At 66.3% G+C, this 55590-nt stretch carries 57 protein-coding genes (2 of these 57 only partly in view); 43 read left to right on the top strand and 14 right to left on the bottom strand.

Going from position 1 to position 55590, the window contains the following annotated elements; genetic code table 11:
• The 6 genes from EEB18_RS22425 to EEB18_RS22400 form a co-directional block, all read left to right on the top strand.
• On the top strand, positions 1-225 hold the final stretch of the coding sequence (locus EEB18_RS22425; protein WP_187138877.1) for a YgfZ/GcvT domain-containing protein. 501 nt of this gene lie to the left of the window's left edge; 225 of the gene's 726 nt are visible here — the last part of the coding sequence; the start codon falls outside the window, past its left edge; its stop codon occupies positions 223-225.
• 32 nt (positions 226-257) lie between these two features.
• Positions 258-1301 (top strand): hypothetical protein, encoded by a 1044-nt coding sequence (locus tag EEB18_RS22420; RefSeq protein ID WP_187138876.1) that lies wholly within the window; start codon positions 258-260, stop codon positions 1299-1301.
• Between the two features lie 37 nt (positions 1302-1338).
• A complete protein-coding gene (locus EEB18_RS22415; protein WP_262408044.1) occupies positions 1339-1905 on the top strand; it encodes a TIGR02281 family clan AA aspartic protease in 567 nt (188 codons plus the stop codon).
• Positions 1906-2023: 118 nt separating this feature from the next.
• The gene (locus EEB18_RS22410; RefSeq protein WP_187138874.1) at positions 2024-2344 is read left to right on the top strand and encodes a DMT family transporter; all 321 of its coding nucleotides are present in this window, start codon (positions 2024-2026) and stop codon (positions 2342-2344) included.
• A 109-nt stretch (positions 2345-2453) separates the two neighbouring features.
• Positions 2454-2867 carry an NADH-quinone oxidoreductase subunit A gene (gene ndhC, locus EEB18_RS22405; RefSeq protein ID WP_187138873.1) on the top strand — a complete coding sequence of 138 codons (414 nt, stop codon included), beginning with the start codon at positions 2454-2456 and terminating at the stop codon, positions 2865-2867.
• A gap of 47 nt (positions 2868-2914) precedes the next feature.
• The gene (locus EEB18_RS22400; RefSeq protein WP_316248980.1) at positions 2915-3583 is read left to right on the top strand and encodes an MBL fold metallo-hydrolase; all 669 of its coding nucleotides are present in this window, start codon (positions 2915-2917) and stop codon (positions 3581-3583) included.
• 31 nt (positions 3584-3614) lie between these two features.
• On the opposite strand, the gene EEB18_RS22395 is transcribed toward EEB18_RS22400, so the two are convergent.
• Positions 3615-4055 (bottom strand): MAPEG family protein, encoded by a 441-nt coding sequence (locus EEB18_RS22395; protein ID WP_056348230.1) that lies wholly within the window; start codon positions 4053-4055, stop codon positions 3615-3617.
• Between the two features lie 312 nt (positions 4056-4367).
• Here EEB18_RS22395 and rpmF point away from each other — a divergent pair, with 312 nt between their 5' ends.
• From rpmF to EEB18_RS22370, 5 genes are all read left to right on the top strand, one after another.
• Positions 4368-4547 (top strand): 50S ribosomal protein L32, encoded by a 180-nt coding sequence (gene rpmF, locus EEB18_RS22390; RefSeq protein WP_056348227.1) that lies wholly within the window; start codon positions 4368-4370, stop codon positions 4545-4547.
• Positions 4548-4569: 22 nt separating this feature from the next.
• A complete protein-coding gene (plsX, locus tag EEB18_RS22385; protein WP_187138872.1) occupies positions 4570-5604 on the top strand; it encodes a phosphate acyltransferase PlsX in 1035 nt (344 codons plus the stop codon).
• Positions 5601-6566 (top strand): beta-ketoacyl-ACP synthase III, encoded by a 966-nt coding sequence (locus EEB18_RS22380; protein ID WP_056348221.1) that lies wholly within the window; start codon positions 5601-5603, stop codon positions 6564-6566. Before plsX ends, EEB18_RS22380 begins: the two co-directional genes overlap by 4 nt.
• A 146-nt stretch (positions 6567-6712) precedes the next feature.
• On the top strand, positions 6713-7006 hold the full coding sequence (locus EEB18_RS22375) for an integration host factor subunit alpha (protein ID WP_187138871.1): 294 nt from the start codon (positions 6713-6715) through the stop codon (positions 7004-7006).
• Positions 7007-7008: 2 nt separating this feature from the next.
• Complete coding sequence (locus EEB18_RS22370) at positions 7009-7380, top strand: MerR family transcriptional regulator (protein WP_187138870.1); 372 nt, start codon at positions 7009-7011, stop codon at positions 7378-7380.
• Here the strand turns inward: EEB18_RS22370 and EEB18_RS22365 are convergent.
• From EEB18_RS22365 to EEB18_RS22355, 3 genes are all read right to left on the bottom strand, one after another.
• Complete coding sequence (locus EEB18_RS22365; protein ID WP_187138869.1) at positions 7377-7922, bottom strand: SixA phosphatase family protein; 546 nt, start codon at positions 7920-7922, stop codon at positions 7377-7379. The two genes, EEB18_RS22370 and EEB18_RS22365, sit on opposite strands and share 4 nt — an antisense overlap.
• Before the next feature lie 59 nt (positions 7923-7981).
• Positions 7982-10696, bottom strand: coding sequence for an ATP-dependent DNA helicase (locus EEB18_RS22360; protein ID WP_187138868.1), 2715 nt, complete (start codon positions 10694-10696; stop codon positions 7982-7984).
• Between the two features lie 205 nt (positions 10697-10901).
• Entirely contained in the window at positions 10902-11273 is a 372-nt protein-coding gene (locus tag EEB18_RS22355; protein WP_187138867.1) for a PilZ domain-containing protein, read from the bottom strand.
• 108 nt (positions 11274-11381) lie between these two features.
• Between EEB18_RS22355 and EEB18_RS22350 the strand changes: the two genes are divergently transcribed.
• The 8 genes from EEB18_RS22350 to EEB18_RS22315 all read left to right on the top strand — a co-directional run bounded on the left by EEB18_RS22350 (position 11382) and on the right by EEB18_RS22315 (position 17245).
• Complete coding sequence (locus EEB18_RS22350) at positions 11382-11792, top strand: response regulator transcription factor (RefSeq protein ID WP_187138866.1); 411 nt, start codon at positions 11382-11384, stop codon at positions 11790-11792.
• A 97-nt stretch (positions 11793-11889) separates the two neighbouring features.
• Positions 11890-12426 carry a DUF4199 domain-containing protein gene (locus tag EEB18_RS22345; protein WP_187138865.1) on the top strand — a complete coding sequence of 179 codons (537 nt, stop codon included), beginning with the start codon at positions 11890-11892 and terminating at the stop codon, positions 12424-12426.
• 86 nt (positions 12427-12512) lie between these two features.
• The gene (locus EEB18_RS22340) at positions 12513-14117 is read left to right on the top strand and encodes a lysine--tRNA ligase (protein ID WP_187138864.1); all 1605 of its coding nucleotides are present in this window, start codon (positions 12513-12515) and stop codon (positions 14115-14117) included.
• A gap of 106 nt (positions 14118-14223) precedes the next feature.
• Positions 14224-14709 carry an asparaginase domain-containing protein gene (locus EEB18_RS22335; protein ID WP_187138863.1) on the top strand — a complete coding sequence of 162 codons (486 nt, stop codon included), beginning with the start codon at positions 14224-14226 and terminating at the stop codon, positions 14707-14709.
• A 114-nt stretch (positions 14710-14823) separates the two neighbouring features.
• Positions 14824-15108: a hypothetical protein gene (locus EEB18_RS22330; protein ID WP_187138862.1), complete on the top strand. Its 285-nt coding sequence runs from the start codon at positions 14824-14826 to the stop codon at positions 15106-15108.
• 160 nt (positions 15109-15268) lie between these two features.
• Positions 15269-15577: a hypothetical protein gene (locus EEB18_RS22325; RefSeq protein WP_056348204.1), complete on the top strand. Its 309-nt coding sequence runs from the start codon at positions 15269-15271 to the stop codon at positions 15575-15577.
• 59 nt (positions 15578-15636) lie between these two features.
• Positions 15637-16482, top strand: coding sequence for a DUF692 domain-containing protein (locus EEB18_RS22320; RefSeq protein ID WP_187138861.1), 846 nt, complete (start codon positions 15637-15639; stop codon positions 16480-16482).
• Positions 16475-17245 (top strand): putative DNA-binding domain-containing protein, encoded by a 771-nt coding sequence (locus EEB18_RS22315; RefSeq protein ID WP_187138860.1) that lies wholly within the window; start codon positions 16475-16477, stop codon positions 17243-17245. Before EEB18_RS22320 ends, EEB18_RS22315 begins: the two co-directional genes overlap by 8 nt.
• On the opposite strand, the gene EEB18_RS22310 is transcribed toward EEB18_RS22315, so the two are convergent.
• Entirely contained in the window at positions 17242-18276 is a 1035-nt protein-coding gene (locus EEB18_RS22310) for a fatty acid desaturase family protein (RefSeq protein ID WP_187138859.1), read from the bottom strand. The genes EEB18_RS22315 and EEB18_RS22310 overlap by 4 nt on opposite strands.
• Positions 18277-18505: 229 nt before the next feature.
• Between EEB18_RS22310 and EEB18_RS22305 the strand changes: the two genes are divergently transcribed.
• Positions 18506-21067, top strand: a complete 2562-nt coding sequence (locus tag EEB18_RS22305) for an EAL domain-containing protein (RefSeq protein WP_262408043.1) — start codon at positions 18506-18508, stop codon at positions 21065-21067.
• A 107-nt stretch (positions 21068-21174) separates the two neighbouring features.
• Here EEB18_RS22305 and EEB18_RS22300 read toward each other — a convergent pair whose 3' ends face one another.
• From EEB18_RS22300 to EEB18_RS22285, 4 genes are all read right to left on the bottom strand, one after another.
• Positions 21175-22446, bottom strand: coding sequence for a metal-dependent hydrolase family protein (locus EEB18_RS22300; RefSeq protein WP_187138857.1), 1272 nt, complete (start codon positions 22444-22446; stop codon positions 21175-21177).
• Positions 22447-22565: 119 nt separating this feature from the next.
• A complete protein-coding gene (locus tag EEB18_RS22295; protein WP_187138856.1) occupies positions 22566-23513 on the bottom strand; it encodes an RcnB family protein in 948 nt (315 codons plus the stop codon).
• Between the two features lie 137 nt (positions 23514-23650).
• Complete coding sequence (locus tag EEB18_RS22290) at positions 23651-24196, bottom strand: (2Fe-2S)-binding protein (protein ID WP_187138855.1); 546 nt, start codon at positions 24194-24196, stop codon at positions 23651-23653.
• Positions 24197-24223: 27 nt separating this feature from the next.
• Entirely contained in the window at positions 24224-24988 is a 765-nt protein-coding gene (locus EEB18_RS22285) for a class II aldolase/adducin family protein (RefSeq protein WP_056348188.1), read from the bottom strand.
• A gap of 304 nt (positions 24989-25292) precedes the next feature.
• Here EEB18_RS22285 and EEB18_RS22280 point away from each other — a divergent pair, with 304 nt between their 5' ends.
• From EEB18_RS22280 to EEB18_RS22265, 4 genes are all read left to right on the top strand, one after another.
• Entirely contained in the window at positions 25293-27215 is a 1923-nt protein-coding gene (locus EEB18_RS22280) for a YadA-like family protein (protein ID WP_187669051.1), read from the top strand.
• Between the two features lie 63 nt (positions 27216-27278).
• The gene (locus EEB18_RS22275) at positions 27279-27842 is read left to right on the top strand and encodes a hypothetical protein (protein ID WP_187138853.1); all 564 of its coding nucleotides are present in this window, start codon (positions 27279-27281) and stop codon (positions 27840-27842) included.
• Between the two features lie 184 nt (positions 27843-28026).
• Entirely contained in the window at positions 28027-28233 is a 207-nt protein-coding gene (gene rpsU / locus EEB18_RS22270) for a 30S ribosomal protein S21 (RefSeq protein WP_037510267.1), read from the top strand.
• Between the two features lie 182 nt (positions 28234-28415).
• Positions 28416-28937 carry an FKBP-type peptidyl-prolyl cis-trans isomerase gene (locus tag EEB18_RS22265; RefSeq protein ID WP_187138852.1) on the top strand — a complete coding sequence of 174 codons (522 nt, stop codon included), beginning with the start codon at positions 28416-28418 and terminating at the stop codon, positions 28935-28937.
• Between the two features lie 177 nt (positions 28938-29114).
• Here EEB18_RS22265 and EEB18_RS22260 read toward each other — a convergent pair whose 3' ends face one another.
• Genes EEB18_RS22260 through pyrE form a run of 5 tightly spaced genes read right to left on the bottom strand, consistent with a single transcriptional unit; the run spans position 29115 to position 32813 of the window.
• The gene (locus EEB18_RS22260) at positions 29115-30206 is read right to left on the bottom strand and encodes an AI-2E family transporter (RefSeq protein ID WP_187138851.1); all 1092 of its coding nucleotides are present in this window, start codon (positions 30204-30206) and stop codon (positions 29115-29117) included.
• A gap of 29 nt (positions 30207-30235) precedes the next feature.
• The gene (gene lepB / locus EEB18_RS22255; protein WP_187138850.1) at positions 30236-31078 is read right to left on the bottom strand and encodes a signal peptidase I; all 843 of its coding nucleotides are present in this window, start codon (positions 31076-31078) and stop codon (positions 30236-30238) included.
• Between the two features lie 12 nt (positions 31079-31090).
• Positions 31091-31492 (bottom strand): holo-ACP synthase, encoded by a 402-nt coding sequence (gene acpS, locus EEB18_RS22250; RefSeq protein WP_056348177.1) that lies wholly within the window; start codon positions 31490-31492, stop codon positions 31091-31093.
• Entirely contained in the window at positions 31489-32235 is a 747-nt protein-coding gene (locus EEB18_RS22245; RefSeq protein ID WP_187138849.1) for a pyridoxine 5'-phosphate synthase, read from the bottom strand. The genes acpS and EEB18_RS22245 overlap by 4 nt, the downstream gene beginning before the upstream one ends.
• Positions 32232-32813 (bottom strand): orotate phosphoribosyltransferase, encoded by a 582-nt coding sequence (pyrE, locus tag EEB18_RS22240; protein WP_187138848.1) that lies wholly within the window; start codon positions 32811-32813, stop codon positions 32232-32234. Before pyrE ends, EEB18_RS22245 begins: the two co-directional genes overlap by 4 nt.
• A 232-nt stretch (positions 32814-33045) precedes the next feature.
• Between pyrE and coxB the strand changes: the two genes are divergently transcribed.
• The 19 genes from coxB to EEB18_RS22145 form a co-directional block, all read left to right on the top strand.
• The gene (gene coxB, locus EEB18_RS22235; protein ID WP_187138847.1) at positions 33046-34152 is read left to right on the top strand and encodes a cytochrome c oxidase subunit II; all 1107 of its coding nucleotides are present in this window, start codon (positions 33046-33048) and stop codon (positions 34150-34152) included.
• Positions 34153-34167: 15 nt separating this feature from the next.
• Entirely contained in the window at positions 34168-35841 is a 1674-nt protein-coding gene (ctaD, locus tag EEB18_RS22230; RefSeq protein WP_056348166.1) for a cytochrome c oxidase subunit I, read from the top strand.
• A gap of 63 nt (positions 35842-35904) precedes the next feature.
• Complete coding sequence (locus EEB18_RS22225; protein WP_056348164.1) at positions 35905-36816, top strand: heme o synthase; 912 nt, start codon at positions 35905-35907, stop codon at positions 36814-36816.
• Positions 36813-36968: a hypothetical protein gene (locus EEB18_RS22220; RefSeq protein ID WP_187138846.1), complete on the top strand. Its 156-nt coding sequence runs from the start codon at positions 36813-36815 to the stop codon at positions 36966-36968. The genes EEB18_RS22225 and EEB18_RS22220 overlap by 4 nt, the downstream gene beginning before the upstream one ends.
• Positions 36965-37534: a cytochrome c oxidase assembly protein gene (locus EEB18_RS22215; protein ID WP_056348162.1), complete on the top strand. Its 570-nt coding sequence runs from the start codon at positions 36965-36967 to the stop codon at positions 37532-37534. Before EEB18_RS22220 ends, EEB18_RS22215 begins: the two co-directional genes overlap by 4 nt.
• Before the next feature lie 82 nt (positions 37535-37616).
• On the top strand, positions 37617-38492 hold the full coding sequence (locus EEB18_RS22210) for a cytochrome c oxidase subunit 3 (RefSeq protein WP_187138845.1): 876 nt from the start codon (positions 37617-37619) through the stop codon (positions 38490-38492).
• 1 nt (position 38493) lies between these two features.
• Positions 38494-38886 carry a DUF983 domain-containing protein gene (locus EEB18_RS22205; protein ID WP_262408042.1) on the top strand — a complete coding sequence of 131 codons (393 nt, stop codon included), beginning with the start codon at positions 38494-38496 and terminating at the stop codon, positions 38884-38886.
• Entirely contained in the window at positions 38879-39547 is a 669-nt protein-coding gene (locus EEB18_RS22200) for an SURF1 family protein (RefSeq protein ID WP_262408041.1), read from the top strand. Before EEB18_RS22205 ends, EEB18_RS22200 begins: the two co-directional genes overlap by 8 nt.
• Positions 39548-39573: 26 nt before the next feature.
• Positions 39574-40971 carry a threonine synthase gene (gene thrC / locus EEB18_RS22195; RefSeq protein WP_056348154.1) on the top strand — a complete coding sequence of 466 codons (1398 nt, stop codon included), beginning with the start codon at positions 39574-39576 and terminating at the stop codon, positions 40969-40971.
• 4 nt (positions 40972-40975) lie between these two features.
• Positions 40976-41854, top strand: a complete 879-nt coding sequence (locus EEB18_RS22190; RefSeq protein WP_187138962.1) for a class I SAM-dependent methyltransferase — start codon at positions 40976-40978, stop codon at positions 41852-41854.
• 233 nt (positions 41855-42087) lie between these two features.
• A complete protein-coding gene (locus tag EEB18_RS22185) occupies positions 42088-45102 on the top strand; it encodes a TonB-dependent receptor (RefSeq protein WP_262408040.1) in 3015 nt (1004 codons plus the stop codon).
• Between the two features lie 104 nt (positions 45103-45206).
• Positions 45207-46724, top strand: coding sequence for a tryptophan halogenase family protein (locus tag EEB18_RS22180; RefSeq protein WP_187138843.1), 1518 nt, complete (start codon positions 45207-45209; stop codon positions 46722-46724).
• 10 nt (positions 46725-46734) lie between these two features.
• The gene (locus EEB18_RS22175; RefSeq protein ID WP_187138842.1) at positions 46735-47454 is read left to right on the top strand and encodes a SapC family protein; all 720 of its coding nucleotides are present in this window, start codon (positions 46735-46737) and stop codon (positions 47452-47454) included.
• A complete protein-coding gene (locus EEB18_RS22170; RefSeq protein ID WP_187138841.1) occupies positions 47447-48478 on the top strand; it encodes a cupin-like domain-containing protein in 1032 nt (343 codons plus the stop codon). Before EEB18_RS22175 ends, EEB18_RS22170 begins: the two co-directional genes overlap by 8 nt.
• Complete coding sequence (locus EEB18_RS22165) at positions 48475-49971, top strand: tryptophan halogenase family protein (protein WP_187138840.1); 1497 nt, start codon at positions 48475-48477, stop codon at positions 49969-49971. The genes EEB18_RS22170 and EEB18_RS22165 overlap by 4 nt, the downstream gene beginning before the upstream one ends.
• A 73-nt stretch (positions 49972-50044) precedes the next feature.
• Positions 50045-51103, top strand: coding sequence for a LacI family DNA-binding transcriptional regulator (locus EEB18_RS22160; protein ID WP_187138839.1), 1059 nt, complete (start codon positions 50045-50047; stop codon positions 51101-51103).
• Complete coding sequence (locus EEB18_RS22155; RefSeq protein ID WP_187138838.1) at positions 51096-52289, top strand: MFS transporter; 1194 nt, start codon at positions 51096-51098, stop codon at positions 52287-52289. Before EEB18_RS22160 ends, EEB18_RS22155 begins: the two co-directional genes overlap by 8 nt.
• An 88-nt stretch (positions 52290-52377) precedes the next feature.
• Positions 52378-54864 (top strand): glycoside hydrolase family 3 protein, encoded by a 2487-nt coding sequence (locus EEB18_RS22150; RefSeq protein ID WP_187138837.1) that lies wholly within the window; start codon positions 52378-52380, stop codon positions 54862-54864.
• 51 nt (positions 54865-54915) lie between these two features.
• Positions 54916-55590: the 5' portion of a sugar MFS transporter gene (locus EEB18_RS22145; RefSeq protein WP_187138836.1), read on the top strand. 624 nt of this gene lie beyond the right edge of the window; the window shows 675 of its 1299 coding nt (coding positions 1-675); its start codon is at positions 54916-54918; the stop codon falls past the right edge of the window.

Below are 55590 nucleotides of genomic sequence, written 5' to 3'. Positions count from 1 at the left end.
TTCACCAAGGGCTGTTATGTCGGGCAGGAAAATACCGCGCGGATGAACTGGCGGCAAAAGGTCAACCGACGGCTCGTCGTGGTCCCGATCGCCGCAGCCGACGAAAAGCGGCAGGTCATCGCCTATCCCGACCTGGGCCTGTCGGTCGAGCATCGGCGGGTCGAGAGCATCGATCCCGCCGGTGCGCCGGGGTGGATGCGCGAGGGCCTGACCGCCGGTTCATGACCGGTGCAGCCAGAGGGGCGCAGGAGAGGGTAATGCGAAATCTTTTGTCGGCAGCGATGATCATGGGCGCCGCGGCGCTCGCGTCCCCCGCAACCGCGGCGGAGCCCGAATGCACCCCCGAGATCGCGCGCGCCGTGACGCCCGACGATATCATCGCCCAACGCGTCGACGGCCAGTGCGTGACGGTCGGCGGCATCGCATGGCGGCGTAGCCTCTATCCCGACGTCGCGGCCATCTATGCCGAGCGGCGGGGGGTGCCGGTGAAGCGCATCGCGCTCAGCACTCGCCGGCCCGACCCGAAAGCGCCGATCGAAGTCTCGCCCGACACGACGGTTGGCGAATTCACGCTCCAGTCCGAACAATGGACGGGATTCGAGGCGGTGCCGCGCCGCGTCACCGTCACCGGCAAGGCGGGGCGTTGCCGCGGCGGCGCAATGCGCGGCGGCGAGTCCGACCAGCTCATCGGCTATCGTTCGTTTTCGGGCTGCAGTTCGTCGGGCGGCGGGATGTCGCTGGTCGGGGTGGCGACCGAAGTCGCGGCCTTTCCCGTCACCCGCCTGACCCCCGCCGACGCGAGACCCGATCTGATCGGCCTGTCGCCGCTCGCACCCGAATCGGTGTGGACCCCGCGCTTCGCGGCGGCCGCCGACGCGGTGTTCGCCGCGCTCGCCTCGGGCAGACCCGAGCGCTGGAAACCGCTGTTCGGCGGGCCATGGCTGGCCAGCGCCGACCATCAGCGCATCGCAGCGCTACTGAACGACAAAAGGGCGCCGTTCCGCGCCGTCCTGCGATCAGAACGGCCGAGCCGCGCGATTTTCGGCTGGCATTTCTATGGCCCGCCCTCGGCGGCCGACCGCCTTGCCAGCGAGGCGCAGGAAAATGCCGAGGCGCTGGTCTGCTGGTCGGATCGCGCCGACGCGGCGCGGTTGTGGCCGATCGCGGCCTTCGATGCCGACAATGCACCGGGGCGGCCTTATGCCTGCGTGCGGATCACCTATTCGATGGGCAATGGGAAACCGAGCTGGCGCGCCTATGTCGAGGAACCGGGGTCGGGGCTTCCCGAGCCGAAGCGCTGATCGCCGCTTAACCTTTCGCCAACCATCATCTGCGACCATGCGCGCCATGTTGGGGCGTTTTCTTGGATTGGCCGCGGTGATCGCGGCGGTTTCGGTCGGGGTGGCTGGCGTCGCAGGCCGGTCGGCGACCTCCGCCGATACCGTGGCTTCCGCCGATCGCGGCGGCGACGACAATCCGAACTGGACGACCCAAAAGGGCAAGGGCGGCTGGTCGTCGGCACCTTCGGCTTCGGCGCCGGGGGGCGAGGTCAGACTCGGCCGTGCCGAGGATTCGCATTTCTACGCCGATGCCAATATCGATGGCACCAACATCCGCATGATGGTCGACAGCGGTGCCTCGGTCGTCGCGCTTACGCGCCGCGATGCCGAAGCGATCGGGATCAACGTCGACGACTTGCCGATCGCGGGGACGGCGCACACCGCCGGCGGCGAGGTGCCGATGCGCCGCCTGATCCTCGACAGCGTCGACGTCGATGGCATCGAGGTGCGCCGCGTCGAGGCCGCGGTGATCGACGCCGACATGGGCATCTCGCTGCTCGGCCAAAGCTATCTGTCGAAGCTCGACGCGGTCAATGTCGAAGGCGACACGATGACCCTGCGCTGATCGGGCGCCGGTTGATTCCTTCGAATGCAGTGACTAAAGGGCAGCGCGAGGCCACGTCCTCGACCGCCACTGGCGGGTATAGTCCGGGACGGCCCGGCAGTTCCTTTGGGAGACTGTCATGGCCTGGATTTACCTCATCATCGCTGGCGCGCTCGAAATCGTCTGGGCGTTTTCAATGAAGCAGTCGGCGGGCTTTACGAAGCTCGTCCCGTCGATCGTCACGATCGTGACGATGATCGCGAGCTTCGCGCTGCTTTCGCTGTCGATGAAATCGCTCCCGCTCGGCACAGCCTATACGATCTGGACCGGCATCGGCGCGGTCGGGGCCTTTGCGGTCGGCATACTCGTCCTCGGCGAGCAGGCGAGTGCGATGCGCATGGTCGCCGCGGTGCTGATCGTCAGCGGCCTTGTCCTGATGAAGATTTCGTCGCCGGCCTGATGGCGCGCGCGCCGGGCGCGATCCCGGCCCCGTCGAGCGAGGCCACGTCCTCCGCTGCCTTCCGCAGTGTCAGGTCCGGGACGGCCCGGCGCGAACATGCAGGAACATCATGCCCTCACGTCCCGCCCCTGGCGCGCCGCTTTCGGTCGGCCTCGATCTTGCCGAATATCTGCCCATCCTGATCTTTCTGGGTGTGGCGCTCACCCTCTCGCTGCTCTTCGTCTTCCTGCCGATGGCGGTGTCGCGCCTGACCGGAACGCATGAACCCGATGCCGCGAAGCTCAGCGAATATGAGTGCGGTTTTCCCGCGTTCGAGTCGCCTCGGAAACCGTTCGACGTGCGCTTCTATCTCGTCGCCATCCTCTTCATCATTTTCGATCTCGAAGCGGCCTTTCTGTGGCCGTGGGCGGCCGTCGTGCTCGATCTCGGCTGGGAGGCGTGGATCGCGATGATGGTCTTCCTGTCGATCCTGACGATCGGCTTCGTCTATGAATGGAAAAAGGGCGCTCTCGACTGGGATTGAGGGCCGCGGACTTGCCAAATCGGCGCACTTTGCCCACATCGCACAGCATGAACGCTCCCAATCCGCCGCTGCGCGCCGCCATCGTCCCCGTCACCGCCTTTCAGCAGAATTGCACCCTGCTGTGGTGTACCGAGACCAACAAGGGCGCCTTTGTCGATCCCGGCGGCGATCTCGACAAGTTGCGCGAGGCGGTGCGCCAGACCGGGGTCGAGGTCGAGAAGATCCTCGTCACCCACGGCCATATGGACCATTGCGGGCAGGCGGGCGTGCTGGCGAAAGAACTCGGCGTGCCGATCGAGGGGCCGCATGAGGACGACCGTTTCTGGATCGAGGGACTCGCCACCGCCGGCGAGCGTTTCGGTATGGAGGGCGAAGTGTTCGAACCCGACCGCTGGCTGGTCGATGGCGACACCGTTAGCGTCGGCAATCTGACGATCGACGTCATCCATTGCCCGGGGCACACGCCCGGGCATGTCGTTTTTTACCACGGCCCCTCGAAGCTCGCGATCGTCGGCGACGTGTTGTTCCAGGGTTCGATCGGTCGCACCGATTTCCCGCGCGGCAATCACCAGCAGCTGCTCGATTCGATCACGCAGAAACTGTGGCCGCTCGGCGGCGACACGACCTTCCTGCCCGGGCACGGCGCGCACAGCAGTTTCGCCGCCGAGCGGCGGACGAATCCCTATGTCAGCGACATGGCGATGGGCACCGCCTGACCGCTCCCGCCCGCGGGCGGGAGGGCAGGGGTCATTCCGCCGGTACGGTGGTCGTGTCGCCCAGCACCACCGCCTTGGTTTCGACCGGAGTCGCATAGACGGTGAAGACGGCGAAACCCGCGAGCCCGACCTGGGTCAGCATCGTGATGATCGTGCCCGCCATGCGGCCCCACATCATGCCGTCCATGCCGATCGCGTGCAGGATGCGCCCGATCAGATAGAGCGAGCCGACGGCCCACAGCCAGGTCGAGGGGCCGGTGGCCAACTCGATCAGCGCGAGCAGGACCAGCACAAAGGCGGTGTTTTCGACAAAATTGCTGTGCGCGCGCATCCGACGGATGACGCGTTCGTTGCCGCCGTCACCGATCGACACCTTTTCCTGCCCGCGCACGCGCCCGACGCGCATCATGAGCCAGATATTAAGAATCGCCGCCCCCGCGGCGATCGTCAGGCTGATCGGCAAGATTATCATATCGCTTCCCCCTATATCGTTGGCCGGGTGCTTGCCCGGCGGTGCGCGAGATGTGGCATTCCCGCCGCCTTGGGGCAAGCGCCGTCGACGTGGGCGCTCGGGGCTTGCCTTTGCGGGCAAAAACGCTATAGCCCCGCCCGATCCGGCACCCGACACCTTCTGGCGTTGAGGCACCCTTCGGCGGAAGATTTTCTTGTCATTTCAGGCAGGATAGCGCTTCGGCACGGCGGGCGGGCCAGTCATTCCCGGCGACGGGGGCGACAAATCCGGGTACGCCGATTCGTATAAACGTTTAAATATGCAGGATATATCATGGCCGTTCCCAAGCGAAAAACCTCGCCCTCGAAGCGCGGTATGCGTCGCAGCCACGACAGCCTGAAGGTCGAAGCCTATCAGGAATGCCCGAATTGCGGTGAGCTCAAGCGCCCGCACAACCTCTGCAATGCCTGTGGCCATTATAATGGCCGCGAAGTGGTGTCGGTCGGCGCCTAAGCATTAGCCGGAGAGCGCTATCATGGGTCTGACACCGCGAATCGCGATCGATGCGATGGGCGGTGACGTCGGCGTGCGCGTCATGTGCGCCGGCGCCGCGATGGCGCGCCACCAGCACGACGGCCTGCGCTTCCTGCTCGTCGGCGACGAGGTGCGGATCAAGGCCGCGCTCGACAATCACCCGAACCTGCGCGCGGCGTCGGATATCATCCACACCGATGGCGTGGTGTCGGGCGAGGACAAGCCGAGCCAGGCGCTGCGCAAGGCCAAGACGACCTCGATGGGGTTGGCGATCGACGCGGTGAAACGCGGCGATGCCGGCGGCGCGCTGTCGGCGGGCAATACCGGCGCGCTGATGGCGATGGCGAAGCTCGCGCTTCGCACGATGCCCGGGATCGACCGGCCGGCGCTCGCGGCGCTGTTGCCGACGCTGGGCGCCAATGACGTCGTCATGCTCGACCTCGGCGCCAACACCGAATGCGACGCCACCAACCTCACCCAGTTCGCGGTGATGGGGGCGGCCTATGCGCGTACCGCGATGGGGCTCGAACGCCCGCGCGTCGCGTTGCTCAACATCGGTACCGAGGAACTCAAGGGCACCGACCAGATTCGCGACGCGGCGGCGCTGCTGCGCGCGGCGAAGGGGCTGCCGATGGAATTCGTCGGTTTCATCGAAGGCGACAAATTGTCGCGCGGCGACGTCGATGTCATCGTTCATGACGGTTTTTCGGGCAATATCGCGCTCAAGACGATCGAGGGGACGGCGCGTTTCGTCACCGACCTGTTGCGCCGCGCCTTCACCTCGTCGACGCGCTCGAAGATCGGTTTTCTGATCTCGCGCCCGGCGACCGAATTGCTCAAGCATCATCTCGACCCGAACAACCATAATGGCGCCGTGTTCCTCGGCCTCAACGGCGTCGTGCTCAAGAGCCACGGCAGCGCCGATGCCAAGGGCGTCGCCAACGCCGTGCATCTGTGCGCCGAACTCGTCGAAAAGGACATTACGCGTCAGGTGACCGAAGATCTCGCCAATTTCAGCGGCCGCGCACCGGCATGACTCTTCGCGCGATTCTGGCCGGGACCGGCTCGGCGCTGCCGCGCACCCGCGTATCGAACGCCGAACTGGCGGAGCGGGTCGATACCAGCGACGAATGGATCGTCGAGCGCACCGGCATCCGCTTTCGTCATATTGCCGAACCCGACGAGACGACCGCGACGCTGGGGGCGCTGGCGGCGCAGGAAGCGTTGAAGGCCGCCGGCCTCGAGCCCGCCGACATCGGCCTGATCATCGTCGCGACCGCGACCCCCGACAACACCTTTCCGGCCAGCGCGACCAAGGTCCAGGCGATCCTCGGTGCGCCCGACTGCATTGCCTTCGACGTCGCGGCGGTCTGTTCGGGCTTCCTTTATGCCGTGTCGGTCGCCGACTCGATGCTGCGCACCGGCGCCGCCAAGCATGCGCTGGTGATCGGCAGCGAAACCTTCAGCCGTATCCTCGACTGGGAAGATCGCACCACCTGCGTCCTCTTCGGCGACGGGGCGGGCGCGGTAGTGCTGTCGGCGAAGGATGTCGACGACGACCGCGGCATCCTCGCGACGCGGCTCCATGCCGAGGGCAAATATTGCGACATGCTCTATGTCGATGGCGGCCCCTCGACCACCGGCACCGTCGGCCATGTGCGTATGCAGGGCCGCGAAGTGTTCCGCCACGCGGTGACCAACCTCGCGTCGGTGCTCGGCGAAGTGATGGCCGATGTCGGCCTGTCGGCGGACCAGATCGACTGGGTCGTGCCGCACCAGGCGAACAAGCGGATCATCGACGCCACCGCCAAAAAGCTGGGCCTGCCGCCCGAACGCGTCGTCCTGACCGTCGACCAGCACGCCAATACATCGGCGGCGTCGGTGCCGCTGGCGCTCGACCTCGCGGTCCGCGACGGACGCATCAAGCGCGGCGATCTGGTGGTGCTCGAGGCGATGGGCGGCGGCTTTACCTGGGGCGCCGCGGTCCTGCGCGTCTGATCCTGCGTCCGACGCATTAACTTCTCGCTCCATCCGTTTCAGTTTGGCGGATTAATTCGCTTTTGTTACATAGGCGTCCGGGACTCGTGACGGTGGGGGACCGGCGGGACCCGTTTAGGCATTGCTTCGTCACGGGAGGGACAATCATGGCGGCAGGGACTCTTACTCGCGCAGACATTGCGGCACGGATCAATCATCTGGTCGGACTGTCGCGCAACGAGGCGGCGACGATCGTCGAATCGATCCTCGACCACATGTCCGACGCGCTGGCCGAGGGCCAGAATGTGAAGATTTCGGGCTTCGGCACCTTCGTCCTGCGCGACAAGGCGCAGCGCATCGGCCGCAATCCCAAGACCGGCGTCGAAGTGCCGATTCTCCCGCGCCGGGTCATGACCTTTCGCGCCAGCCAGTCGATGCGTGGCCGCGTCGCGGGCGGGTAATCATGGCGCAGGATGACGGCAAGGCCGCCGGCGCCATGCTCGCGATCGGCGAGCTGGCGGACCGGATCGGCGTGCCCACGCATGTGCTGCGTTATTGGGAAACGCGTTTCCCCGAATTGAGGCCGCTGCAGCGTTCCGGCCGCCGCCGTTATTACCGCGCCGAGGATGTCGCGCTCGCGGGCAAGATCCACGATTTGCTGCATGTGAAGGGCTATACGGTCGAAGGCGCGCGCAAGGCGTTGTCCGACAGCGGCGACGTCGCACCTGCCAAGCCATCGCCGACGCCCGCCGCGGCCGGGAAGGCCGGCGTTCCGGTGGCCGACCTGATCGCGCTGCGCCAGCGGTTGGCGACCGCGATCGAGGTCTTGATCTAATCGATTGCCGGACCCAGCGTGGGGTCGAGGTCGCGCGGGCGGATGAACTGGACGAAGCGCGCCTGCCGGACGTCGAGGTCGCGCCAGTCGGCGATATCGATTTCCAGCCGCGCCATCGCCGAGGTCGGCAATTTTTCTTCGACCTTGGCGCGCAGCGCGTCGTCGTCGCTTTCGGGCACCAGTTCGAGGATCAGGTCTTCCAGCCCCGGATTATGCCCCGCGATCAGCAGATGGTCGGCATCGCGCCCGGTGTCGCGGATGGTGTCGATCAGCGTCGCCGCCGAGGCGAGATAGATGCGGCGGTCCCAATGCGGCTCGATCGCGTCAAGACCCGCGGCGGGCTGGAACAGGTCGAGCGTTTCGGTGACCCGCACGGCGGGCGAGGCGATGATGCGGTCGATCGGCAGGCTCTGGCGCTTCAGCCACTGACCGATCAGTTCGGCGCCGCGCCGGCCGCGGGCGTTGATCGGGCGGTCGAAATCGCGCTCGACCTGTACGTCCCAACCCGATTTGGCATGGCGCAGGATCGTCAACGTCTTCAAAATTTCTCCCCGCGCGCCCCGCGCTTCTTCCCCGTGTTCGCTGGCCTTGTGCCGCAATCTTATGACGGTGAAAAGGCGGGATATGCGCTTTTTCTGCGCTCGACATTCGCCGCCGCGACATGGTTGACCGCTTCGTCGAGCGGCAGGCGGCGGATCGGGGTGCCCGGCGGGAAGGCCGAAAGCAGGCGCGAGGGGAAGCTGGGCGACAGCATGACGAACTGGCCGAAATCGTCGCTGCGCCGGATCAGCCGCCCGAACGCCTGCGCGATGCGGCCGCGGATCACCATGTCGTCGTAGCGCGCGCCGCCCTGCGCGGCGCGGCGTGCCGCGTGCAATATCGTCGGGCGCGGCCAGGGCACCCCCTCCATCACCACCAGCCGCAGCGAATCGCCGGGCACGTCGACGCCATCCCTCAAGGCGTCGGTGCCGAGCAGCGACGCATGCGGGTCGGCGCGGAAGATATCGACGAGCGTACCGGTGTCGAGCGGATCGACATGCTGCGCGTAGAGCGGCAGCCCCGCTCGCGCGAGCCGGTCGGCGATGCGCGCATGGACGATGCGCAGCCGCCTGATCGCGCTGAACAGCCCGAGCGCGCCGCCGCCCGATGCCTCGATCAACCGGCTGTACGCGCCGGCGAGCGCGGGCAGGTCGCCGCGCGCGATGTCGGTGACGATCAGCACCTCCGACTGGCGCGCATAATCGAACGGGCTCGGCACCGCGAAATGCTGCACCCCGCCGTCCATGTGCCGCGCGCCGGTGCGGATGTCGGCGTCGTGCCAGTCGTTCGCGCCGCGCAGCGTCGCCGAAGTGACGAGGACGCCCTGCGCGGGGCGATAGACGATGTCGGCGATCGGCTTGGCGGGGTCGAGCCAGTGACGGTGCAAGCCGGCATCGACCTCGCGTCCGTCGATGCGGTTCACCGCGAGCCAGTCGACGAAATCGGGATCGGCGGGACCGCCGACGCGCCCGAGCAAGGACAGCCAGGCCCCCAGCGTATCGATCCGGTTACCGAGGCTGTGCCGCGCGCCATCGACGCGCGCGCGCGCCTGGCCGTCGAGCCAGTCGGGCGGATCGTCGACCAGCGCGTCGAGCCTTTTGCCGAGCGCCATCAGCGGGCGAAGCAAGGCCTCGATCGCGTCGCCCGCGCTCGCGGCGGCGGCGACCAGTTCGGCGTCGGGGTCGGCGAGTTCGGTTTCGAGGCCGTAGCCGCTGTCGCCCTTGGCATCGACGCCGCGTGCATAGACCTGCCCGCGCACCGCCGCGAGCAGCCGCTCTATCGCCCCCCAGGGGGCGTTTTCGGCGAGGCGGGCGAGCCAGCCGTCGCCGGGTAGCTCGCCCGCGGCGTGGATCGCCGCCTGGATCGCCTTGTCGCCCGCCTCGTCATAGCTCGCGACATCGGCGAGCCGCGCCGCCAGCCCGCGCCGCCGCCCGCGCGATTTGCCTTCGGGGCCGAGGATCCAGCGATGGATCTCGATCGCTTCCTGCCCGGTCAGCGCAGCGGCGAACATGCTGTCGGCGGCGTCCCACAGATGATGGCCCTCGTCGAAGATCAGCCGCGTTGCCGGCGCCCCGCCGTCGCGCGGGCGCGCCGCCTGCACCATCGTCAGCGCATGGTTGGCGATGATGATATCGGCCTGGCCCGCTGCGCGCGCCGAGCGTTCGATGAAGCATTTGCGGAAATGCGGGCAGCCCGCATAGATGCATTCGCCGCGCCGGTCGGTCAGCGCCGTGGTGCCGTTGCGGCGGAACAGCGCGGGCAGCCAGCCGGGCAGGTCGCCGCCGACCATGTCGCCGTCGCGGCTGTACGCCGCCCAGCGCGCGACGAGCTGCGCAAGGATCGCGGCCCGGCCCGAAAAGCCGCCTTGCAACGCATCTTCGAGGTTGAGCAGGCAGAGGTAATTTTCGCGACCCTTGCGCACCACAACCTTTTCGCGGTGGGTCGCGGGGTCGGGGTAGAGCCGCTCGGTCTCGCGCGCCAGCTGGCGTTGCAGCGCCTTGGTGAAGGTCGAGATGCACACCGCACCCGCCGACTGGTCGATCCATTGTTTCGCGGGCGCGAGATAGCCCAAAGTCTTGCCGATCCCGGTGCCCGCCTCGGCGACAAGCATCTGCGGCGCATCCTTGCGTTCGCGCGGGGCGAAAATGCTCGCGACGGAGCGGGCATAATCCTGCTGGCCGGTGCGGCGTTCGGCGCCGTCGCCGGTCAGCCGGTCGAGCCGCGTGGTCACGTCGTCGGCGTTGATCGTCACCTGCCGCGGTTGCCCGCGCGGCGGCTGTTCCTCCCATTCGGGCAGCCGCGCGAACAGCCAGCGTTCGTCGCGTTCGGGCGCGGCCTGGCGTTGGATCAACGACGCCCAGGGCCAGCGCTGGCGCGCCAGCGCCTGCAGCCCGTGCCAGGCGCCTTCGCGCTCGGGCCAGTCGGGGTCGTCGAGGCTCGCGAGCATCGCGGCGGCGGCGTGCGGCAGGAACGCCGCGACATCGGCCTCGACCTTGGGCGCGTCGAGGTCCAGCGCAGCGGCGATCCCCGCAGGCGTCGGCACCGCGAAGCGCGCCGGATAAAGGAAAGCGAAGAGTTCGAGCAGGTCGAGCCCCGATAGGTCGGGATAGCCGAGCCGGTCGCCGGTCAGCGGCGCGCCGAGCAGGATATGCGGCGTGCCTGCAACCGCCGCGATCGCCTCGCCCCGATCGACGCGGCGCGCATGGCCTTGCGCATCGGCCAGCCAGATGCCGACATGGCTCGCATAAATCGCGGGCAGGGGAAGGGGAGCGGTCATCGCCCCAAGCTAAGGACAAAAGAGGAACGCGGCAAGGCGCGGTGGTGGTGATTTTGGGGTGGGGAGGGAAGGTCTCATAATTGTCATCCCCGCGAAAGCGGGGACCCAGTAGCAACGCCGGCTCGCTGGGTCCCCGCTTTCGCGGGGATGACGAAGTGAGAGGTTCGAACGACAGCTAACGCCAGATACCGGCCCTTCGGTCCGTTCAGTTCAATCCGCGCCGCCCAAAGGTCGTCGGGCGCATGCTGCGAAACACCTGCGCCGGCTCGCTCGGCCAGGTGCCCCGCGCGCGGTCGAGGGCGTTGTAGAGCGGGCCGTCGACGAGTTCGTAGGGAAAGCGCAGCCCCATGCGGTCGACTTCGGTCCACATCACGATCGCATAGACCGTCTGGCCGCCATAATGGATTTCGCAGCGCGAGCGCACCGGCAGGATCACGCCGCCCTCGATCCGCGCGCCGCCCTCGGACAGGTCGGTGATCCGGCCCTCGACCATGTTGAGCACGCCGTTGACGACGACGTCGAGCGATACGGCGGTGCGCGCATGCTGGCGCGGATTGCGGGGGGTGATGCTGGTCATGCCGCGAGGCTAGGCAAAGATGGTAAATTTTCCGGTAACGATCTTGTGTCGCCCCGGGACGTTCCGGCCATGTTGCAAGCAGGGGGCGAGAATGGTTTACCATGCGCCATGGTCCGCCCGATCATCCTCTATGGCATCGCGCTCGCGGCGGCGGCTTTCCTGCTCGAGTGGCTGAACTACAAACATGTCGTCCATCGCTGGTCGAGCGAATTCTATATCCTGTGCATCGCCGTCCTGTGCGTGGCGCTTGGTATATGGGTCGGCAACCGGCTCACCGCGCGGCCGCGCCAGCCCTTTGTGCGCAACGACGCCGCGATCGCGGCGCTGGGGATCAGCGCGCGCGAATGCGAAGTGCTGGCCATGCTCGCGGCGGGCCACGCCAACAAGGTCATCGCGCGGCACCTCGATATTTCGCCGAACACGGTGAAGACCCATATCGCCCGGCTTTATGAAAAGCTGGAGGTCGCCAGCCGGACCCAGGCGGTGCAGAAGGCGCGGACGCTCGACATCCTGCCGTAAATTCGGACGATGCCCCCCAATCACCCGTTTGGGCGATGGATTTCGGCCGTTGTTCGGGTCCATCCCGCATGGCATTCATCCTTTGGGGAGACAGGTCATGGGCAGGATCATCGCGGTTTACGGCGCCATCGCGGGCGTCATCGTCATTTTCGGCATGTTTATCAGCATCACCGTCGTCGCCGACCACGGCACGATGGGCATGGTCGCGGGCTATCTGTCGATGCTGGTCGCGTTGCTGTTCGTCTTCGTCGGCGTGAAGCGCTATCGCGACGTCAACCTGGGCGGGGTGATCGGCTTCTGGAAGGCGTTCGGGATCGGACTGGGCATCGGGCTGGTCGCATCGCTCTTCTACATCCTCGGCTGGGAACTCTATATGTGGCGGACCGGCGGGACCTTCATGACCGATTATATCGCCACGAGCATCGCGGACATGCGCGCGGCGGGCAAGTCGGCGGCCGAGATCACGAAATTCTCTGCCGAAATGGGAGCGATGGCGGAGCAGTATAAGAATCCGTTGTTCCGCATGGCGCTGACCCTGACCGAGATATTGCCCGTCGCGCTGCTGGTGTCGCTCGTGTCGGCGGCGCTGCTGCGCCGGAGCAGCTTCCTGCCCGCGACCCAGCCGCGCGACTGATCGACCTCCCCTCCCTTGGGGAGAGGGGAGCGGTTCGGCGCATTTTTGCCTTTCGCGCGGCCGCCGCTTCCCGCTATGGGCGGCCCATGACCGACCTGCATCTCGATCCCGCCCTGCGCGAACCCGCGTTGACGTCCAAGGCCTGGCCGTTCGAGGAAGCGCGCAAGCTGGTCAAACGCTATCCGCAGGGCAAGCCTGGTGGCGATCCCGTGCTGTTCGAGACCGGCTATGGTCCCTCGGGCCTGCCGCATATCGGCACCTTCAACGAAGTGCTGCGCACGACGATGGTCCGCCGCGCCTATGAGGCGCTGACCGGCGGTGCACCGACGCGCCTCGTCGCGTTCAGCGACGACATGGACGGGCTGCGCAAGGTGCCCGACAATGTCCCGCAAAAGGAAATGCTGACCGCCTATCTGGGCAAGCCGCTCACCGACATTCCCGACCCGTTCGGCAAGTATGAGAGTTTTGCGCATCATAACAATGCGATGCTGCGCGAGTTTCTCGACCGGTTCGGCTTCGATTATGAATTTGTCAGCTCGACCGAGCGCTACAAGTCCGGGGCATTCGACGAGGCGCTGAAGACGATCCTGCGCCACAATCAGGATATTCTCGACATCATGCTGCCGACGCTGCGCGCCGAGCGCGCCGCGACCTATTCGCCGATCCTGCCGGTCAGCCCGACCTCGGGCATCGTGCTGCAGGTGCCGGTGACCGTCGTCGATGCCGACAAGGGCCTCGTGTCGTTCGAGGATGAGGGTCAGACGATCACCCATTCGGTCCTCGGCGGCGGCGCCAAGCTGCAGTGGAAGGTCGACTGGGCGATGCGCTGGGTCGCCTTGGGCGTCGATTACGAAATGTACGGCAAGGACCTGACCGACAGCGGCGTGCAGTCGGGCAAAATCGCGCGCGCGATCGGCGGGCAAAAGCCCGAAGGGCTGATCTACGAAATGTTCCTCGACGAAAAGGGCGAGAAGATTTCGAAGTCGAAGGGCAATGGCCTGAGCCTCGAGCAATGGCTGAGCTATGGCAGCGAGGAGAGCCTCGCCTTCTTCGCCTATCGCGAGCCCAAGGCCGCGAAGCAGCTGCACATCGGTGTGATCCCCAAGGCGGTCGACGAATATCTGCAGATGCGTGGCAATTATCCCGCGCAGGAAGGCGACAAGAAGCTCGGCAACCCCGTGCATCATGTCCATGTCGCGCGCAGCGAGGCGGTGCCGGCGGACCAATTGCCGGTGACCTTCGGGCTGCTGCTCAACCTCGTCGGGGTGATGGGCGCCGATGCGTCGAAGGAACAGATCTGGCGCTACCTCGGCCAATATGTCGACGGTGCCAATGCGGCGACCTATCCCGAACTCGATCGGCTGATCGACAATGCGATGGCGTATAACCGCGACTATGTCGCGCCGACGTTGAGCCGCCGCAAGCCGGTGGGCGGCGAGGGTGCGGCGCTCGCCGACCTCGACGCGAAGCTGGCGGCGCTGCCGGCGGACGCCTCGGCCGACGATATCCAGAATATCGTGTACGAGATCGGCAAGAACGAAGCCTATGGTTTTGAAAACCTGCGCGACTGGTTCAAGGCGCTGTACGAGACTTTGCTCGGATCGAGCGCCGGGCCGCGCATGGGCAGCTTCATCGCGCTGTTCGGCATCGACAACACGCGGCGGCTGATCGCCGAGGCTTTGGGAGCATGAGAAGCCTTCCCTATCCGTTCGTCCCGAGCGAAGTCGAGGGACGCAAGGCGCGGCGCCAACGTGTCTCGACTTCGCTCGACACGAACGGAGTGCAGGAGACAGCGCGTTGATCGAAATCTTCACCACCGGCGGGACGATCGACAAGGTCTATTTCGACGCGCTGTCCGAGTTCCAGATCGGCCCGGCGGCGATCCCCGACATGCTGCGCGAGAATAATGTCCATGTCCCGCACCGCGTCACCCAGTTGATGCGCAAGGACAGCCTCGAGCTCGACGACGCCGACCGCGCCGCGATCCGCGCGGCGGTCGAAGAAAGCGCCGCGTCGCATATCCTCGTCACCCATGGCACCGACACGATGGTGGTCACCGGCCGGGTGCTCGCGGGAATCGCGGGCAAGACGATCGTGATGACCGGTTCGATGCAGCCCGCGTCGGTGCGCGCGAGCGATGCCGAGTTCAACGTCGGCTTCGCGCTCGCCGCCGCGCAGACGCTGCCGCCCGGGGTCTATATCGCGATGAACGGGATGATCTTCGACCCCGCGACGACCGAAAAGGACCGCGCGGGCGCGCGCTTCGTCGCCGCGGCGGATTAGAATATTCGGCGAGGGGCCGAGCGCCCCTGTAACTTCCTGTCGTTCCGGCCGGAATAGGAAGATGTGGGAGGGCAATGGGCTCTTCCGCCGGACTTATTTTGGAAGGATCACCCTATGATCAACAGCAAGCTTGCCGGCCTGATCGCCGCATCGGCCACCGCGCTTGCGCTCGGCGGCGCCGCCTTTGCCGCCGACGCGCCTTCGGGCAGTTCGGGCAGCGCCGTCGGCGCCAAGGACATGGTCCATTGCTATGGCGTCAACAGCTGCAAGGGCACCGCCGACTGCAAGACGACCGCGAACGCGTGCAAGGGCCAGAACGCCTGCAAGGGCCATGGCTTCAAGGCGGTGGCCGCCGCAAAATGCCTGAGCGACGGTGGTGTCATCGGCGACATCGGCTGATCGCGTCCTTGTCCCGCGCGGCCGCGGAGCGCCGCGCGGGGCAGTTTTTCTTTCGCCTGTGATCGAGATCATGCCAATATCCTTCCGGGTCGTGTGACAAAGGCCAAGGGGCAATGATTCGCCCCACCTTTATTCTGACAATCAAGGGAAGGACGATCTCATGACCAACAAACTTGCCGGGCTGATCGCGGCTTCGGCCACCGCGCTGGCGCTGTCGGGCGCCGCTCTGGCCGCCGATCCGCCGGCCGCCGCCAAGAAGGTCGGCGCGAATGACGAGGTCAAATGCTATGGCGTCAACAGCTGCAAGGGCACGTCGGATTGCAAGACCGAAGCGAGTTCGTGCAAGAGCGCGTCGGGCTGCAGCACCGCGGGCAACAGCTGCAAGGGCGCCAATGCCTGCAAGGGCAAGGGGTACAAGAAGGTCGCGGCCAGCAAGTGCCTTGCCGACGGCGGCACGATCGGCGCCTGATTTCCGCTCGGCAGGTCCGGCGCCGCCGGGCCTGCTGATTGGAATTTGAAGGGACGCCCATGGACGACCGCAAAACGGCGCCGTCGCCGGGCTTCGGGCTCGGCCTGCGCCCCGATCATTACCCCGAGTTCCTGGCCGGACCGCAAGCGGTCGACTGGCTCGAGATCATCTCCGAAAATTACATGGTGCCCGGCGGCAAGCCGATGGCGATGCTCGATACGATCCGCGCCGATTATCCGATGGTGATGCACGGCGTGTCGCTGTCGATCGGGTCGGACGAGCCGATCGACAGGACTTATCTGGCCGACCTGAAGGCGCTTGCGGCGCGGGTCGAGCCTTTGTGGATTTCGGACCATCTGTGCTGGACCGGGATCAACGCGCACAACAGCCACGACCTGCTGCCGCTGCCCTATGACGCGCCCGCGCTGACCTGCGTCGTCGACAATATCGCCCGCGTGCAGGACTATCTCGGCCGGCGCATCCTGATCGAAAATCCGTCGAGCTATGTCACCTTCCGCTCCTCGGACCGCAGCGAATGGGATTTCCTCACCGACATGGCGGTGCGCTCCGATTGCCTGTTGCTGCTCGACGTCAACAATATCTACGTCAGCGCGCGCAACCATGGCTTCGACCCGCTCGATTATCTCGCCGGACTGCCCGGCGACCGCATCCAGCAGATCCACCTCGCGGGGCATAGCGACATGGGCGACTATGTCATCGACACTCACGACAGCGACGTCTGCGACGCGGTGTGGGACCTCTATGCGCAAGCGTGCAGCATGTTCGGCCCCGTCGCGACGATGATCGAGCGCGACGACGACATTCCGCCGCTTGCCGACGTCATCGCCGAACTCGACCGCGCGCGGGCGCTCGCCGCGCGGGTGTTGGAGCCGGTGCATGGTTGAGGCGTTGCGCGATGTGCAGGCGCGATTCCTCGCCGGGGTGATGTCCGGCGATGCGGAGGCCGAGGCGCTGATTGTCGACGACAACCGCGTCGGCGCGGCGCGGCGGCTCGACATTTATCGCAACAATTACCGCGCCAGCCTGCGCGACGTGCTCGCCGACCATTTCGAGCGCGTCCACGCCTGGCTCGGCGACGATCAGTTCGACAATCTGGCCGACGCCTATGTCACCGCGCATCCGTCGCTCACGCGCAATTTACGTTATTATGGCGGCGAATTTCCGGCGTTTCTGGCGGATCATTATCCCGCCGACGGCGAACTGGCGGAACTGGCCGCACTCGACTGGGCGCTGCGGAGTGCGTTCGACGCCGCCGATGCGGCGCCGCTCGATGCCGCAGCGGTCGGGGCGCTCGGCGATGGCTGGATCGACCGGCGGCTGACGCTTCATCCGGCGGCGCAGGTGCTGCGCCAGTGCCACAACAGCCGCGCGATCTGGAGCGCGCTCGACGAGGGCGAGGCGCCGCCCGACGCGGTGTTGCTCGCGGTGCCGGTGCGGCTGCTGATATGGCGCCGCGGCGTCCAGTCGCAGTTCCGCACGCTGTCGGAGGGGGAGGCGGATGCCTTGGCGCTGTTCGAAGCGGGCGCCAGCTTCACCGATCTCAGCGCCGCGGCGATTGCGGGAATGGGTGAGGATGCGGCGATGCAGGCGCTGGCCGGGTGGCTCGCGCAATGGCTTGCCGACGGCGTGCTGGTGCTCGCGGATTAGGCGCGAACCGCCGTCACCTGCCGCAATACGCTGAGATAGCCCGGCGCGATCGTCATCGCCTCGTGCCGCCCGGCGCGGCCGAGCGCGGCATGGACCTGTGGCAACCGGTAACAGGGCACGCCCATGAACAGGTGATGCTCGGCATGATAATTCACCCAATAAGGCGCGACTGTTGCGCGCGCCAGCCAGCCGGCGTGCGTCGTGCGGGCATGGGTGAAGGGATCGTCGCTGCCGGTGGTCGTGCAGGCATGTTCGGCGATGTTGCGGATGCGCAGGTAAAGCTGGAACGTCGTCGCCAGCCCCGCGAGCCAGAGCAGATACGGCGTCCAGCCATAGAGCGCGAGCGACAGCATCAGCAGCACCGCCTGGACGAGCAGGAAACGTCCGACCGCGCGCGTCACCGCCATCGCACCCGCGACGTCGACCGTCGGTGACGTCATGCCGTCGTCGGACTGCTTGTTGAACGGCGTGCCCGCCTTGGTGCTTGCGCCCTTCTTTTCGGGCTTCTCGCCGCGCAGCATCGCCTTCAGCCCGACAAGCGCGAAGCCGAACTGCGCGACGCGCTGCTTGAAAAATGTCTGGCCGGTCAGGTCGCGCGCCACTTTGCGTCCCAGGCTGGCGCGGGTGGTGGGGAAGGGCTTCGACAGCGACAGGTCGGGATCCTCGGGCTGCTGGGTGAATTTGTGATGCTGCAGATGATAGGTGCGATACGCGATCAGGTCCGATCCCACCGCGGCGCCGGTCAGCCAGTCACCGAGGAAATTGTTGAGTTTTCGGTTCGGATGCAGCGCGCCGTGCGCGGCGTCGTGCATCAGGATCGCGAAGCCGAGTTGCCGCCCTCCGACGAGGATGATCGCCGCGAGCCAGCCCAGCGGGTTCGCCAGCCAGGCCGCGAGGCCGATCACCGCGATGCTGACGATCCACCCGTGCGCGACGAGCCAGATGCCGCGCCACGCCGAGGCGCGGGTGATCGCGGCCCATTCGGCGCGGTCGAAGAATCGGTCGGGCGGCAAGAGGCGAACGGCAGGCATGGTGCGACTATAATCGGTTTCACACGAAAACCCAATCCCTCCCATTATGGAGCAATTCCGGGGATTTACGGATCGGAGGGATAAGGTTTTGGAAACCCCTTTCTGGCACGGAATGGCGCAAGGACCGACTAAAGCAGGAACGGCGGGATTGGGGTTGAAGCGGGCCATCGTGCGACCGGAGAATAGCGAGCCGTCGTTCGACGGATCGTTGTTCGAATCGCCGGAATTCGTGACACGCCTGACGCGCGTCGCGCAGTTGTGGCACTATGTGCTGGTCAGCCGCGCGCTCGTCTATTTCGCCTGCGCCTTTTTCCCCGGCCTTCCCGGCTTTTTCGATCGTCCGTCGCAATGGCTGGTTCTGGCGCTCGGCATCGGCTGCGATCTGGTGCTGACGGTGATCGGGCAGCTGTCGCGTGCGCCGGGCAATGCGCTGGCGCGGCGCACCATCGTGTGGGGCACGTCGTGCATGACGCTGATCGCGCTCGGCACCTTGCTGACTAGTATCGCGATGTTCGTCTCGTCGCCGTCGGTCGATGCCACCCCTTATGCCGACGCCTTTGCCGCGATCCGGATCGGCGCCGTGCTCGTCGCGGCGGCGGCGGTCGCGATCGCGCGCCCGGCCTTTTTCGCCTTTGCCGGCGCGACCGCGCTCGGCGGGGCGATCGGCAAGGCGTCGATGCCCTTCGCCTTCGCCGCGATGATCTTCCTCTTCCTGCTGATCGTCATGGTCCGCGAGGATGCGCGGCACCAGCGGCGTACCGAGCGCGCGAACCGGAGGACGATCAGCGATCAGCAACGCGCGCTCAACCTGGTGCGCGACTTCGAACGCGCCGGGCGCGGCTGGTTCTGGGAAACCGACCGCCACGGCCAGCTCGTCTATATCTCGCCGACGGTGGCGGCCAAGCTCGGCCGTGCGCCGAGCGACCTGCGCGGCAAGCCGTTCACCGACATCATCCGCAAACGCATCGGCAATGACGAAAGCGAGGAACGCACCCTCGGCTTCAGCCTGTCGTCGCGCACCCCGTTCAAGGAACTGACGGTGCAGGCGGCGGTGCCGGGCGAGGAGCGCTGGTGGTCGATCTCGGGCCACCCGATCAGCAACGAGCTCGGCAATTTCCAGGGGTTTCGCGGCAGCGGTACCGACCTCACCGAAAAGAAGAAGTCCGAGCGCGAGATCAACCAGCTCGCGCGCTACGACGTGCTGACCGGGCTCGCCAACCGGCTGCATATCACCGACCTGCTCGAACGCGCGCTGAAGAACCATATCGGCCAGCCGCAGCCGTGCGCGCTGCTGCTGATGGACCTCGACCGCTTCAAGGCGGTGAACGACACGCTCGGCCATCCGGTCGGCGACCAGTTGCTCCAGCAGGTCGCGGCGCGGCTCGCGCAGATCGTCGGCGACCGCGGCCAGGTCGGGCGGCTCGGCGGCGACGAATTCCAGATCGTGCTGCCGCAGATCACCCACGCCGACAAGCTCGCCAACATCGCCAATGCGGTCATCCTCAGCCTCGCCAAGCCGTTTGCGATCGAGGGCGAACAGGTGCGGGTCGGCTCGTCGATCGGCATCGCGGTGTCCGAAGGGGCGGGGGTGTCGTCGGCGGCGCTGGTGCGCAACGCCGACCTCGCGCTCTATGCCGCCAAGGATGCCGGGCGCGGCGTCTATCGCTTCTATGCCGACGCGATGCACAACCAGGCCAGCGAGCGCAAGGCGATCGAGGACGCACTGCGCGACGCCTTGGCGAAGGACGAACTCAAGCTTGTCTACCAGCCGATCGTCGATGTCGCGAGCGAGCGCATCTCGGGATTCGAAGCGCTGATCCGCTGGCAGCGCGGCGACGAGGCGATGATCAGCCCGTCGAAATTCATTCCGATCGCCGAGGAATCGAACCTGATCGTGCCGATCGGCGAGTGGATCATCCGCTCGGCCTGCGCGTCGATCGCCCGGCTTGGTCCCGATCATCGCATCGCGGTCAATGTCTCGCCGCGCCAGTTCGCCAACGACAAATTGCCGGCGACGATCATGAGCGCGGTATCGGCGGCGGGTATCCGCCCCGAACAACTCGAACTCGAAATCACCGAGGGGGTGTTCCTCGACGAAAGCCCCGAGAATCTGGAGATGTTCCAGCGGCTGAAACGCACCGGGGTGCGGTTGGCGCTCGACGATTTCGGCACCGGCTATTCGGCGCTCGGCTATCTGAAGAAGGCGCCGTTCGACAAGATCAAGATCGACCAGAGCTTTGTGCGCGGCGCCGCCGACAAGAGCAGCATGAACGCCGCGATCATCTCGTCGATCGTCGGACTCGCCGCCGCGCTCAAGATGGAAACCACCGCCGAGGGGGTCGAGACGCACGACGACCTCGACCTAATCCGCGGACTCGGATGCAGCCACGTCCAGGGCTATATCTATGGGCGTCCGATGAGCCTCGACGAAGCGGTCGCGCTGCTGCGTGCCGATGGTGGCCGGGTCGTCGCGCAGGGGTATAAGAGCGCGCGCGAGATGCGCAGCCGCACCTTCCGCACGATTCAGGTCGAGAGCGGCGGGCATCGCTATGAGGCGATCGTCCGCAACCTGTCGACGCGCGGCGCGCTGATCGAGGGGCTGTGGAACGTGCCCGCGGGCACCGGATTTCGCCTCGAATTCGGCCCCGACCTTGTGCTCGATGCCGAGGCGCGCTGGTCCGATCAAAACCGCGTCGGGGTGCAATTCGCGCAGGCGGTTGAGATCACGGCGCTGATCGGCGGCAGCGTGGCGGGGCAGTCGGTACGCGCGCGGATCGAACGCGCGGCGTGATGGCCTGCGCCCGCGCTGCTGCGTGGGTGGGTGGTGGAGACGGCTTCGGGGTGGGGAGCGGCTAACCCCGTTAAAGAATGGCGATTTACGCCCGAAGCCGCTGAAAACTAGTCCGCGATCCGCCCGCGCACCATCACCCAGTCGACCTTTTCCAGCGTGCGCACATCGGTCAGCGGATCGCCCGACACCGCGATCAGGTCGGCCGACATGCCCGGCGCGATGCGGCCGATTTCATTTTCCATCGACAGCGCCTTCGCCGCGACGGTCGTGGCCGCCGCGACCGCTTCGCGCGGGGTCAGGCCGTTCGCCACCAGCAGCGCGAATTCGCCGGCGTTGCGGCCATGGTCGAACACCCCGGCATCGGTGCCGAAGGCGACGGGGACGCCGAGCGCCTTGGCGCGGGTCACCGCCTTGCCGACGCTGCCCATCGTCATGCGGACTTTTTCCTCGACGGTCGGCGTATAGATGCCCTTGCCCAGCCGCTCCTTGATCCCCTCGAAGGCCATCAGCGTCGGGACCAGATAGGTGCCCTTGGCCTTCATCACCCTCAGCGCCGCGTCGTCGGCGAAGGTGCCATGGTCGATCGTGTCGATGCCCGCCGCCGCGGCATCCTCGATGCCGCGCGCGCCATGCGCATGCGCCATCACCTTCAGCCCCAGCGAGTGCGCGGTGGTCGCGATGCTGTCGAGTTCGGCGCGGCTGAAATGTCCCTCAAGCCCGCGGCCCTGCTGCGACAGGACGCCGCCGGTCGCGGTGATCTTGATGATGTCGGCGCCGGCACGCGACGCCTTGCGGAGCTTTTCGGCGCATTCGACCGCGCCGGTGCAGGTATAACCCTGATCGAGCACGCCATGGACGTCCTCGCGAAAACCGGTGACGTCGCCGTGACCGCCGACGATCGACAGTGCCGGGCCGGCGGCGATGATGCGCGGACCGGTGATGAAACCGGCGGCGGTGCCGCGGCGCAGCGAAAAGGCGGTGTACTGTGCCGAGCCCGCCTCGCGCACCGTGGTGAAGCCGGCGCGCAGCGTGATGCCGGCGTTCTTGACCCCGACGACGACGCCCCATTCGTCGGGATCGACCGCTTCGCTGCGATAATCGCCGCCCGGGTCGCCGGTGAGGTGGACGTGGAGGTCGATCAGGCCGGGAAGCAGCGTCTTGTCGCCCAGGTCGACGATTTCGGCATCGGCGGGGGCGGCGGTGCGGCCCGCGCTGATCGAGGTGATGCGGTCGTCGGTGATGATGACGGTCGAGGCGCCGAGCGCGGGCTTGTCGGCGTCGGTGATGACATGGCCGGCGTAGATGACGGTGGTTTTCGCAAAAGCCGCGCTGCCCATGAGCGCGAGCGTCGCCGCGGCGACGAGTCCGAGTTTACGCATCCGATTTTCCCCTGCTTTGTCCCTTCATCGTGGCGCGCCGGGCGGGGGAGGGCAAGCGCATAAAAAGAGGGGCCGGTTGACCGGCCCCTCAGTTTGCCATCTGATAACCGAAAGGAATATTACCAGAAGAAATCGTAGATCACGTCGACCACTTCGCCGCTGTAGGTGTCGACGAGCAGCGCATCGTCATAATAGCGGACCCAGCGATACCCGCCATAGGCCGGCGGCAGGCGGTAATAGCCCGGATCGTTGATCCAGTAGCGCTGGCCATAGAAGAGCGAGCCGAGCGTGAAGCCGACGCTGAACCGCGTGTAATTGCGGCCGCGATAGGGGTTGTAATAGCGCGGCAGGCGATAGTTGTTGCCGTAGCGCTGACGATAGTCGCGCCAGTTGTAGCGGTTGTCGTTGCGCCAGCCACGGTTCCAGTTGTTGTCGCGGCGTCCGTCGCGATAGCGGCGATCGGCATAGCCGTCGCGGTTCCGGTCGTAGCGGCGGTCGACGCGGTTGTTGTCGTTGCGATCCCAGCGGCGATCGAGGTCGCCGTTGCGATTGCGGTCGTAACGCCGGTCGACCTGGCCATTGCGGTTACGGTCCCACTGGCGGTCGACCTGACCGTCGCGGTTGCGATCCCACTGGCGGTCGGTGCGGCCGTCGCGATTGCGGTCATAGGTGCCGCGGTTGCGGTCCTGACGCGGGCGCTGATCCTGGCCTTGCCACTGCTGGCGCGGAGCCTGTTGACGCTGGACCTGCGGACGCTGACCCTGGACCTGACCGCCGCGATCGCGGTTGCCCGACCAGTCGCGGCGTTGCGGCTGCTGTCCCTGCGGGCGCTGGCCTTGCTGACGCTGTACCTGCTGGCGTTGCACCTGCGGCTGCACCTGCGGGCGCGGTGCCTGCTGGCGCTGACCGCGCTGGTCGCCGCCACCGCCGCGCTGGGCACGGTTGCCGCGATCCCCGCGGTCGCCGCGCTGCGCCTGTTGCTGGCCGTCGCGGCCCTGTGCGAACACCGGGGCGATCGGGGTCAGCATCGTCGCGGCGATCAGCAATCCTCCGATAAACTTCTTCATCTGCCATACTCCTCGGTTTCCCATGGGCGACGGATAGCCGACCGGGAAGATGAACCGATATTTACCGTCGGCAATATGAGTCATGGCTGAACCATGATGTTGCCTGCGGTTCAGCTAGATGAACGGTGCGACAGCGTTTAATGTTCCGGCGGCGCGCGCATCGCGGGGACGGCGCCGGCGGCGTCCTGCGGCCGTATGCCGGGCGGCGGCGCGGCGGCGATGCGTTCCTCGCCGCGCAGCACGCGCCCGGCGCGCCTGATCGCGCCGCGGATGCGTGGATAGGTGCCGCAGCGGCAGATGTTGGTCATCGCCGCGTCGATCTCGGCATCGCTGGGGTTGCTGTTGGTGCGCAGCAAGGCGGCGGCGGCCATGATCATGCCCGACTGGCAGAAACCACATTGCGGAACTTGCTCTGCGACCCACGCTTGCTGCACCGGATGACTCCGGTCGCGGGTCAGTCCCTCGATCGTGGTGACGAAACGTCCTTCGCATTCGGCGATCGTGACCAGGCAGCTGCGGATCGCCTCGCCATCGATATCGACGGTGCACGCGCCGCATTCGCCGGTGCCGCAGCCATATTTGGTGCCCGTCAGGTTCGACGCGTCGCGCAGCGCCCACAGCAGGGGCGTTTCGGGATCCATCCGATATTCGATGGGGCGGTCGTTGACCGAGAATCGCGTCATGCCGCCCCTGTTAGCGCCGCGGCCGGATTAGTCACGCCAGCTCGTGTCGATCTTGTCGACCTTGCGCACCATCGCGTCGAATTCGGCCTTGCCCGACTGGCCGGGGATCGCCGCCATATAGAGGTCGCGCTGGTGGACCTTGATCACCTCTTCATCGACCAGGATCGGCTTGCCCATGCTCATCGTCGCGAGCTGGATCTCGCACGCGCGCTGCAGCGCCCAATATTTGATGAAGGCGTCGGAGAGCGACTTGCCCATCACCACCGGGCCATGGTTGCGCAGCATCAGGATGCGCTTGTTGCCCAGATGCTCGACCAGCCGTGTGCCTTCTTCCTCGCGCACCGTCACGCCCTCGAAGTCGTGATAGGCGAGCTGGCCCATGAAGTTGCAGGCATAGAAGTTCGTCGGCTGCAGCCCGCCCTCGAGTCCGCACACCGCCATCGTCGCGGTGGTGTGGGTGTGGATGATCGCATGCGCGTCGGGCAGCACGCGGTGGAACAGGCTGTGCTGGACAAAGCCCGCCTTGTTGACGTGCCAGGGATTGTCCTCGTCCAGCTTGTTGCCGTCGATGTCGATCTTGATCAGGCTGGAGGCGGTGACCTCGCTGAAATGCATGCCATAGGGGTTGATCAGGAAGGCGCCTTCCTGGTCCTCCAGCTTCACCGTGATGTGGTTGAAGATCATCTCGTCCCAGCCCATCATCGCAAAGATGCGGTAACAGGCGGCGAGTTCCTGCCGCGCCGTCCACTCGGCTTCGCTATATTTGCTGTTGCGCTTCAGCTGGGTCGCCATGGCCTGATCCTCTCGCAGTCGGTTTCGTTGTGCCACCTATGCCACAGCCGCGCCGGTTCGCACAATCCCGCGAAGCCGCGCGGCGAACTGGTTAACAAAAGCGATAAAACGTTGACCTTACGGCGGTTAGTCGTCAGTCTTCGAATCAGGGTCGAGCTGCGGGGCTTCCATTTGTCCAAAAGAGACAATGTGGTCCGCCGGCGTGTCTGCGCTTGGTCGACCCGACCATCCTCTTCATGTCGGTTGCAGTGCATCTTTTCGCGGTGCGGCCTCCTGCTGCCCGCGCAATGGGGAGTGAGGAACAATGCGTTATACGGTGAAACTGTCCGCGTCTGCGATGGCGCTGGCGGCCTATGCCGCTTTCTCGGCGGCGCCCGCGCAGGCCGAAACCTGCCTGCTCGACAGCGATAACGACGGCGTCGTGTCGGCTGGCGACACCGATGGCGGTGCCATCTCGGGCAACAACACGCAGCTTGCCTGCGGTCCGAACGCGCGTACGACCGGCAATGGTTCGACGGCGGTGGGTTCGGGGGCAACCGCCACCAACACCGGTTCGACCGCGGTCGGCCAGAATGCGACCGCGAACGACCGCAGCACCGCGATCGGCCGCTCGAGCACCGCGACCGGCCAGACCAGCGTCGCGATCGGCAACCTGGCATCGGCGACCGATGAGGATGCCGTCGCGATCGGCGAACAGGCGCAGGCCACCGGCTTCCACTCGACTTCGGTCGGCGCCGAATCACTCGCCTCGGGTCGCGGGGCTCAGGCCTTCGGCTGGCAATCGGCGGCGACCGGCAACTTCAGCGTCGCGACCGGCCGTCAGGCGCAGGCGACCGGCCTGAATTCGACCGCAGTCGGCGACAATGCCCAGGCGACGGGCGACAACGACACCGCGACCGGCCGCGCTGCGGTCGCTTCGGGCACGTTCAGCGTCGCGACCGGCGCGAGCGCGCAGGCCACCGGCCTCGCCTCGACCGCCAACGGGTCGTTCGCGACCGCGTCGGGCACCTTCTCGAGCGCGGTCGGCGAACTCGCCAACGCCTCGGGCGACCTGTCGAGCGCGCTCGGTTCGAATTCGAACGCGTCGGGCGACGAATCGACGGCGGTCGGTGTGCTGGCGAATGCCACTGGGCTGCAATCGACGGCGGTCGGCACCGGCGCGCAGGCGACCGACGAGGACGCCACCGCCTTTGGGCAGGGCGCCAATGCCTCGGGCTTCCACTCGACGTCGGTCGGCGCCGAATCGGTGGCCTCGGGGCGCGGGGCGCAGGCCTTCGGCTGGCAGGCGTCGGCGACGGGCAACCTCAGCGTCGCGTCGGGCCATCAGGCCAGCGCCTCGGGGGCCAACAGCTCGGCCTTCGGCAAGAGCGCGTCCGCCTCGGGGACGACTTCGACCGCCATCGGCAACTTCGCCGCGGCGTCGGACGAGGATGCCGTCGCGGTCGGCGACAATGCCGTGGCCTCGGGCTTCCATTCGACCGCCGTCGGCGGCGAATCGGTCGCTTCGGGTCGCGGTGCGCAGGCATTCGGCTGGCAGGCCATGGCCACGGGCAATCTCAGCCTGGCGGTCGGTCACCAGGCCAATGCGGCGGGCATCAATGCCAGCGCGGTCGGCAAGAATGCCAATGCGGCGTTCGACAATTCGACCGCGCTCGGTTTCGGTGCCACCGCCACGGCGGCGAACCAGGTCGCGCTTGGCGGCGCGGGCAGCGCGGTTCGCGTCGGCGATATCGCGGCGAGCACCGCGGCGCAGACGGGGGCGACCGATGTGATGACGGTCGATGCCAATGGCGTCGTCGGCCGCGACCCGACCGTACGCACCGCGATCGCGGCGAATACGGCGGGCGTTGCCGCGAACAGCGCCGCCATCACGGCCATTCAGGGCGTCAACGCGACGCAGAATGCCAACATCGCGGCACTGCAGACGTTGACCACGACCCATACCGGTCAGATCAACACGCTGTTCGCGCAGTCGGACGAGAACCGTCGTCAGGCGCGCCTCGCCAACGAAGGCGTCGCGCTGGCGCTGTCGATGGAAACCCCGGCGCTGCCGGCCGATGCCAAGTTCGGCATGTCGGGCGGCATCGGTTACTACAACGACCGCACCGCCGGCTCGATCGCGATGACCGCGCGGATCAGCGAGAAGGCCACCTTCTCGGCTGGTGTCGGCGCGGGCTTCGACTCGGGTGAGATCGGCGCGCGCGGCGGCTTCCAGGTCGTCTGGTAAGCTGTAAATGAAAACGGGCGATGCTCCTTGCCAAGGGAGCATCGCCCTTTCATGTTGGGACCTATGAAAAAGCCATCTTCCTTCCCGCGCGGCTGGTCTTCGGCCGCCTTTTCTTTGCCCGCGGCGCTGCTGGTCGCGCTTGCCGCTCCGGCACAGGCGCAGACGGGGGCTGCCGCGCCGCCGCCCGTCGCCGCGATGCCGGTGCCCGGCGACCTCGAACTCGCCAAGCTGATCTGGTCGACGCTGACCGCGATCGACCATGCCAATCAGTCGGGCAATTATTCGGTGCTGCGCGATATATCGTCGCCGTCGTTCCAGCTCGCCAATGATCCGTCGCGACTGGCGCAGATTTTCGCCTCGCTGCGCGACAATCGCGTCGACCTGTCGAACAGCCTGTTGCTGGCGCCGGTCTATAATGGCGCGCCGCAGGTCGGGGCGGGGAACATCCTGCGCGTGCGTGGCAGTTTTGGACTGCGCCCGACCGCGGTCGCCTTCGACTTCGAATTTCAGTGGTATAATGGCAAGTGGCGCCTGTTCGGGGTGGCGATTTCACCGATGCCGCTCGCGACCCAGCAGCCGGGCGGCGGACCCGAAGTTCCCGACGCACGCCGCAGGGGAGGGCAATAGCCACGTTTCACGCCCCTGCCGCCGCGCAGGGGCTTGCATTTGGCCGCGAATCTGGCTAGTGGCGCTCCCAACGGAACGTCGCGGGTTCGCGGCGCTTCTTTTATTGCCCATATATCGGCGATTTATGGCGGACCGGCTATCCGGTTGCCGTTCATCGTTGGACGAACCGGAGACGACACGGCACATGCAGATCATCGTTCGCGACAATAATGTCGACCAGGCCCTTCGCGCGCTCAAGAAGAAGCTGCAGCGTGAGGGCGTGTATCGCGAAATGAAGCTGCGCCGTCATTACGAAAAGCCCAGCGAAAAGCGTGCGCGCGAACATGCCGCCGCCGTCCGCCGCGCCCGCAAGATGGAGCGCAAGCGGATGGAGCGCGACGGGATCAAGTAAGACCCGTCCTTCCCGTTCGGGATCCGGATTTGAAAAAGGCGCTGCGGCAACGCGGCGCCTTTTTCGTTGTGCGGCGTGTGTGCAATTGTCGCTGGACCGCTCCGCGCCGCTCCGCCTATAGGCGAGCCGATGTTTTTGCTCCGCCGAAATCTGGTGCGGGTGCAGGGGAAGGATCAGCGACGATGAGTGTAACGACGGTTCCATTGCGCCCGGTGAGCAAGGGCGGCCTGTGGCTGATGTGGTTCGGCGTTGCGGGGCTGATTGCTGCGGCGATCGCTTTCGCGGTGATGTCGACCCCCCGGATCGGCTTTGAAGTCGTCAAGGAAGGCACGGGCAACAGCCCGACCATGTCCGATGTTGTTCTCGTCAAATATGAAGGCAAGCTCGACGACGGCAAGGTTTTCGACGCCAATGAACAGGCGCCGTTCCAGGTCGCGCAGACCGCGCCGGGCTTTGCCGAGGCGCTGACCCGCATGAAAAAGGGCGGCAAGTACAAGGTCACTATCCCGCCCGCGCTCGGTTATGGCGACAAGGACAATGGCCCGATCCCGGGTGGCAGCACGCTGCATTTCGACGTCGAACTGCTCGAATTCAAGACCGAGGCCGAAGTTCGCGCGATGCAGCAGCAGATGCAGATGATGCAGCAGCAGATGCAGCAACAGCAGATGCAGGGCGCCCCGCCACAGGGCGCACCGCAGCCCTGACCTGGAGCAGGGACTTTCGGGCATTCAAGACGGCGGCGGGTTGATCCTGCCGCCGTTTTTGTTTGGAGCGGTTCTCGGATGGAGAGCGGGGTTACCGATCCTCCCCGTTCCGGGGGACGATCGCTTTTGCCCGCAACCGTGCGAACCGATCAAAGAGCGACCCGCCGCAAGCCTTTTTTACCCCGCCGCCTTTCGTTTCCCCTGCGTCCCCGCATTGCGCTCGGCCTCGCGCTCCAGCGCGACCTTGATCATCGCGACGATCGGGTCGGCGAGGAACAGGCCCATGATGCCGAGCAAAGTGCCGAACAATATCTGCGCGCCGAGGACGAGGGCGGGGGCGAGGTCGACGGTTTGCTTCGCGACCATCGGCACGATCAGATAGCCGTCGACCGTCTGGACGATGAAATAGATGGCGATCGCGGCGAGCCCGGTGTCGGTCCCGGCCGAAAAGCCGACGAGCACCAGCAGCACGCCCGACACGATCGCGCCGATATTGGGGATGAAGGCGAGCAGTCCGGTGAGCAGTCCCATCAGTGCCGCCATCGGGATGCCGACGGCGAGGCAGGCGAGCCAGGTGCCGATCCCCTCGACCAGCATGCCGAGCAGGCGCCCCGCCATCAACCGGCGCAGGGTGAAGCCCATGCGCGCGGTGACGATGTAGAAATTCTCGCGGCTCTTCATCGGCAGCATCCACGCCACTCCGCGTTCATAGAGGCGCGGCTCGATCGCGAGGAAGACGCCGAGCACCAGCACCATGACCAGGCTGGTCAGCGCACCGAGCACGGTCCCGACCGCGGCGGTGACGCGTCCGACGGTGCCGGCCAGATTTTCGGTGATCGTCTTGGTGTCGATCTGCAGATTACCCATGCCATGCGCGCTGGCCCAGGCGGCGATGCGCTCGACCTGTCCCATCACCACGGTCTGCAGCGTCGCCGCCTGATCGGCGATCTGCGAACCCGCGAACAGAATGGTCCAGACGAGGAAGGCGACGAGCGAGAGACAGACGATCAGCAGCCGCCAGCCGCGGCCGATGGGTAGCACTCGACCGAGCAGGCGGGTGCCGCCGTCGAGCATCGCCGCCATGACGATGCCGGCGAAGATCAGCAGGATCGGCTGGATCAGGATGATGCAGACGCCGATCAACAGCGCGAGGCCGAGCCATACCCCGGCCTTGAGCAATTCGCCGCGGACCGCGTCGCTTCGGATTTCGGTGGGGCCGGGCGCCTCGACGCTGGCCTTGGCTTTCGCCCGTGCGTCGGTCTCGGCCATGCGCTGTGCTCCCCTGTGCCTAACTGCCCTTACGTTCGGGGGGTCAGGTCGGTTCCCGCACGGCCCGAGCGCAGCGCCTGGAACCAGCTGATCGGGTTGTACCATTTGGCGGTGCCGTCGGTCGAGAAGGTGATGATCTCGGCACGGCCCGCGATGACATCGAACGGCACCGCGCCGCCGAGGCCAAGTTCGCTGACGGGAACCCGGCTGTCGGCGCTGCCGTCGCGGTTGTCGCCCATCAGGAACAAATGGTCCGCCGGGACTTTGTAGGGGCCATATTCGTCGACGCTCGGCCGTTCGCCCATGTCGATGGTGTCATAGGACGCGCCGTTCGGCAGCGTTTCGCGGATGATCGGCAGCACCAGCGTTTCGCGGCCCGATCCGTCGACCTGCCTGAACCGGTCGAGCGCGCTGCCGCCGCCGCCTGACGGCGTGTTGGCGTCGACGGGGATGCGCAGGTCGGGCTGCTGTTCGCGCTTCACCGGCTTGCCGTTGATGAACAGCGCGCCGCCCTTCAATTCGATCGTGTCGCCGGGCAGGCCGATGACGCGCTTGATATAGTCGGTGCGGTCGACCGGATGCTCGAGCACCACGATGTCGCCGCGCTCGGGCAGTTTCGCGAAGATGCGGCCTTCCATCCTGGGGAGCAGGTGAAAGCTCGCCGAGGCATAGGACCAGCCATAGGGATATTTGCTGACGATCAGGCGGTCGCCGCTGAGCAACCCGGGCATCATCGAATCGGACGGAATATAAAAGGGCTTGGCGAGCAGGCTGTGGATGCCGAGCACCAGCAGCAGGATCACCGCGATATCGCGGATCAGCTTGCCCCAGCTTTCCTCGCCCTTGGCGCCGCCGCTCTTGTTCTTTGCCATGTCGGTCCTTGCCTAGTCCTTCAGTGCTTCGATGATGACGAACGCCTGGGCCCAGGGATGATCGTCGGTCAGTGTCAGATGGATATGGGCCTTGTGTCCCGCAGGGATCATCGCCGCGAGCCGTTCGGCCGCGCCGCCGGTCAGTGCGAGCGTCGGCGCGCCCGAGGGGGCGTTGACGACGCCGATGTCCTTCATGAACACGCCACGCTTGAAGCCGGTGCCGACCGCCTTGGAGAAGGCCTCCTTGGCGGCAAAGCGCTTGGCATAGGTGCCCGCACGGGTGAACGGCCGCCGCGCCGCCTTGGCGCGTTCGACGTCGGTGAACACGCGATTCTCGAACCGCTCGCCGAAACGGTCGAGCGAATTCTGGATTCGCTCTATATTACAGAGGTCGGAGCCGAGTCCGATGATCATCCTCGCGCCTCGTCCATCAGGTCGCGCATGCGGCGCACCGCATCCTCCAGCCCGGTAAAGATCGCCTCGCCGATCAGATAATGGCCGATGTTGAGCTCGGCGAGTTGCGGGATCGCGGCGATCGGGATGACATTGTCATAGGTCAGGCCATGCCCGGCATGCGGTTCGATGCCGTTTTTCCACGCGAGCGCGGCGGCGTCGGCGATCCGGCGCAATTCGGCGGCGCGTTCCTCGCCCTCGACATGCGCGTAACGGCCGGTGTGGAATTCGACCACCGGCGCGCGCAGCCGCATCGCGGCCTCGATCTGACGCGGGTCGGGTTCGATGAACAGGCTGACGCGAATGCCCGCGTCGTTCAGCCGCGCGACGATCGGCGCGAGATGGTTGTGCTGTCCGGCGGCGTCGAGCCCGCCCTCGGTCGTGCGTTCCTCGCGCTTTTCGGGGACGATGCACGCGGCGTGCGGCATATGGCGCAGCGCGATTTCCAGCATTTCCTCGGTCGCCGCCATTTCGAGGTTCAGCGGCAGGTCGGTCGCGGCCTGGATGCGCGCGAGATCGTCGTCGCGGATATGACGCCGGTCTTCGCGCAGGTGCGCGGTGATGCCGTCGCCGCCGACCGCCGCGACGATCTCGGCCGCGCGGACCGGATCGGGATGCTCGCCGCCGCGCGCATTCCGGATCGTCGCGACATGGTCGATGTTGACCCCGAGGCGGAGGCGCCCACCAGATCGTTCAAGATTCAATTCGCGCGGCTCCCCGGCTTCACCGCCTTGGTCTTTGCGAGTTCGGGTGGCAGTTCGTCTTCGGCATAGGTCGGGAAGTTGATCGCGACGAGCGGATAGAAGGGAACGCCAAGGTCGACGCTGCCCGCCGAGCGGTCGACGAGCGCCGCTTCGGCGATCACTTCGCCGCCAGCGTCGGCGACGCACGCCATCGCTTCGCGTGACGACAGGCCGGTTGTGACGACATCCTCGACCATCAGCACCTTGGCACCCGGTGCGATGGTGAAGCCGCGGCGCAGTTCGAAGGTGCCGGTCGGGCGTTCGACGAAGATCGCGGGCTTGCCGAGCGCGCGGCCCATTTCATGGCCGATGATGACGCCGCCCATCGCGGGCGAGACGACGATGTCGATCGCCTGTTTGAGGTCGCGCGGCAGCTTGGCGGCGAGCGCGATCGCGAGCCGTCCGGCCCGCTCGGTGTCCATCAGCACGCGTGCGCACTGGAGATAATATTCGCTGTGCCGCCCGGAGGAGAGCAGGAAATGCCCCTGCAGCAGGGCGTCGGCGGCGCGGAATTCGGCCAGGATGTCGTCGTCGGTCATGGGAGAATGGGTCTTTTGTTCAGGACGTCGTCCATCGGGAACGACGGGGTTTCGACGGGGCAGATTTGCCAGCCGCAAAATAGTGTTAGAGATGCTTGAGGCAAGCGGCAAGCGGGTCTATAGCGCCCGCGAGATTCAGCCAGCCGCCCGGCTGCCGCGACGCATGTCCGGTATCCGCGCGGCGGGAATGAAGCATCGATAAGAACAACAGGCAACGGGCGGCACTATCCTTATGAAGAGCTTGAAAACCCTTGTAATCGCGGCGGTTTTGTCGCTGGGCGCGGTCAGCGTCGGTCAGGCGGCGGCACCGGCGGCGGCACCTGTCGCGGCCCCCGCAGCGAACACCGCGGCGAATCCGGCTCCGGCCCCCGCCGATGCGGCGGCTGCGACGACCGCCGCTCCGGCTGCGGCCGATGCGACGAAGGCGGCGGCGGTTCCCGCCGGCGACGCGACTTATGTGCCGATGAAGCCGACCCCGGGCGTGGGTCAGCCGGTCGACGCGGGGATCAACTTCCAGCCGCAGGTCACGCCGATCGGCGTCCAGGCCTATGAGTTCAACCACTATATCCTGCTGCCGGTGATCGTGGTGATCTCGCTCTTCGTTCTCGGTCTGCTGCTCTGGGCGGTGGTCCGCTACCGCGCCGCCGCGAACCCGGTGCCGTCGAAGACGACGCACAACACCTTCATCGAAATCATCTGGACCGCGATCCCGGTGCTGATCCTCGCGGTCATCGCCGTCCCGTCGATCCGCCTGCTCGCGGCGCAATATGAACCGCCGAAGAAGGAAGCGCTGACGATCAAGGTCACGGGCTATCAATGGTATTGGGGTTATGCCTATCCCGACCAGGGCATCGGTGAATATGTCTCGAAGATCCTGACCGAAGAGCAGGCCAAGGCCGCCGGCGAGCCTTATCACCTCGCGGTCGATAACCGCATGGTCGTCCCCGTCGGCCGCCAGGTGAAACTGATCATCACCGGCGCCGACGTGATCCACAGCTTCGCGGTCCCGGCCTTCTGGACCAAGATGGACGCGGTCCCCGGCCGCGCCAACGAGACCACCTTCACCGCCACCAAGGTCGGCGTCTATTACGGCCAGTGTTCGGAGCTTTGCGGCGTCGACCATGGCTATATGCCGATCGCGGTCGAAGTGCTGCCGGTCGACAAATGGGAAGCCTGGGTGCGCTCGCGGGGCGGCAATCCGGCCGGCCCGGTGGCCGCGGCACCCGCCGCCGCTCCGGCGCCCGCCGCTGCCACCGCTCCGGCAACCGCGCCCGCCGCCACGACCGAAGCCGCACCGGCTGCAGCGGCGCCCGCCGCCGCCCCGGCCGCCAAGAAATAACAAGGGGTCCGACAGATGACCGATATTGCTGCAACTGCACCCGCCCATGGCCATGCCGATCACGCGCATGACGACCATGACCATGACACGCCCGGATTCTTCGTCCGCTGGTTCATGTCGACGAACCACAAGGACATCGGCACCCTCTACCTGATCTTCGCGATCGTCGCCGGTATCGTCGGCGGCGTGATTTCGGGCATGATGCGCCTCGAACTCGCCGAACCCGGCATCCAGTATCTGGGTGACTGGGCGCGCATGTTCGACTCCGCGGCCGGCGAAACGCAGGCCAAGCATATGTGGAACGTGCTGATCACCGCGCACGGCCTGATCATGGTGTTCTTCATGGTCATGCCCGCGATGATCGGCGGTTTCGGCAACTGGTTCGTGCCGCTGATGATCGGCGCGCCCGACATGGCCTTCCCGCGCATGAACAACGTGTCCTTCTGGCTGACCTTCGTCGCCTTCGTCATGCTGACGGGATCGATGTTCGTCACGGGGGGCAACGGGCTTGGCGCCGGGACCGGCTGGACGGTCTATGCCCCGCTGTCGACCAGCGGGTCGCCCGGGCCGGCGGTCGACATGGCGATCTTCTCGCTCCACCTCGCGGGTGCGGCGTCGATCCTTGGTGCGATCAACTTCATCACCACCATCTTCAACATGCGCGCGCCGGGCATGACCCTGCACAAGATGCCGCTGTTCGTGTGGTCGGTGCTCGTCACCGCCTTCCTGCTGCTGCTCGCGCTGCCGGTTCTCGCCGCTGCGATCACCATGCTGCTGACCGACCGCAACTTCGGCACGACCTTCTATGATGCGACGGGCGGCGGCGATCCGGTGCTCTACCAGCATCTCTTCTGGTTCTTCGGCCACCCCGAAGTGTATATCATGATCCTGCCGGGCTTCGGCATCGTCAGCCAGATCATCTCGACCTTCAGCAAGAAGCCGGTGTTCGGTTATCTCGGCATGGCCTATGCCATGGTCGCGATCGGCGTCGTCGGTTTCATCGTGTGGGCGCACCACATGTTCACCGTCGGCATGAGCGTGAACCTGAAGATGTATTTCACCGCCGCGACGATGGTCATCGCGGTACCGACCGGCATCAAGATCTTCAGCTGGATCGCCACCATGTGGGGCGGCTCGATGAGCTACAAGACCCCGATGGTCTGGGCGCTCGGCTTCATCTTCATGTTCACCGTCGGCGGCGTCACCGGCGTCGTGCTCGCCAACGGCGGCGTCGACACCAACCTGCACGACACCTATTATGTCGTCGCGCACTTCCACTATGTGCTGTCGCTGGGCGCGGTCTTCTCGCTCTTCGCCGGCTTCTATTACTGGTTCCCGAAGATGTCGGGCCGGATGTACAGCGAAGTCCTCGGCCAGCTGCACTTCTGGATCTTCTTCATCGGCGTGAACGTCATGTTCTTCCCCCAGCACTTCCTGGGTCAGCAGGGCATGCCGCGCCGTTACCCCGACTATGCGGAAGCCTATGCTTACTGGCACCACATCTCGTCGCTCGGCTATGTCATCATGGCGGTCGGCATGATCTTCTTCTTCGTGAACATCCTCTACTCGCTGTTCGCCGGCAAGAAGGCCGCCGACAATCCGTGGGGCGAAGGCGCGACGACGCTCGAATGGACGCTGTCGAGCCCGCCGCCGTTCCACCAGTTCAACGAACTGCCGCGTATCGCCTGATTGCACTCGCCCCCTGCCAAATAGCCTTGGCAGGGGGCGATAGCTTTCCGGCCTGGAGTTATCATGGCGCAGAGCCTGACCCATGGCGACCTGGCCCTTCCGGCCGACTGGCGCGACCTGTTCGCGCTGACCAAGCCGCGCGTGATGTCGCTCGTCGTGTTCACGGCGCTGTGCGGCCTGCTCGCCGCGCCGGGGACCGTCCATCCGGTTCTCGCCTTCTCGTCGATCCTCGCGATCGCGCTGGGGGCAGGGGCCTCGGGGGCGCTCAACCAATGGTATGAAGCGGGTCTCGATGCCAAGATGAAGCGCACCGCCGGGCGCCCGCTGCCCGCCGGACGCCTCGACCCGCAGACCGCATTGCAGTTCGGGGTCGGACTCGCCGCCTTCTCGGTCTTTTTGATGCTGTTCGCGTCGAACTGGCAGGCGGCGCTGCTGCTGCTGGTTTCGATTCTGTTCTACGTCTTCGTCTACACGATGTGGCTCAAGCCGCGGACGCCGCAGAATATCGTCATCGGCGGCGCCGCCGGCGCCTTTCCGCCGCTGATCGGCTGGGTCGCCGCGACCGGCACTGTCGCACCGTTGCCGGTGCTGCTGTTCCTGCTCATCTTCCTGTGGACGCCGCCGCATTTCTGGGCGCTCGCGCTGTTCGTGCGCTCGGACTATGCTGCTGCGGGCATCCCGATGATGCCCGTCGTCGCGGGCGAGAAATCGACGCGGCGCCAGATTCTTTTCTATGCGCTGATCATGGCCGCCGCCGCGATCGCGCCTTGGCCGCTCGGCTACACCGGCGCGATCTATGGCTGGATCGCGGTGGTGCTCTCGGCGCTGTTCGTGATATTGTCGGCGCAGGTCGGCACGCGCATGGCGCGAGAGGGCGACCCGATGCAGCCCGAAAAGCGCCTCTTCGCCTATTCGATCGCCTATCTTTTCATATTGTTCGGCGCGGTTGTCGCCGACCATTGGTGGCCGCTATGACCGAACCCGTGAACGACGCCCCCGAACCCTTCGACGAGGTCGAATATCGCCGCCGTCAACGCAGCCGCGCGAATCTGATGGCGCTGCTGCTCGGCGGGCTTGCGATACTCTTTTTCTTCATCACGATCGCCAAGATGACGGTGCTGAAATGATCGCGCGGATGTCGCCCAACGCGAAAACCGCGAGCCTCGCTGCGTTGCTCGCGATTTCAATGGTCGGCCTGGGGTTCGCGGCGGTGCCGCTCTATAATCTTTTCTGCCGCGTCACCGGCTTCGGTGGCACGACCCAGCGCTACGACCCGGTCGCCGCGGCGGAAACGCCGCAGGTGCTGAGCCAGACGATCTCGGTCCGCTTCGACGCCAATGTGTCGCCCAAGCTGCCGTGGAAATTCTATCCCGAGCACCCGACCGACACGGTTAGCATCGGCGCGCGCGACATGGCGATCTTCATCGCCGAGAATAATTCGTCGCATGCCGTGACGGGGACCGCGAGCTTCAACGTCACCCCCGACGCCGCAGGCAAATATTTCACCAAGATCCAGTGCTTCTGCTTCACCGAACAACGGCTTGAGGCGGGGCAGCAAGTGCGCATGCCGGTGCTGTTTTTCGTCGATCCCAAGATCATGGACGATCCCGACGCGCGCGACATCCAGGAAATCACCCTCAGCTACACCTTCCACCCTGTGGAGCCAGTAGACGGGGGCAAAAAGGCGAGCTAAGGCCGCGATCAAAGAGTCTTACCAAGGCCGGCGGACGATGGGGAATCGTGATGCTGGGGCTGCTAAAAACGGGAAAAACGCCATGTCCGGTGCGAAACATCATGACTATCACCTCGTAAACCCGAGCGTCTGGCCGCTCATCGGCTCGGCTGCCGCGCTGGTGATGTTCTTCGGCCTCGTGATGTTCATGCACGCCGACTATTTCGGCGGCGCGGGCAAATGGGTGCTCGGCCTCGGCTTCATGGGCGTCATCGCCACCTTCTTCAGCTGGTGGTCGGACGTCATCAACGAAGCCCATGCCGGCGATCACACCCCGGTCGTCCAGCTGCATCTGCGCTATGGCATGATCCTGTTCATCGCGTCGGAAGTCATGTTCTTCGTCGGCTGGTTCTGGGCCTGGTTCGACTTCTCGCTGTTCCCGGTGCCGATCGAATATGCCGACGGCGCGGTCACCTCGCTGTTCGGCCAGGACGGCGCCGCGACCATCACCATGTGGCCGCCGAAGGGCATCCACGTCATGGACGCCTTCTCGCTGCCCTTGCTCAACACGCTGATCCTGCTCTGCTCGGGCACCACGATCACCTGGGCGCACCATGCGCTGATCCACGGCGACCGTGAAGGCCTGAAAAAGGGCCTGTGGGCGACGATCATCCTCGGTGTCGTCTTCTCGTCGATCCAGGCTTATGAATATAGCGTCGCGCCGTTCGGCTTTGGTCAGAGCAACTACAGCTCGGCCTTCTATATGGCGACCGGCTTCCACGGCTTCCACGTGCTCGTCGGCACGATCTTCCTGATCGTCTGCCTCGCGCGTACCTATAAGGGCCACTTCACCCCGACCCAGCATTTCGGCTTCGAAGCGGCTGCCTGGTACTGGCACTTCGTCGACGTCGTGTGGCTGTTCCTCTTCATCATCGTCTATGTCTGGGGCGGCTGGGGCGCACCTGTCGCCGCGCACTGAGTTGCCGGACACCGACCAACTTCAAAAGGGGCAGCCGCCGCTCTGGCGCGCTGCCCTTTTTGGTCTCTGCCCCGAATGCGGGACGCCGGGACTGTTCGAGGGCGCGGCGAATTTTCGCGAACGCTGCCCGACGTGCGGCTTCGATTCGGGCCGCTACAATGTCGGCGACGGCCCCGCCGCCTTCCTGACCCTGATTATCGGCGCGCTGCTGATCGTCGCCGCGCTCCTGCTCGATGCCGCCGTTGCGCCGCCCTTGTGGGTGCATGTCATCCTGTGGGTGCCGCTGACCGTCGCCGCGGTCATCTATGGCCTCCGCATCGCCAAGGGGGCGCTGCTGGCGAGCGAGCATCAGCGCGACGCGGCCGAGGGACGGGTGGAGAAACCGGATGACTGACCAGCCTGCGACCCCCGAAACCCCGGACACGTCCGCGCCCGCCCGCCGCTGGCCGATCATCCCGACGATCCTCGTCCTCGCCGCGGTGGCGACGATGATCGCGCTCGGCGTCTGGCAGCTACAGCGCAAGGGCGAAAAGGAAGCGCTGATCGCGCTCTTTCAGCGCAACAGCGCGATGTCGGCGACCGTCGCCTATCCCAAACTGCCGCCGGTTCCCGACACGATGCTCTATCGCAAGAGCAGCGTCGCCTGCCTCGAACCGGTGCGCTGGGAGCAGCGCAGCGGCACCGACCGCGCCGGCAAGACGGGGATCCGGATGATCGCCGACTGCCGCACCGGTGCCGAGGGGCCGGGCGTGCTCGTCGACGTCGGCACCGCCGACGACTTCACGCCGCCGAAATGGACCGGCGGCATCGTGCAGGGCACCATCGTTCCGGGTCCCGAACAACCGACGCTGATCGAACGGATGACGGGCAAGGCCGTGCCGGCGCGCGCGATGCTTGTCGCCGACGCGCCGGCGCCCGGGCTGCGCGCCAGCGCGGTGCCGTCGGCCGCCGACACCCCGAACAATCATCTCGCTTATGCGGGGCAATGGTTCCTGTTCGCGGCCGCGGCGCTGATCATCTACATCCTCGCGGTGCGCCGCCGCTTGCGGGCTTGAGCGGACACCGCTAGGCGCTGGGCGCCATGGAATATATCAGCACCCGCGGCTCCGCGCCGACCCTCGACTTTCGTGCCGCCACGCTCGCCGGCCTCGCCAGCGACGGCGGGCTTTATGTGCCGGCGACATGGCCGACGCTGAGCCGGGACGAAATCCGCGCCTTCGCCGGCCTCGACTATGTCGAAACCGCGGTGCGGGTGATGACCCCTTTCGTCGCGGGCGCGCTCGACGAGGATGAACTGCGTCAGCTGTGCAAGGCGGCCTATGGCCGCTTCAGCCACGACGCGGTGACCCCGCTCGTCCAGCTCGACCATCGCCACTGGCTGCTCGAACTGTTCCACGGCCCGACGCTCGCGTTCAAGGATGTCGCGCTGCAACTGCTCGGCCAGTTGTTCGAGAAATTCCTCGCGGGCGGCGACACCAATATCACGATCGTCGGCGCCACCTCGGGCGACACCGGCTCGGCGGCGATCGAGGCGGTCGCGGGGCGCGAGCATATCCAGATCTTCATGCTCCATCCCGAAGGCCGGGTCAGCGACGTCCAGCGCCGCCAGATGACGACAGTGCTCGCCCCCAACGTCCACAATATCGCGATCGACGGCAGCTTCGACGACGCGCAGGCGATGGTGAAAAGGCTGTTCGGCGACGCCGAGGCGCGCAGCCAGGTCACGCTCTCGGCGGTGAACAGCATCAACTGGGCGCGGCTGATGGCGCAGGTCGTCTATTATTTCTACGCCGCCGTTCGCCTCGGCGGCCCCGACCGTCCGGTGGCGTTCAGCGTGCCGACGGGCAATTTCGGCGACGTCTTCGCGGGCTATGTCGCCTCGCGCATGGGCCTCCCCATCGCGCGGCTCGTCGTCGCGACCAACGTCAACGACATCCTCCACCGCGCGCTGACCAGCGGCGATTACAGCGCCGGCACCGTGACGCCGACCGCGACGCCGAGCATGGACATCCAGGTCAGCAGCAATTTCGAACGGCTGCTCTTCGACCTGTCGGGCCGCGACGGCGCTGCGATCACCGGCATGATGGGCGACTTCGACACCAACCGCGCGATGACGATCCCCGCCGACATGCTCAGCGGCGCGCGCGGGCTGTTCTCCAGCGCCAGTATCGACGGCGATTCGATGTCGCTCGCGCTGCGCTGGGCGCAAGAAAAGGGCGGGCAGGTCATCGACCCGCACAGCGCCGTCGGCCTCGCGGCTGCACGCCAACTCGACATCGATGCGGACATTCCCGTCGTCACCCTCGCGACCGCGCATCCCGCGAAGTTCCGCGAGGCGGTCGAGCGTGCGACCGGCGTGCGTCCGGCGCTGCCCGCGCGGCTCGGCAATCTCTTCGATCGCGAGGAACGCTACACCAAGCTGCCCGGCGACTATGACGCGGTGAAGGCCTTCGTCCTCGCGGAAGCCGCGCGTGGCTGATCTGCTGCCGCTCGTCACCCTCGTCGGCGAGGCGTGGGACGATTATGGGCTGGTCGACAGCGGCAACGGGCGCAAGCTCGAGCGCTATGGCCGCTTCCGCTTCATCCGTCCCGAACCGCAGGCGATGTGGGCGCCCGCGCTCCCGCAAAGCGAATGGGACGCCGCCGATGGCGAGTTCATCCCGGCGTCGGACGACGACGGCGGTGGTCGCTGGTATTATAACAAGCCCGTTCCGCAGGAGGGCTGGCCGCTCGGCTGGCGCGAAACGCGCTTCACCGCGCAATGCACCCCGTTCCGGCATCTCGGTTTCTTCCCCGACATGGCGCCGGTGTGGGACTGGCTGCGCGGGCAGATCGCCGACAAGCCCGATCCCGCCTTCCTCAACCTGTTCGGCTACACGGGCGTCGGCAGCCAGGCGCTCGCCGCCGCGGGCGCGTCGGTGACGCATGTCGACGCGTCGAAGAAATCGGTGTCGCAGGCGCGCGAAAATGCCGCGCTGGCGGGCATGGCCGACAAGCCGGTCCGCTGGATCGTCGATGACGCCGGCAAGTTCACCGCGCGCGAAGTGCGGCGCGAGAAGCGCTACGACGCGATCCTGCTCGACCCGCCCAAGTTCGGGCGCGGCCCGACCGGCGAACGCTGGCAGCTCGAGGAAGGGCTCGCGCCATTGCTCGCTGACTGCCGCCAACTGCTCGACGCCGACAGCCGCGCGCTGTTCCTCACCGTCTATGCGGTGCGCATGTCGGCGCTGGCGATCGGTGAATTGCTGAACCAGCTCTTCGCCGACCTTCCCGGCAAGGTCGAATGCGGCGAACTCGCGGTGCGTGAAGAGGCGAGGGGACTGCTGCTCCCCACCGCGATCTTCGCGCGCTGGAGCCGCTGAGCTTTCAAAAAACGATCCTTTGCGGTGCGCCGACGGCTGCGTGGGGAGCCTGAAAACCCGTCGCATTGTTGGCCCGCGCGCCCTGACCTCACTGACGGGCGATGCAAATCCCTTCCCGATTGCATAGGAATGCAACGACGACCCGCGTTGACAATGAGAACGTTCTCATTTAGATAACGTTCACATTAGCGAAATGCCGCCGAAAATGAGCGGCTAAACGGGAGGGAACAGGGATGCAGGCTCCGCATAAGCTTTGGCTCGCGAAGATTCTGGCCGGCACGTCGGCGGTTGCGCTGATGAGCGTGGCGCAGGTCGCGATGGCGCAGGACGCCCCCCCCGAAGACCGCACCGTCGATGGCGACGAGATCGTCGTCACCGGCATCCGGGCCAGCCTGTCCGCCGCCGCCGATATCAAGCGCGATGCGCAGGGCGTCGTCGATGCGATCTCGGCCGAGGATATCGGCAAATTCCCTGACACCAATCTCGCCGAATCGCTGCAACGCATCACCGGCGTGTCGATCGACCGCTCGAACGGCGAGGGTTCGCTGGTCACGGTCCGCGGTTTCGGTCCCGAATTCAACCTGGTGACGCTCAACGGCCGCCAGATGCCGACCGCTTTCATCGGCGACGGCGGCAGCGCGCCCGCGTCGCGTTCGTTCGACTTCGCCAATCTTGCGTCCGAGGCCGTTTCGGCGGTCGAGGTGTACAAGAGCGGCCGCGCGACGAATGAATCGGGCGGCATCGGTTCGACGATCAACATCCGCACCCCGCGCCCGCTCGACAAACCGGGCATGCACGGCAGCATCTCGGCCAAGGCGGTCTATGACTCGTCGCGCAACGAGGGCAATCCGGTCACCCCCGAAATCTCGGGCATCTTCAGCACCACCTTTGCCGACGACACGATCGGCATCCTCGTCACCGGGTCGTACCAGAAGCGCAAGTCGAGCACGAACTCGGCCAATGTCGGCTGGCGCGACGGGTATCTGGGGTCCGAGAACAACTGGGGTTCGCTGGCCCAGCCGGGCACGCCGGGCGCGGCGCGCATCACCAACCGGCCCGACCCGACCGACGTCTATCAGGTGCCGCAGAACGCGTCCTACGACCTCAACGACGTCAACCGCGAGCGTATCAACGGGCAGGCGGTGCTGCAATTCCGCCCGACCGACAGCCTGACCGCGACGATCGACTATACCTATTCGCGCAACACCGTCGAAACGCGCAACAGCAATGTCGGCATCTGGTTCAACCATGAAAACACGACCAGTTCGTGGACCGACGGCCCGGTCGCCGGCCCGATCTTCTATTCCGAAGCCTTCCCGCAGCCGCCGGCTCCGCCCAGCACCACCGCGCTCAACGGCGGCAAGGACCTGTCGTACAGCGGCTCGCTGACCGAAAACCGCGCCGAGAATAAATCGCTCGGCGGCAATATTCATTGGGACGGCCCCGGCGGCGTGACGATCGACCTCGACTATCATCGGTCGAGCGCGACGGTGAAGCCGGTCAACCGCTTCGGGTCGAGCACCTCGGTCGGCAATGCCATCTTCGGCATCGCCAACCAGACGGTCAACTTCGAGAACGACCTGCCGGTCCTCTCCTACAATATGCATCCCGGTATCGATCCGCTGAACGCGGCGCTGATCCAGCCCACCGGCAACGCCTTCCGCGCCGCTTATTTCCGCGACGAGATCAACCAGGTCCAGCTGCGCGGCAATTACGACCATGACGGGGGCTTCCTCGACAGCATCGATTTCGGCGTCTCCTATGTCGAGAACAAGGTCCGCTCGGCCTTCGGCACGATCCAGAACGACACCTGGGGCGGTTCGGGTCCGGCGGCCGACATTCCCGACGACATCTTCACGCTCGAAACGCTGCCCGACAAATTCCCGGGCCTGGCGCAGCCGGGCATGATCCAGAGCTTTTACCGGTTCGACTATGAGCGCATGGTCGACCTGATCGAAAGCAAATATGGCGTCTGCAGCCGACCGCAGACGGGTTCGGCGGCGATCCCCGGCACCTGTATCGCGGCCTTCAACACCGACCGGCGCATCACCGAAAAGACGCTGGCCCCCTATCTGCAGGTCGCGACCAAGTTCGACCTCTTCGACAATCCGGCGCATTTCGTCGCCGGCGTCCGCTACGAGGTCACCGATGTGTCGTCGGCGGCGCTGGTGCCGGTGCCGACCGGCACGCGCTGGGTCGGCGACAATGAATTCAACATCATCTTCTCGGGCGACAGCGATTTCACCCGCTTCAAGGGGTCGTACAACAACTGGCTGCCGGCGGTCGATTTCGACATCTCGCCGATGGATAATGTGAAGCTGCGCGCATCGTACAGCCACACGATCACGCGCTCCGACTATGCCAATCTGCAGGGCGGGCGCACGCTCGACACGCTGTTCCGCGTCGGCGGCGGCGGCGGGGCGCAGGGCAATCCGGGCCTCGTTCCCTACAAGTCGAAGAATATCGATCTGTCGGCCGAATGGTATTACTCGCCGGGCAGCTATGTTTCGGTCGGCTATTTCCACAAGGACGTCAGCAACTTCATCTCGACGACGCGCATCGATACCGAGGCGTTCGGCCTGACCACCCCGGTCGGTGGTCCGCGCTGGAACGCGGCGCTCGCCTCGCTCGGGGCGAACGCGACCGTCGCCCAGATCCGCCAGTACATCTTTGCCAACTTCCCCAATTCGGTGACGATCACCGGGGGCGGGCCGGGCACCTATGTCGGCACGATCAACAGCATCCCGGGCGACCCGGCGCTGAACTTCGAGATTACGACGCCGATCAACAGCGACCAGACCGCGTCGCTCAACGGCTTCGAATTCGCGCTCCAGCACAGCTTCTGGGACACCGGTTTCGGCGTCATCCTGAACTATACGATCGTCAACGGCAGCGCCACCTACGACAATACCCAGCCCTCGTCGGTGCCGCAGTTCGCGCTGACCGGGCTCAGCGACAGCGCCAACGCGGTCGCCTATTACGACAAGAACGGACTGCAGGCGCGTGTCGCGTGGAACTGGCGCGAAGAATTCCTCCAGAGTTCGGGGCCGAACCCGACCTATATCGAGGATTATTGGCAGATCGACGCCAGCGCGAGCTATGAGTTCATGCCGGGTCTCACCGGGTTCGTCGAGGCGATCAACATCACGGGCGAGGGCCGGCGCGGGCATCTGCGGCACAACAACAATGTGACTTTCGTGTCGCCGGGCTTTGCCCGCTACGCGGCGGGCGTTCGCTTCGCCTTCTAGGGCGGGCGCGGTGCATTGACCGACTGGCGAGAGAGCCGCGCTTCCAATCGGGGCGCGGCTCTTTTGCGTGACGCGGGCCGGCGAGTGGCTTAGGAACGTTCCCAATGGCAAAAACGGTCGAGAGGGTGGTCATTGTCGGCGGCGGCACCGCTGGCTGGCTGGCGGCCGCGCGGCTCGCCGCGGCGCGTCCCACGCTCGACGTGACCCTGATCGAAGCACCCGACATTCCGACGATCGGGGTGGGCGAAGGCACCTGGCCGACGATGCGCGCGACGCTCACCGCGATCGGGATTCCGGAGGGTGAATTCCTCGCGGCGTGCGACGGGTCGTTCAAGCAGGGTTCGCGCTTCGACTTCTGGGTCGATGGCGCGGCAGACGATCGCTACCTTCACCCCTTCACCGCGCCGCCCGCGCTGCCGACCGGCGAACTGCTCGCCGCCTGGCAGGCGACGGCGGCTGACGGGAGTTTCGGCGCCGCGATGACCGCGCAGGCGGCGGTCTGCGACCTCGACCTCGCGCCGCGCCAGCGCGCGATGCCCGATTATCAGGGCGCGGCGAACTACGCCTATCATCTCGATGCCGGAAAATTCGCGGCGCTGCTCCGCGATCATGCGACGCGGCGGCTCGGCGTCCGGCACCTTGCCGACCATGTCACCGCGGTGACGCGCGGCGAGGGCGACACCATCGCGGCGGTCGCCACCCGCGCGCATGGCGAGATCGCGGGCGACCTGTTCATCGACTGCACCGGGCACGCCGCGCTGCTGATCGGCGGCGAGCTTGGGGTCGAATGGATCGACCGTAGCGACACGCTGTTCAACGACCGCGCGCTCGCGGCGCAGGTGCCTGTCGCCGAGGGCAGCACGATCACTTCGCAGACGATCTCGACCGCGCACCGCGCGGGATGGATCTGGGACATTGGCCTGCCGGGACGCCGCGGCATCGGCTGCGTCTATGCCAGCCGCTTCCTGGGCGACGACGCGGCCGAGGCCGAACTGCGCGCCTATATTGCGAGGGTCCTGCCGGGCGCACCCGACGTACCGGTCCGCCGCCTGAACTTCCCTACCGGCCACCGCGCGCGCTTCTGGCAGGGCAATAGCGTCGCGATCGGCCTGTCGGCGGGCTTCATCGAACCGCTCGAAGCCTCGGCGATCGTACTGATCGAATTGTCGCTGAACGCGCTGATCGACAATTTCCCGGCCAGCGCGTCGACGATGCCGATCCACGCCGGGCGGTTCAACACGCTCTTTCGCTATCGCTGGGATCGCATCGTCGAATTCCTCAAACTCCATTATGTGCTGAGCAAGCGCCCCGAGCCCTATTGGCTGGCGCAGCGTGACCCCGCGTCGGTCCCGCAACGCCTCACCGATATGCTGGCGCTGTGGCAGGAGCAGCCGCCATCGGCCTGGGATTTCCCGCAGGTCGACGAGATTTTCTCGGCCGAAAGCCATCAATATATCCTCTACGGCATGGGCTATCCGATCCCTCCCGGCCTCGTCGCCAGCGACCGCGCGGTCGCGGCGCTCGCCGAGCAACGCCAGCGCGCCCGCTCGCTCGCCTCGGCGCTGCCGACCAATCGCGACTATCTCGACGCACTCACCGCCACCGCGACCGCGGCGGAATGAAGGACCCCGAATGACCAGGCATGCCGCGCTCGACACCAACAGCCACCGCGACCTGCGCGTCCGCACCGATGCGGGCGCCGATCTGGGCGACGCGGTGATGGCGACGCTGACGGTGCCGAGCGAATTCCGCCAGGTGCAGGCGCATTATCCGATCCTGTTCCGCCGCGAGACCGGGCAGGAGGCGTTTATCGCGATGGCGCTGTTCGGGTTCGAGCCGGGCGAAAATCTCTATCTCGACGGCACCTGCTGGGACGCCCGCTATCGCCCGCTGTCGGCCGCGATCCAGCCCTTTCTTGTCGGCCGCCCGGCGAACGGCGACGGGCCGGGGCAGGTGCATATCGACCTCGATCACCCGCGCCTTGCGGACGGCGGCGACGGGGTGCGGCTGTTCGACGCCGACGGCCAGCCAACGCCTTATCTCGAGGATATCGCCGAAAAGCTCGGCGCGCTCGACGAGGGGTATCGCGCCAGCGGCGATTTTTTCGCGGCCTTGCGCGACCATGACCTGCTCGAACCCTTCACGCTCGAGGTGACGCTCGACGACGGCGCGGTAAACTCGCTCGTCGGTTTCCACATCATCGACGAGGCGAAGTTGCAGGCGCTCGATGCCGAGACCGTTGGCAAGCTGCACGCCGCGGGCCATCTGATGCCGATCTTCATGGCGCTCGCCTCGCTCGCCCAGCTCGCGCCGCTGATCGCGCGCAAAAACCGCAGGCTCGGCCATGGCTGAACGCGACGGCGCGATATACGACCGCCTGGCGCGCGTGCCCGAGCGCTTATGGGATAAGGGGGCAGGGCTCGACGCGTTGCTGGAAGGCGCGCGCGAGCCCTTTGTCCTGCGCGGCCTCGTCGCCGACTGGCCGTTGGTCGAGGCGGCGAAGCGCTCGCCGCGCGCCGCGCGGCAGCATCTGCTCGATCATGCGCGCGACCGGCCCTTCGCGGTGTCGATTGGCGCGCCGGGGCACGACGGACGGCTGTTCTACGACGCCGACATGGCGATGAATTTCCGTTCGGGCACCGGCAAGCTGCCCGACATCTTCGCCGGCATCGACACCGCCGAGGCGCGCGGCGAGCAGCGCACCGTCTATCTCGCCTCGATCGACATTCCGGCGCATTTCGACGGCCTCGACGCCGCCAACCCGATCGACCTCGGCGACCGCGACGCGCTCAAGAGCATCTGGATCGGGACGAAGACCCGGATCGCCGCGCACAATGATTTCCCCGACAATCTCGCGTGCTGCGCGGCGGGCCGCCGTCGCTTCACGCTGTTTCCGCCCGACCAGTTCGCCAACCTCTATCTCGGGCCGATCGACAACACCCCGGCGGGCCGGGCGGTGAGCATGGTCGATTTCGACGCGCCCGACCTCGCCGCTTTTCCGCGCTTCGTCGAGGCGATGGCGCACGCGATGACCGTCGAACTCGATCCCGGCGACGCGCTCTTCATCCCGTCGATGTGGTGGCATCATGTCGAGGGGCTCGAACCCTTCAACATCCTCGTAAATTACTGGTGGCGCAGCACCCCGGCCTTTCTCGGCCAGCCGCAGGAGGCGCTGAACCACGCGATCCTCGCGATCCGCGACCTGCCCGAGGCCGACAAGGCGATCTGGCGCGCCTTGTTCGACCATTATGTGTTCGAGAACGGCGCCGACGTCACCGACCATATCCCGGAAGCCGCGCGCAGCATCCTCGCGCCGCTCACCCCCGAAAGCGCCGGGCGCCTGCGCGCCTTCCTCCTCAGGAGCCTCAGCCGATGACCGACAAGAAACAACGCATCGTCATCGCGGGCGGCGGCACCGCCGGCTGGATGGCCGCCGCCGCGATCGCGCGCACTATGGGCAACGCGGTCGATCTGACGCTCGTCGAGTCCGAGGCGATCGGCACGATCGGCGTCGGCGAAAGCACGATCCCGCCGCTCGTCAACTATAACCGGCTGCTCGGGATCAACGAGGCCGATTTCATGCGCGCGACGCAGGCGACCTTCAAGCTCGGCATCCTCTTCGACAACTGGAAGGAACCCGGCCACCGCTATTTCCACAGCTTCGGGCTGACCGGCAAGGACCACTGGTCGGCGGGATTTCAGCATTTTTGGCTCCACGGCAAGACGCGCGGGCACGAGCAGAGCTACGACGATTATTGCATGGAACTCGTCGCCGCGCTGGAAGGCAAGTTCGCGCACCTGCCGAACGAGGGCATCAACTATGCCTATCAGCTCGATTCCGGCCTTTACGCCCGCTTCCTGCGCCAGATGGCCGAGGGCGACGGCACAAAACGCGTCGAGGGCAAGATCGCGCGCGTCGAACTCGACAGCGAAAGCGGTGATATCGCGGCGCTGCTGCTCGACGGCGACCGGCGGATCGCGGGCGACCTGTTCCTCGACTGCACCGGTTTCCGCGCGCTGCTGATCGAGGGCGCGCTCCACGCCGGCTTCGACGACTGGACCCACTGGCTGCCGTGCGACAGTGCGATCGCGCTCCAGACCCCGAATGTGCGCCCGCCCGTGCCCTATACCCGCGCGATGGCGCATGACGCCGGCTGGCAATGGCGGATCCCGCTCCAGCACCGCACCGGCAACGGCGTCGTCTATTGCAGCCGCTACCTCGATCGCGACGCGGCGCTCGACCGGCTGCTCGGCAATATCGAGGGCGAGGCGCTGACCGAGCCCAATTTCCTGCGCTTCACCACCGGGGTGCGCCGCCGCCAATGGTATCGCAACTGCATCGCGGTCGGGCTGTCGAGCGGCTTCATGGAACCGCTCGAATCGACGAGCATCCACCTGATCCAGCGCGCGGTGCTGCGCTTCATTCGCATGCTGCCGCTCGGCAAGGTCAGCGAACGCGACGTCGCCGAATTCAATGACCAGCAGATGCAGGACAATCTGCAGATCCGCGACTTCCTGATCCTTCATTACAAGGCGACCGAACGACGCGACAGCGCCTTCTGGCGCCAGTGCGCCGACATGCCGATCCCCGACAGCCTCGCGCAAAAGATCGAGCTGTTCCGCGAAACCGGCCGCGTCTTCCGCAAGAATGAGGAATTGTTCGCCGAGAACAGCTGGGTGCAGGTGATGATGGGGCAGGGGATCGCGCCGCAGAGCCATCACCCGATCGCGACCAAGCTGAGCGACGACGAACTCGACCGGTTTCTGGGCATGATCCGCCAGCAGGTCGCCGACACGGTCGCCAAGCTGCCCGAGCATCACGCCTATGTCGCGCGCTATTGCGGCGCCGCGGTGCCGCAGGCGGCATGATGCGCGTCTGGCCATGCGGCCAAGTTGTCGCTAGCAGGGCGCGTTGCGCAGCTAGCGGGGATCGGACGATATAATGGGGCGTCGGCGGCAGTCGGTGACGATCAAACATGTGGCGGCCGACGCGGGGGTGTCGCTGCAGACGGTGAGCCGCGTCATCAACAACGAACCCAATGTGCGGCCCGAGATGAAGGAGCGCGTCCAGGCGTCGATCGACAAGCTGGGTTATGTCCCGTCGATCGCGGCGCAGCGGATGAGCGGCTCGCGATCCTATCTGATCCTCGCGATCAACGACCGCGAACGCACCATCGCCGACTGGAACGCGCGCGAGGGCACCGACTGGGTCGACCAGATGCTGTTCGGCGGCATGCTCAAATGCGCCGAGCTCGGGTACCGGATGATCTTCGAACTCGTCGACACCCACAACGACCATGTCGAGCGGGAACTGCGCGCGATCATCGCCGCGCTCCAGCCCGACGGCGTCATCCTGACCCCGCCGCATTCGGACAATCCGCTGATCGTCGCATTGCTCCACCAGCAGAAGATCCCCTTCGCGCGCATCGGCTCGCACGGCGGCGATGCGGGGATCGCGCTGACGATGGACGACGAAGGCTCGGCGGCGCTCGCCACCCGCCATCTCGCCGCTCTCGGCCATCGCCGCATCGGCTTCATCTCGGGCTCGGTCGAATATGACCTCAGCCACTGGCGCATCGACGGCTGGCGCGCCGAGATGGCCGCTGCCGGCCTGCCGACCGACGATCTGCTCGCCGAGGGCGATTTCAGCGCGGCCTCGGGCGAGGCGGCGGCGCGGCAGTTGCTCGCGCTTCCCGACCGCCCGACCGCGATCATCGCGAGCAACGACCAGATGTCGCTTGCGACGCTTGGCGTCGCGCGCGAGCGCGGTCTCGACGTCCCGCGCGACCTGTCGCTGATCAGCTTCGACAACACCCCGATCATCCGCTTCACCCCGCCGGGGCTGACCGCGGTCGACCAGCCGATCGCCGCGACGGTGTCGCGCGCGGTCGAACTGATCATCGCCGCCCAGCGCGGCGAACCGCGGCCCACCGCGCCGACCGTCGTTCACGGCAGCCTGATCGAGCGCGGCTCGACCGCGGCGCCGTCCGCGAATGGCTGAGGACGCCGGACCGCGCCGCCAGTCGACCGGTTTCCTGCTGCTCTATGCGCTCGCCGCCGCGGGCGCCGCGATCGCCTATGTGCCCTTCCTGACCATCTTGCTGCCGGTGCGGATGACCGCGCTCGCGGGGACGAACGACATTCAGGCGCTCGGCTATGTCACCTTCTTCGGCGCGATCGCGGCGAGTACGGGGGGCGTGCTGTTCGGCTGGCTCAGCGATCGCACCGGGAACCGCCGTGGCTGGGTGACCGCGGGCCTGCTGCTGACGATCGCGCTGCTGCTCGCGGTGCCGCTGGCCAAGGATGTGCCGTCGCTGATCGCGATCATCATCGGCTGGCAACTCGCGCTCAACATGATGCTCGCCCCGCTCGCGGCCTGGGCCGGGGATAGCGTCCCCGACCAGCAAAAAGGGCTGCTCGGCGGGCTGCTTGCCTTCTCGCCCGCGCTCGGCGCGGTCTCCTGCGCCTTTGTCACGCTGCCGGGCCTCGCCGACGCCGACGGCCGCCTCGCGCTCGTCGCGGTGCTGGTCGCCGGCGCGGTACTGCCCGTGCTGCTGCTCGGCCGGCCGCGCGCCTTTCCCGAACTCAATCGACCCGGCACTCCGGAACCCGAAACCGGCACGCCGCGGCCCCGGTCGATCGTCGTCCGCATGTGGAGCGCGCGCCTGCTTGTCCAGATCGCCGAGGCGGCGCTGTTCGCCTATCTCTTCTTCTGGTTTCGCTCGATCGAGCCGACGATCACCGACAGCGAGACCGCACAGCTGTTCAGCCTCGTGCTGACGATCGCGGTGCCGATGGCGCTGCTCGCGGGCCGCTGGGCCGACCGCACCGACCGCCCGATCCTGCCGCTCGCGATCTGTACGGGCATATTGACGCTCGGCCTCACCGGGATGGCGCTGGCCGAAACACTGCTCGCGGCCAAGCTTGCCTATGTCGTCTTCGGGGTTGCGGCGACGATCTTCCTGTCGCTGCATAGCGGCCAGACGCTGCGGGTATTGCGGCGCCCCGACCGGCGCGGGCGCGATCTCGGCCTGTTCAACCTGACCAACACCGTGCCGTCGCTGATCATGCCCTGGCTCACCATTTCGCTGGTCCCGGGTTTCGGCTTCGATGCGCTGTTCCTGCTGCTCGCGGCCTTTGCGAGCATCGCGGTCGTCCTGCTCGCCACGATGCCGCGCCTGCGCTGATAGCGCAATCAAACAGGCGCTTGATTTCATTCACCCGCTATGCGAGAGGATGTTTGATAACGTTCACATAAATGAGATGGGAGAGAATATGCGGCGACCTGCAATCGCGATGGCGACGGCGCTCCTTTTGGCGGGCACGGCCAGCGTAGCGGCAGCACAGACCGATGCGGCGGACGCCGCGACGGTCCATCCCGACCTCTGGCCGGCGGCGAAAAGCCCCGCCGCGATCACCGACGCGGCGACCGAAAAGCGCATCGACGCGCTGCTCGCAAAAATGACGGTCGAGCAGAAGGTCGGCCAACTCGTCCAGGGCGACATCAGCACGATCACCCCGAAGGACCTCGAAACCTATCCGCTCGGTTCGATTCTGGCCGGCGGCAACAGCGGCCCGAACGGCAACGAGCGCTCAAGCGCCGCCGACTGGGCCAAATTGGTTGGCGAATTCCGCGCGGTGTCGCTGAAGCCGCAGGCGAACGGCGTCGCCATCCCGATCATTTTCGGGGTCGATGCCGTCCATGGCCACAACAATATCCCCGGCGCGACGCTGTTCCCGCACAATATCGCGCTCGGCGCGACGCGCGACCCCGAACTGATCCAACGCATCGGCGCGGTCACCGCTGCCGAGATTGCTGGCAGCGGCATCGAATGGACCTTCGCCCCGACGCTTGCGGTGCCGCAGGATCTGCGCTGGGGCCGCAGTTACGAAGGCTATGCCGCCGATCCCAGGCTCGTCGCCGACTATGCGAAGGCGATGGTCATCGGGCTGCAGGGCCAGCTCGTCGCGGGCAAGGTGGTCGGCAAGGCGCATGTCGCGGCGACCGCGAAGCACTTCCTCGCCGACGGCGGCACCGACGGCGGCCGCGATCAGGGCGACGCCAGGATCGACGAAAAGGAACTGATCGCCAAACACGCGATGGGTTATCCCGCCGCGATCGACGCCGGCACGCTCACCGTCATGGCCAGCTTCTCAAGCTGGCAGGGGATCAAGCACCACGGCAACAAGGGGCTGCTCACCGACGCGCTCAAGCGGAAAATGGGCTTCGACGGCTTCGTCGTCGGCGACTGGAACGGCCATGGCCAGGTCGCGGGGTGCAGCGTCACTGACTGCCCCGCCTCGATCAACGCCGGGCTCGACATGTTCATGGCCCCCGACAGCTGGAAGGGCCTTTACGAAACCACGGTCAAACAGGCGAAGGACGGCACCATCTCCGCCGCGCGCCTCGACGATGCGGTGCGCCGCATCCTGCGGGTGAAATATAAGCTCGGGCTGTTCGACGCCGACCATGGCGGTCGCGGCGATGTCGCGGCGGTCGGCGCCCCCGCGCATCTCGCGGTCGCGCGCGAGGCGGTGGCGAAATCGCTGGTGCTGCTCAAGAACAATGGCGGCGTGCTGCCGATCAAGGCGGGCGCCCGCGTCCTCGTCACCGGCCCCGGCGCCGACAATATGGCGATGCAATCGGGCGGCTGGACGATCAGCTGGCAGGGCACCGACGTCACCCACGCCGACTTCCCCAACGGCCAGACGATCTGGGAAGGGTTGCAGAAAGCGGTCGGCGAGGCGGGCGGCACCGCCGCGCTGTCAAAGGACGGCGCGTATAAGGAAAAGCCCGACGTCGCGATCGTCGTCTTCGGCGAGGAACCCTATGCCGAGTTTCAGGGCGACGTGTCGACGCTCGATTACCAGCCGAACGAGGCGACCGATCTTGCGACGCTCCGGAAGCTGAAGGCCGCGGGCATTCCGGTGGTCGCGCTGTTCCTTTCGGGGCGTCCGATGTTCACCAACCCCGAAATCAACGCCGCCGACGCCTTTGTCGCGGGCTGGCTGCCGGGGTCGCAGGGCGCCGGTGTCGCCGACGTCCTCGTCGCGGGCAAGACCGGCAAGCCTGCGCACGGCTTCTCCGGCGTGCTGCCCTTCGCCTGGCCCGCCGACGCCGCCTCGCCGGTCAAGAAGCCGCTGTTCGCGGAGGGTTATGGCCTGAAATATGGCGAGACCAAACCCGTCGCCCAGCTCTCCGAAGACCTTGGCATCGACGTCGGCGCGGCGCTCAATGTCGAGAAATATTTCGCCGGTGGCCGCGCGCGGGCGCCGTGGCTGCTGTCGGTGACCGATGCCGGCGGCGCGCGACCGGTGGCCTCGCCGCCGCTCGCCAGCCCCTATGGTCATGTCGCGTCGCGCTCGGTCGATGTCGCGGCGCAGGAGGACGGCAAAAGCTTCACCTGGACCGGCCCGGGCTCGTTCAGCCTGTCGGGACCCAACGCCGACCTGTCGCGCCAGCTGAACAACAGCTTCGCGGTGCGGATCGACTGGCGGGTCGATGCGGTGGGCACGGGTCCGGTGCAACTGTCCTTCGCCAACATCCCCTTCGATATCGGCGGGCTCGTCGCCGCGGCGCCGAAAGGGCAGGTATCGACGATCAAGGTGCCGCTGCGCTGCTTCGCCGACGCCGGCGCCGATTTGACGCGCGTCGGCGCAGCCGTGGCGGTGCAGGCCGACAAGGGTTTCGCGGCAACGCTGCTGCATACGAATGTCGAGGCGGTCGGCGAGAATCTGCCTTGTCCGCCCCGGGGAAAGTGACCAGACCCGCACACGGGTTGGCGTAAGTCCGATAAAATGGGGAGAGTTTAGATGGCATTGGCGCCGAACGTCGCGACGAGCGCGGACCCGAACATGGTCGAAAAAACGGGCAAGGGTGGTGGCAGCGCGCTGGTGGTGCTGATCCTCGCCTTTGCGGTGTTCTTCCTGCTTGGCGGGGTGACGAACATCAACGACCTGCTGGTCGGCAAGTTCAAGCCGATGTTCCACCTGACGCACGCGCAGGCGAATTTGGTGCAGATGGCATTTTTCATCGCCTATGGTGCCTTTTCGATCCCCGCCGGCATCATCATGTCGAAGCTCGGTTATATCCGCACCTTCGTGCTCGGGTTCGTCATCGTGGCGGCGGCCGCCTTCCTGTTCATCCCCGCGTCGGCGGCGGCGTCCTATCCGGGCTTCCTCGCCGCGCTGTTCTGCATCGGCGCCGGCATCACGGTGCTGCAGGTGGCGATGAACCCGGTGATCACCACCCTGGGGCCGATCGAAACCTCGCACAGCCGCCTGACCTTTGCCCAGGCGTTCAATTCCGTCGGCGTGTTCGCGATGGTCTATGGCGGCGCATCTTTTCTGCTTGGCGATTCAACCCCGATCGACGCCGAGACCGCGACCGAGGCGCAAATTCAGGCCTATCGCGTCGCCGAGGGGGCGTCGATCGGCACCGCCTATATGTGGCTCGGCGTGCTGATGCTGGTGATCGCGGCGGTGTTC

The sequence above is a fragment of the Sphingopyxis sp. OPL5 genome (assembly GCF_003797775.2).
In the GTDB taxonomy this organism is placed as follows: Bacteria; Pseudomonadota; Alphaproteobacteria; order Sphingomonadales; family Sphingomonadaceae; genus Sphingopyxis.
Note: the sequence above shows the minus strand (reverse complement) of the source record. Positions and strands in the feature narration are given on the sequence as shown.

Bases quoted from the DNA above. Each gene is read 5' to 3' on its own strand.
- EEB18_RS22420 (WP_187138876.1), top strand. From the start codon at position 258: ATGCGAAATCTTTTGTCGGCAGCGATGATCATGGGCGCCGCGGCGCTC.
- EEB18_RS22415 (WP_262408044.1), top strand. From the start codon at position 1,339: ATGCGCGCCATGTTGGGGCGTTTTCTTGGATTGGCCGCGGTGATCGCG.
- EEB18_RS22410 (WP_187138874.1), top strand. From the start codon at position 2,024: ATGGCCTGGATTTACCTCATCATCGCTGGCGCGCTCGAAATCGTCTGG.
- ndhC (WP_187138873.1), top strand. From the start codon at position 2,454: ATGCCCTCACGTCCCGCCCCTGGCGCGCCGCTTTCGGTCGGCCTCGAT.
- EEB18_RS22400 (WP_316248980.1), top strand. From the start codon at position 2,915: ATGAACGCTCCCAATCCGCCGCTGCGCGCCGCCATCGTCCCCGTCACC.
- EEB18_RS22395 (WP_056348230.1), bottom strand. From the start codon at position 4,055: ATGATAATCTTGCCGATCAGCCTGACGATCGCCGCGGGGGCGGCGATT.
- rpmF (WP_056348227.1), top strand. From the start codon at position 4,368: ATGGCCGTTCCCAAGCGAAAAACCTCGCCCTCGAAGCGCGGTATGCGT.
- plsX (WP_187138872.1), top strand. From the start codon at position 4,570: ATGGGTCTGACACCGCGAATCGCGATCGATGCGATGGGCGGTGACGTC.
- EEB18_RS22380 (WP_056348221.1), top strand. From the start codon at position 5,601: ATGACTCTTCGCGCGATTCTGGCCGGGACCGGCTCGGCGCTGCCGCGC.
- EEB18_RS22375 (WP_187138871.1), top strand. From the start codon at position 6,713: ATGGCGGCAGGGACTCTTACTCGCGCAGACATTGCGGCACGGATCAAT.
- EEB18_RS22370 (WP_187138870.1), top strand. From the start codon at position 7,009: ATGGCGCAGGATGACGGCAAGGCCGCCGGCGCCATGCTCGCGATCGGC.
- EEB18_RS22360 (WP_187138868.1), bottom strand. From the start codon at position 10,696: ATGACCGCTCCCCTTCCCCTGCCCGCGATTTATGCGAGCCATGTCGGC.
- EEB18_RS22355 (WP_187138867.1), bottom strand. From the start codon at position 11,273: ATGACCAGCATCACCCCCCGCAATCCGCGCCAGCATGCGCGCACCGCC.
- EEB18_RS22350 (WP_187138866.1), top strand. From the start codon at position 11,382: ATGGTCCGCCCGATCATCCTCTATGGCATCGCGCTCGCGGCGGCGGCT.
- EEB18_RS22345 (WP_187138865.1), top strand. From the start codon at position 11,890: ATGGGCAGGATCATCGCGGTTTACGGCGCCATCGCGGGCGTCATCGTC.
- EEB18_RS22340 (WP_187138864.1), top strand. From the start codon at position 12,513: ATGACCGACCTGCATCTCGATCCCGCCCTGCGCGAACCCGCGTTGACG.
- EEB18_RS22330 (WP_187138862.1), top strand. From the start codon at position 14,824: ATGATCAACAGCAAGCTTGCCGGCCTGATCGCCGCATCGGCCACCGCG.
- EEB18_RS22325 (WP_056348204.1), top strand. From the start codon at position 15,269: ATGACCAACAAACTTGCCGGGCTGATCGCGGCTTCGGCCACCGCGCTG.
- EEB18_RS22320 (WP_187138861.1), top strand. From the start codon at position 15,637: ATGGACGACCGCAAAACGGCGCCGTCGCCGGGCTTCGGGCTCGGCCTG.
- EEB18_RS22315 (WP_187138860.1), top strand. From the start codon at position 16,475: ATGGTTGAGGCGTTGCGCGATGTGCAGGCGCGATTCCTCGCCGGGGTG.
- EEB18_RS22310 (WP_187138859.1), bottom strand. From the start codon at position 18,276: ATGCCTGCCGTTCGCCTCTTGCCGCCCGACCGATTCTTCGACCGCGCC.
- EEB18_RS22300 (WP_187138857.1), bottom strand. From the start codon at position 22,446: ATGCGTAAACTCGGACTCGTCGCCGCGGCGACGCTCGCGCTCATGGGC.
- EEB18_RS22295 (WP_187138856.1), bottom strand. From the start codon at position 23,513: ATGAAGAAGTTTATCGGAGGATTGCTGATCGCCGCGACGATGCTGACC.
- EEB18_RS22290 (WP_187138855.1), bottom strand. From the start codon at position 24,196: ATGACGCGATTCTCGGTCAACGACCGCCCCATCGAATATCGGATGGAT.
- EEB18_RS22285 (WP_056348188.1), bottom strand. From the start codon at position 24,988: ATGGCGACCCAGCTGAAGCGCAACAGCAAATATAGCGAAGCCGAGTGG.
- EEB18_RS22280 (WP_187669051.1), top strand. From the start codon at position 25,293: ATGCGTTATACGGTGAAACTGTCCGCGTCTGCGATGGCGCTGGCGGCC.
- EEB18_RS22275 (WP_187138853.1), top strand. From the start codon at position 27,279: ATGAAAAAGCCATCTTCCTTCCCGCGCGGCTGGTCTTCGGCCGCCTTT.
- rpsU (WP_037510267.1), top strand. From the start codon at position 28,027: ATGCAGATCATCGTTCGCGACAATAATGTCGACCAGGCCCTTCGCGCG.
- EEB18_RS22265 (WP_187138852.1), top strand. From the start codon at position 28,416: ATGAGTGTAACGACGGTTCCATTGCGCCCGGTGAGCAAGGGCGGCCTG.
- EEB18_RS22260 (WP_187138851.1), bottom strand. From the start codon at position 30,206: ATGGCCGAGACCGACGCACGGGCGAAAGCCAAGGCCAGCGTCGAGGCG.
- lepB (WP_187138850.1), bottom strand. From the start codon at position 31,078: ATGGCAAAGAACAAGAGCGGCGGCGCCAAGGGCGAGGAAAGCTGGGGC.
- acpS (WP_056348177.1), bottom strand. From the start codon at position 31,492: ATGATCATCGGACTCGGCTCCGACCTCTGTAATATAGAGCGAATCCAG.
- pyrE (WP_187138848.1), bottom strand. From the start codon at position 32,813: ATGACCGACGACGACATCCTGGCCGAATTCCGCGCCGCCGACGCCCTG.
- coxB (WP_187138847.1), top strand. From the start codon at position 33,046: ATGAAGAGCTTGAAAACCCTTGTAATCGCGGCGGTTTTGTCGCTGGGC.
- ctaD (WP_056348166.1), top strand. From the start codon at position 34,168: ATGACCGATATTGCTGCAACTGCACCCGCCCATGGCCATGCCGATCAC.
- EEB18_RS22225 (WP_056348164.1), top strand. From the start codon at position 35,905: ATGGCGCAGAGCCTGACCCATGGCGACCTGGCCCTTCCGGCCGACTGG.
- EEB18_RS22220 (WP_187138846.1), top strand. From the start codon at position 36,813: ATGACCGAACCCGTGAACGACGCCCCCGAACCCTTCGACGAGGTCGAA.
- EEB18_RS22215 (WP_056348162.1), top strand. From the start codon at position 36,965: ATGATCGCGCGGATGTCGCCCAACGCGAAAACCGCGAGCCTCGCTGCG.
- EEB18_RS22210 (WP_187138845.1), top strand. From the start codon at position 37,617: ATGTCCGGTGCGAAACATCATGACTATCACCTCGTAAACCCGAGCGTC.
- EEB18_RS22200 (WP_262408041.1), top strand. From the start codon at position 38,879: ATGACTGACCAGCCTGCGACCCCCGAAACCCCGGACACGTCCGCGCCC.
- thrC (WP_056348154.1), top strand. From the start codon at position 39,574: ATGGAATATATCAGCACCCGCGGCTCCGCGCCGACCCTCGACTTTCGT.
- EEB18_RS22185 (WP_262408040.1), top strand. From the start codon at position 42,088: ATGCAGGCTCCGCATAAGCTTTGGCTCGCGAAGATTCTGGCCGGCACG.
- EEB18_RS22180 (WP_187138843.1), top strand. From the start codon at position 45,207: ATGGCAAAAACGGTCGAGAGGGTGGTCATTGTCGGCGGCGGCACCGCT.
- EEB18_RS22175 (WP_187138842.1), top strand. From the start codon at position 46,735: ATGACCAGGCATGCCGCGCTCGACACCAACAGCCACCGCGACCTGCGC.
- EEB18_RS22170 (WP_187138841.1), top strand. From the start codon at position 47,447: ATGGCTGAACGCGACGGCGCGATATACGACCGCCTGGCGCGCGTGCCC.
- EEB18_RS22165 (WP_187138840.1), top strand. From the start codon at position 48,475: ATGACCGACAAGAAACAACGCATCGTCATCGCGGGCGGCGGCACCGCC.
- EEB18_RS22160 (WP_187138839.1), top strand. From the start codon at position 50,045: ATGGGGCGTCGGCGGCAGTCGGTGACGATCAAACATGTGGCGGCCGAC.
- EEB18_RS22155 (WP_187138838.1), top strand. From the start codon at position 51,096: ATGGCTGAGGACGCCGGACCGCGCCGCCAGTCGACCGGTTTCCTGCTG.
- EEB18_RS22150 (WP_187138837.1), top strand. From the start codon at position 52,378: ATGCGGCGACCTGCAATCGCGATGGCGACGGCGCTCCTTTTGGCGGGC.